General features: G+C 46.2%; 56 protein-coding genes, 1 tRNA gene and 1 pseudogene (1 of these 58 running past the window's edge). 28 read left to right on the top strand and 30 right to left on the bottom strand.

Translation table 11 applies throughout. The annotated features are described in order from the left end of the window. A protein-coding gene (locus QUA42_RS02855) for a prephenate/arogenate dehydrogenase (protein WP_333134947.1) crosses the window boundary here: on the bottom strand, positions 1 to 680 show its 5' portion. It extends 160 nt beyond the left edge of the window; only the first 680 of its 840 coding nucleotides appear in the window; it begins with the start codon at positions 678 to 680; its stop codon lies beyond the left edge, outside the window. Between the two features lie 38 nt (positions 681 to 718). Between QUA42_RS02855 and QUA42_RS02850 the strand changes: the two genes are divergently transcribed. The 6 genes from QUA42_RS02850 (at position 719) to QUA42_RS02825 (ending at position 7556) form a co-directional block, all read left to right on the top strand. Next, positions 719 to 2281: a pentapeptide repeat-containing protein gene (locus QUA42_RS02850; RefSeq protein WP_333038609.1), complete on the top strand. Its 1563-nt coding sequence runs from the start codon at positions 719 to 721 to the stop codon at positions 2279 to 2281. A 96-nt stretch (positions 2282 to 2377) separates the two neighbouring features. After that, positions 2378 to 3940, top strand: a complete 1563-nt coding sequence (locus QUA42_RS02845; RefSeq protein WP_333134945.1) for a pentapeptide repeat-containing protein — start codon at positions 2378 to 2380, stop codon at positions 3938 to 3940. 80 nt (positions 3941 to 4020) lie between these two features. Further along, a complete protein-coding gene (locus tag QUA42_RS02840; RefSeq protein ID WP_333134943.1) occupies positions 4021 to 5550 on the top strand; it encodes a pentapeptide repeat-containing protein in 1530 nt (509 codons plus the stop codon). A gap of 22 nt (positions 5551 to 5572) precedes the next feature. After that, positions 5573 to 7081 carry a helicase C-terminal domain-containing protein gene (locus tag QUA42_RS02835; protein WP_333134941.1) on the top strand — a complete coding sequence of 503 codons (1509 nt, stop codon included), beginning with the start codon at positions 5573 to 5575 and terminating at the stop codon, positions 7079 to 7081. 65 nt (positions 7082 to 7146) lie between these two features. Beyond that, positions 7147 to 7359, top strand: a complete 213-nt coding sequence (locus QUA42_RS02830; RefSeq protein ID WP_333134939.1) for a DUF2839 domain-containing protein — start codon at positions 7147 to 7149, stop codon at positions 7357 to 7359. A gap of 125 nt (positions 7360 to 7484) precedes the next feature. Then, positions 7485 to 7556: transfer RNA gene (locus QUA42_RS02825), tRNA-Val, on the top strand. A gap of 98 nt (positions 7557 to 7654) precedes the next feature. Here the strand turns inward: QUA42_RS02825 and QUA42_RS02820 are convergent. The 4 genes from QUA42_RS02820 to QUA42_RS02805 are packed head-to-tail and all read right to left on the bottom strand — an operon-like array spanning position 7655 to position 14934. Further along, positions 7655 to 9073, bottom strand: a complete 1419-nt coding sequence (locus QUA42_RS02820; RefSeq protein WP_333134937.1) for a restriction endonuclease subunit S — start codon at positions 9071 to 9073, stop codon at positions 7655 to 7657. A 38-nt stretch (positions 9074 to 9111) separates the two neighbouring features. Then, positions 9112 to 10806: a class I SAM-dependent DNA methyltransferase gene (locus QUA42_RS02815; protein ID WP_333134935.1), complete on the bottom strand. Its 1695-nt coding sequence runs from the start codon at positions 10804 to 10806 to the stop codon at positions 9112 to 9114. A gap of 25 nt (positions 10807 to 10831) precedes the next feature. Then, positions 10832 to 12157, bottom strand: a complete 1326-nt coding sequence (locus tag QUA42_RS02810) for a phthiocerol/phthiodiolone dimycocerosyl transferase family protein (protein WP_333134933.1) — start codon at positions 12155 to 12157, stop codon at positions 10832 to 10834. A gap of 44 nt (positions 12158 to 12201) precedes the next feature. Beyond that, a complete protein-coding gene (locus tag QUA42_RS02805) occupies positions 12202 to 14934 on the bottom strand; it encodes a DEAD/DEAH box helicase family protein (protein ID WP_333134931.1) in 2733 nt (910 codons plus the stop codon). 289 nt (positions 14935 to 15223) lie between these two features. Here QUA42_RS02805 and QUA42_RS02800 point away from each other — a divergent pair, with 289 nt between their 5' ends. Together QUA42_RS02800 and QUA42_RS02795 are read left to right on the top strand one after the other, a co-directional pair. Beyond that, complete coding sequence (locus QUA42_RS02800; protein ID WP_333134929.1) at positions 15224 to 16174, top strand: DNA polymerase beta superfamily protein; 951 nt, start codon at positions 15224 to 15226, stop codon at positions 16172 to 16174. Positions 16175 to 16221: 47 nt separating this feature from the next. Further along, positions 16222 to 16983, top strand: coding sequence for a nucleotidyltransferase domain-containing protein (locus QUA42_RS02795; RefSeq protein WP_333134927.1), 762 nt, complete (start codon positions 16222 to 16224; stop codon positions 16981 to 16983). Positions 16984 to 17166: 183 nt separating this feature from the next. Here QUA42_RS02795 and QUA42_RS02790 read toward each other — a convergent pair whose 3' ends face one another. Together QUA42_RS02790 and cobJ are read right to left on the bottom strand one after the other, a co-directional pair. Continuing rightward, positions 17167 to 17856 (bottom strand): hypothetical protein, encoded by a 690-nt coding sequence (locus QUA42_RS02790; RefSeq protein WP_333134925.1) that lies wholly within the window; start codon positions 17854 to 17856, stop codon positions 17167 to 17169. A gap of 624 nt (positions 17857 to 18480) precedes the next feature. After that, entirely contained in the window at positions 18481 to 20235 is a 1755-nt protein-coding gene (cobJ, locus tag QUA42_RS02785; protein WP_333134923.1) for a precorrin-3B C(17)-methyltransferase, read from the bottom strand. Positions 20236 to 20448: 213 nt separating this feature from the next. Between cobJ and QUA42_RS02780 the strand changes: the two genes are divergently transcribed. Next, positions 20449 to 24399, top strand: coding sequence for a cobaltochelatase subunit CobN (locus QUA42_RS02780; protein ID WP_333134921.1), 3951 nt, complete (start codon positions 20449 to 20451; stop codon positions 24397 to 24399). Between the two features lie 89 nt (positions 24400 to 24488). Here the strand turns inward: QUA42_RS02780 and QUA42_RS02775 are convergent, their stop codons facing one another. Then, positions 24489 to 25145: a COP23 domain-containing protein gene (locus QUA42_RS02775; protein WP_333134918.1), complete on the bottom strand. Its 657-nt coding sequence runs from the start codon at positions 25143 to 25145 to the stop codon at positions 24489 to 24491. Between the two features lie 320 nt (positions 25146 to 25465). On the opposite strand from QUA42_RS02775, the gene QUA42_RS02770 reads away from it, so the two are divergent. The 3 genes from QUA42_RS02770 (at position 25466) to QUA42_RS02760 (ending at position 29591) form a co-directional block, all read left to right on the top strand. Continuing rightward, the gene (locus tag QUA42_RS02770; RefSeq protein WP_333134916.1) at positions 25466 to 27151 is read left to right on the top strand and encodes an NAD-binding protein; all 1686 of its coding nucleotides are present in this window, start codon (positions 25466 to 25468) and stop codon (positions 27149 to 27151) included. A gap of 169 nt (positions 27152 to 27320) precedes the next feature. After that, positions 27321 to 29114, top strand: a complete 1794-nt coding sequence (locus tag QUA42_RS02765; protein ID WP_333134913.1) for an N-acetylmuramoyl-L-alanine amidase — start codon at positions 27321 to 27323, stop codon at positions 29112 to 29114. Between the two features lie 81 nt (positions 29115 to 29195). Beyond that, entirely contained in the window at positions 29196 to 29591 is a 396-nt protein-coding gene (locus tag QUA42_RS02760; RefSeq protein WP_333134911.1) for an SH3 domain-containing protein, read from the top strand. Positions 29592 to 29707: 116 nt separating this feature from the next. Here QUA42_RS02760 and QUA42_RS02755 read toward each other — a convergent pair. Both QUA42_RS02755 and QUA42_RS02750 read right to left on the bottom strand, forming a co-directional pair. Further along, positions 29708 to 30268: pseudogene (locus tag QUA42_RS02755) on the bottom strand (Uma2 family endonuclease). Positions 30269 to 30344: 76 nt separating this feature from the next. After that, positions 30345 to 31322 (bottom strand): hypothetical protein, encoded by a 978-nt coding sequence (locus QUA42_RS02750; RefSeq protein ID WP_333134909.1) that lies wholly within the window; start codon positions 31320 to 31322, stop codon positions 30345 to 30347. A 63-nt stretch (positions 31323 to 31385) separates the two neighbouring features. On the opposite strand from QUA42_RS02750, the gene QUA42_RS02745 reads away from it, so the two are divergent. Beyond that, positions 31386 to 32582 carry a CapA family protein gene (locus QUA42_RS02745; RefSeq protein WP_333134907.1) on the top strand — a complete coding sequence of 399 codons (1197 nt, stop codon included), beginning with the start codon at positions 31386 to 31388 and terminating at the stop codon, positions 32580 to 32582. A gap of 433 nt (positions 32583 to 33015) precedes the next feature. Here QUA42_RS02745 and QUA42_RS02740 read toward each other — a convergent pair whose 3' ends face one another. Next, on the bottom strand, positions 33016 to 34551 hold the full coding sequence (locus QUA42_RS02740; protein ID WP_333134905.1) for an NAD(P)/FAD-dependent oxidoreductase: 1536 nt from the start codon (positions 34549 to 34551) through the stop codon (positions 33016 to 33018). Between the two features lie 272 nt (positions 34552 to 34823). After that, positions 34824 to 35141: a precorrin-6A/cobalt-precorrin-6A reductase gene (locus tag QUA42_RS02735; protein ID WP_333134904.1), complete on the bottom strand. Its 318-nt coding sequence runs from the start codon at positions 35139 to 35141 to the stop codon at positions 34824 to 34826. Positions 35142 to 35555: 414 nt separating this feature from the next. Here QUA42_RS02735 and QUA42_RS02730 point away from each other — a divergent pair, with 414 nt between their 5' ends. From QUA42_RS02730 to QUA42_RS02720, 3 genes are all read left to right on the top strand, one after another. After that, positions 35556 to 35753: a hypothetical protein gene (locus tag QUA42_RS02730; RefSeq protein ID WP_333134901.1), complete on the top strand. Its 198-nt coding sequence runs from the start codon at positions 35556 to 35558 to the stop codon at positions 35751 to 35753. 53 nt (positions 35754 to 35806) lie between these two features. Continuing rightward, positions 35807 to 36295: a transposase gene (locus tag QUA42_RS02725; RefSeq protein ID WP_333134900.1), complete on the top strand. Its 489-nt coding sequence runs from the start codon at positions 35807 to 35809 to the stop codon at positions 36293 to 36295. Positions 36296 to 36869: 574 nt separating this feature from the next. Continuing rightward, positions 36870 to 37139 carry a prepilin-type N-terminal cleavage/methylation domain-containing protein gene (locus QUA42_RS02720; protein WP_333134898.1) on the top strand — a complete coding sequence of 90 codons (270 nt, stop codon included), beginning with the start codon at positions 36870 to 36872 and terminating at the stop codon, positions 37137 to 37139. 359 nt (positions 37140 to 37498) lie between these two features. Here QUA42_RS02720 and QUA42_RS02715 read toward each other — a convergent pair whose 3' ends face one another. The 10 genes from QUA42_RS02715 to QUA42_RS02670 all read right to left on the bottom strand — a co-directional run bounded on the left by QUA42_RS02715 (position 37499) and on the right by QUA42_RS02670 (position 45040). Next, the gene (locus QUA42_RS02715; RefSeq protein WP_333134896.1) at positions 37499 to 37933 is read right to left on the bottom strand and encodes a hypothetical protein; all 435 of its coding nucleotides are present in this window, start codon (positions 37931 to 37933) and stop codon (positions 37499 to 37501) included. Beyond that, complete coding sequence (locus tag QUA42_RS02710; protein WP_333134894.1) at positions 37921 to 38133, bottom strand: hypothetical protein; 213 nt, start codon at positions 38131 to 38133, stop codon at positions 37921 to 37923. Before QUA42_RS02710 ends, QUA42_RS02715 begins: the two co-directional genes overlap by 13 nt. 181 nt (positions 38134 to 38314) lie before the next feature. Continuing rightward, a complete protein-coding gene (locus QUA42_RS02705) occupies positions 38315 to 38596 on the bottom strand; it encodes a hypothetical protein (RefSeq protein ID WP_333134892.1) in 282 nt (93 codons plus the stop codon). 16 nt (positions 38597 to 38612) lie between these two features. Next, the gene (locus QUA42_RS02700; RefSeq protein ID WP_333134890.1) at positions 38613 to 38969 is read right to left on the bottom strand and encodes a hypothetical protein; all 357 of its coding nucleotides are present in this window, start codon (positions 38967 to 38969) and stop codon (positions 38613 to 38615) included. Between the two features lie 85 nt (positions 38970 to 39054). Next, positions 39055 to 39651 (bottom strand): hypothetical protein, encoded by a 597-nt coding sequence (locus QUA42_RS02695; protein WP_333134888.1) that lies wholly within the window; start codon positions 39649 to 39651, stop codon positions 39055 to 39057. Positions 39652 to 39679: 28 nt separating this feature from the next. Further along, positions 39680 to 39994 carry a hypothetical protein gene (locus tag QUA42_RS02690; protein WP_333134886.1) on the bottom strand — a complete coding sequence of 105 codons (315 nt, stop codon included), beginning with the start codon at positions 39992 to 39994 and terminating at the stop codon, positions 39680 to 39682. Between the two features lie 199 nt (positions 39995 to 40193). Beyond that, on the bottom strand, positions 40194 to 41723 hold the full coding sequence (locus QUA42_RS02685) for a hypothetical protein (RefSeq protein WP_333134885.1): 1530 nt from the start codon (positions 41721 to 41723) through the stop codon (positions 40194 to 40196). After that, entirely contained in the window at positions 41723 to 43675 is a 1953-nt protein-coding gene (locus QUA42_RS02680; protein WP_333134883.1) for a hypothetical protein, read from the bottom strand. Before QUA42_RS02680 ends, QUA42_RS02685 begins: the two co-directional genes overlap by 1 nt. After that, the gene (locus tag QUA42_RS02675; RefSeq protein WP_333134881.1) at positions 43668 to 44495 is read right to left on the bottom strand and encodes a hypothetical protein; all 828 of its coding nucleotides are present in this window, start codon (positions 44493 to 44495) and stop codon (positions 43668 to 43670) included. Before QUA42_RS02675 ends, QUA42_RS02680 begins: the two co-directional genes overlap by 8 nt. After that, positions 44492 to 45040, bottom strand: coding sequence for a hypothetical protein (locus QUA42_RS02670; protein WP_333134878.1), 549 nt, complete (start codon positions 45038 to 45040; stop codon positions 44492 to 44494). The genes QUA42_RS02675 and QUA42_RS02670 overlap by 4 nt, the downstream gene beginning before the upstream one ends. Positions 45041 to 45253: 213 nt before the next feature. Between QUA42_RS02670 and QUA42_RS02665 the strand changes: the two genes are divergently transcribed. Genes QUA42_RS02665 through QUA42_RS02655 form a run of 3 tightly spaced genes read left to right on the top strand, consistent with a single transcriptional unit; the run spans position 45254 to position 46746 of the window. Beyond that, positions 45254 to 45826: a tyrosine-type recombinase/integrase gene (locus tag QUA42_RS02665; protein ID WP_333134876.1), complete on the top strand. Its 573-nt coding sequence runs from the start codon at positions 45254 to 45256 to the stop codon at positions 45824 to 45826. A 15-nt stretch (positions 45827 to 45841) separates the two neighbouring features. Continuing rightward, positions 45842 to 46183 carry a hypothetical protein gene (locus QUA42_RS02660; RefSeq protein ID WP_333134875.1) on the top strand — a complete coding sequence of 114 codons (342 nt, stop codon included), beginning with the start codon at positions 45842 to 45844 and terminating at the stop codon, positions 46181 to 46183. After that, a complete protein-coding gene (locus QUA42_RS02655; protein ID WP_333134873.1) occupies positions 46183 to 46746 on the top strand; it encodes a hypothetical protein in 564 nt (187 codons plus the stop codon). The genes QUA42_RS02660 and QUA42_RS02655 overlap by 1 nt, the downstream gene beginning before the upstream one ends. Positions 46747 to 46784: 38 nt before the next feature. On the opposite strand, the gene QUA42_RS02650 is transcribed toward QUA42_RS02655, so the two are convergent. The 8 genes from QUA42_RS02650 to QUA42_RS02615 all read right to left on the bottom strand — a co-directional run bounded on the left by QUA42_RS02650 (position 46785) and on the right by QUA42_RS02615 (position 50735). Continuing rightward, a complete protein-coding gene (locus tag QUA42_RS02650; protein ID WP_333134870.1) occupies positions 46785 to 47381 on the bottom strand; it encodes a hypothetical protein in 597 nt (198 codons plus the stop codon). 5 nt (positions 47382 to 47386) lie between these two features. Continuing rightward, positions 47387 to 47620: a hypothetical protein gene (locus tag QUA42_RS02645; RefSeq protein WP_333134868.1), complete on the bottom strand. Its 234-nt coding sequence runs from the start codon at positions 47618 to 47620 to the stop codon at positions 47387 to 47389. A gap of 4 nt (positions 47621 to 47624) precedes the next feature. Continuing rightward, positions 47625 to 47966, bottom strand: a complete 342-nt coding sequence (locus QUA42_RS02640) for a hypothetical protein (RefSeq protein WP_333134866.1) — start codon at positions 47964 to 47966, stop codon at positions 47625 to 47627. 87 nt (positions 47967 to 48053) lie between these two features. Continuing rightward, positions 48054 to 48380, bottom strand: coding sequence for a hypothetical protein (locus tag QUA42_RS02635; protein WP_333134864.1), 327 nt, complete (start codon positions 48378 to 48380; stop codon positions 48054 to 48056). An 81-nt stretch (positions 48381 to 48461) separates the two neighbouring features. Next, positions 48462 to 48740 (bottom strand): HU family DNA-binding protein, encoded by a 279-nt coding sequence (locus tag QUA42_RS02630; protein WP_333134862.1) that lies wholly within the window; start codon positions 48738 to 48740, stop codon positions 48462 to 48464. Positions 48741 to 48794: 54 nt separating this feature from the next. Continuing rightward, complete coding sequence (locus QUA42_RS02625; protein WP_333134860.1) at positions 48795 to 49274, bottom strand: hypothetical protein; 480 nt, start codon at positions 49272 to 49274, stop codon at positions 48795 to 48797. Position 49275: 1 nt separating this feature from the next. Next, positions 49276 to 50085, bottom strand: coding sequence for a hypothetical protein (locus QUA42_RS02620; RefSeq protein WP_333134858.1), 810 nt, complete (start codon positions 50083 to 50085; stop codon positions 49276 to 49278). A gap of 203 nt (positions 50086 to 50288) precedes the next feature. After that, entirely contained in the window at positions 50289 to 50735 is a 447-nt protein-coding gene (locus tag QUA42_RS02615; protein ID WP_333134856.1) for a hypothetical protein, read from the bottom strand. Between the two features lie 125 nt (positions 50736 to 50860). Between QUA42_RS02615 and QUA42_RS02610 the strand changes: the two genes are divergently transcribed. From QUA42_RS02610 to QUA42_RS27640, 9 genes are all read left to right on the top strand, one after another. Beyond that, entirely contained in the window at positions 50861 to 52603 is a 1743-nt protein-coding gene (locus QUA42_RS02610; RefSeq protein ID WP_333134854.1) for a hypothetical protein, read from the top strand. Positions 52604 to 52654: 51 nt separating this feature from the next. After that, on the top strand, positions 52655 to 52915 hold the full coding sequence (locus QUA42_RS02605) for a hypothetical protein (RefSeq protein ID WP_333134852.1): 261 nt from the start codon (positions 52655 to 52657) through the stop codon (positions 52913 to 52915). 18 nt (positions 52916 to 52933) lie between these two features. Then, positions 52934 to 53314 carry a hypothetical protein gene (locus QUA42_RS02600; RefSeq protein WP_333134850.1) on the top strand — a complete coding sequence of 127 codons (381 nt, stop codon included), beginning with the start codon at positions 52934 to 52936 and terminating at the stop codon, positions 53312 to 53314. Between the two features lie 259 nt (positions 53315 to 53573). Further along, complete coding sequence (locus QUA42_RS02595) at positions 53574 to 54401, top strand: hypothetical protein (RefSeq protein ID WP_333134848.1); 828 nt, start codon at positions 53574 to 53576, stop codon at positions 54399 to 54401. Between the two features lie 16 nt (positions 54402 to 54417). Then, a complete protein-coding gene (locus QUA42_RS02590) occupies positions 54418 to 54927 on the top strand; it encodes a hypothetical protein (RefSeq protein WP_333134846.1) in 510 nt (169 codons plus the stop codon). A gap of 81 nt (positions 54928 to 55008) precedes the next feature. After that, positions 55009 to 55308 carry a hypothetical protein gene (locus tag QUA42_RS02585; protein ID WP_333134844.1) on the top strand — a complete coding sequence of 100 codons (300 nt, stop codon included), beginning with the start codon at positions 55009 to 55011 and terminating at the stop codon, positions 55306 to 55308. A gap of 285 nt (positions 55309 to 55593) precedes the next feature. After that, positions 55594 to 56805, top strand: a complete 1212-nt coding sequence (locus QUA42_RS02580) for an IS110 family transposase (RefSeq protein WP_333134842.1) — start codon at positions 55594 to 55596, stop codon at positions 56803 to 56805. Further along, complete coding sequence (locus QUA42_RS02575) at positions 56802 to 57170, top strand: hypothetical protein (protein ID WP_333134840.1); 369 nt, start codon at positions 56802 to 56804, stop codon at positions 57168 to 57170. Before QUA42_RS02580 ends, QUA42_RS02575 begins: the two co-directional genes overlap by 4 nt. Before the next feature lie 131 nt (positions 57171 to 57301). After that, positions 57302 to 57671 (top strand): IS1 family transposase (locus tag QUA42_RS27640; RefSeq protein ID WP_445301282.1); only part of this gene is annotated, 370 nt, incomplete at its 3' end.

Below are 57671 nucleotides of genomic sequence, written 5' to 3'. Positions count from 1 at the left end.
ACTCCCAGCTCGGGATTGCCGCCGCCAACGCGGCTCGTATCCCGAAAACCCGAACTCGCCAAATGTTGGGCTAAATTAACAATATCCCGATCGCCCTCTCGATCGCAGGCAGCAACCAGCGTCGCGCTCGCCATGAGCGGCAAATGAGAAATCCAAGCCACAGCTCGATCGTGTTCTTCCGGCTCACATCGGTAAACTTTAGCACCCAGCAACCGCGCAATTTCCTCAACCTTATCCACCGCAAGCGCCGGCGTCTGGGGAGTCGGGGTCACCACGTAAGGCCGCCCGACAAACAAATCCGGCACCGCAGCCTCGATTCCGCTTTCAGCAGTCCCCGCCATTGGGTGTCCCCCGACAAAGTTCGGCCACAGAGAAGACACAGCCTGCACTATGGGTGTTTTTACGGAACCGACATCCGTTACAATAGTATCCCGGGAAAGATAGGGCACCAACTCTCGGACGATCGGCTCGATCGACCCCAGCGGCGTGCAAATAAAAACTACATCGGCTGCTGCCATTAGAGACAGGTGTATGCTGGCTTCATTGACAACACCGCGAGCTTGCGCCCGAGAGCAAGTCTGCTGCCGGCTCGAAACCCCAAAAACATCAAACCCGCGCGATCGCAAATCCAGCCCGATCGAGCCGCCAATTAAACCCAGTCCTACAATACCGATATTCATAGCAATAAAATGGGGATATTTGATACGGTGCCGCCCCCATGACAGTCGAGGAACTCCTGAAAAAATATGCCGCCGGAGAAAGAAACTTTGCCGGAATCAACCTGACTGAGGCCAACCTCAGCGGCGTCAACTTGAGCGGAGCCAACCTCAAGGGTGCGAATCTGAGTGTAGCAAACCTGAGCGGAGCCAACCTCAGCAAAACCAACCTCATCGGTGCCAAACTCAACATTGCCAGACTCAGTGGCGCCCATCTAGGCGGCGCCGACCTCACCGACGCCGACCTCAACGTCGCTTACCTAGTGCGAGTTGACCTCAAAAAAGCCATACTCATAGGAGCGAAACTGATCAGAGCCGAGCTGATTCGAGCCGAACTCAGCGGCGCAAACCTCAGCGGCGCAAACCTCAGCGGCGCCACCCTCACCGAAGCCACCCTTCGAGGAGCCAACCTCGCTCAAGCCAACCTTCGAGGCGCTCACCTCAGCGGCGCGTGCTTGACAGAAGCCAACCTCGAACAAGCCAACCTGCAAGGAGCCGACCTCAGCCGAGCCGACCTCAGCGGCGCCGACTTGCGAGGCACAGAACTAAGACAAGCCAACCTTACTCAAGCCGTACTCAGCGGCGCCGACCTCAGCGGCGTCAATTTGCGTTGGGCTATTCTCAGCGGCTGCAATCTCCGCTGGGCCGACCTGAGCGAAGCCAAATTGAGCGGTGCCGACCTCAGCCGAGCCGACCTCTGCCACGCCAACTTGCTGAATGCCAGCTTAGTTCACGCCGACCTGACAAATGCCTACCTGATCCGCGCCGACTGGATTGGAGCCGACTTAACCGGAGCCACCTTAACCGGAGCCAAACTTCACGCAGTTTCGCGACTCGGCATCAAAACCGAAGGCATGACCTGTAAGTGGGTTGATCTCAGCCCCAACGGCGACCACAGCCAAATTTACTGGTTGAACTCGGGAGGAACCCACGAATTTTTTCACGAAACCTTGCCCACAGTTCGGATCGTGATTGACTCGCCCTTAGACCAAGGCGCTCATTTTGCGCTAGCTGCAACTTATTACCAAATTGCCCAACAATACCCGAGTTTAAGTCAGCCTCCCACGATCGAAGTCAGCTCCAGGCGCACCGTACTCGCATTTAAAATGGACAGCGACGATAAATTATTTGCCACCGCTTACGTTGCCATCATTCCTTTTAACGACGCTGCCACAACTCAAAAAAACCTAATAGCTTTGATGAAAATGATTCAATCCCACGATGCAGGCAAACTAAACGTCAAAGAATCTAAACACGTCCAGTTATGCAGCAAAGCTCTCAACCAAGCTATCAGCAAAGTAGACCAAATCAAAATTTCCAGTTCTTTTCCCAAAATCGGCGAAAGCATCAATTTCTTTCAAATTCCCACACAGATGATTTTAATTAATTCCCGCGATCAAAGACTCAGCGTATATCACCACCCCGCCTTCGGCAAGCGTTTGATTAAAAAATACGAGCCAAGTAACTCAACATCGGGTAAGTTAGCCGAAAGCACAAAATTGGCTCAAGCTAATATCACTAGCATTTTGGATTTTATAAAAGGCTTCCACAATATAGATGTCTAAGCATATTGCATCAAGTTACAAAAAATGCTTATTCTAGTTTAAAGGTTGGCACAACAAAGCTTTGTTCTAGCTAACACATCAGGGAAATTGAAAAGCATGGATGCCGAAGAACTTATCACCAAATATGCAGCAGGAGAAAGAGACTTTACTGCCATCCTCCTTTGCGAGGCAAATCTCAGCAGGATCGATCTCAGTGGGGCTAATTTCAGTGAGGCAATATTGAGCCTCACCAACATGAGCGGCACCAATCTCTCAAACGCCAACATGAGAAAAGCCAAACTCAATGTTGCCAGACTCAGCGGTGCCAATCTCAACAAAGCCAACCTCAGCGGCGCTATCCTCAACGTGGCTAACTTGATTCGAGCCGACCTCCGCGAAGCCCAACTCGTCGAAGCTACAATGATCAGATCCGAACTGATCCGAGCCGACCTCAGCAATGCAAACTTGAGCGGTGCAAACCTCAGCGAAGCAGATTTGAGAGAAGCAACCCTCAGAGAAGCAAATCTAGAGCAAGCCGACCTCAGCGGGGCTCACCTGAGAGGCGCTTTTCTAACCGCGGCAAACTTGGAACGGGCTAACTTGCACAGAGCCGACCTCAGCAGGGCAGACTTGCGAGGAGTCAACCTCTGCAATGCCGAACTCAGACAAGCTAATCTATCTCAGGCAAACCTCAGTGGCGCTGACTTGCGAGGCGCTAATCTGCGGTGGGCTGACCTCAGCGGGGCGAACCTGACGGGCGCTGACCTTGATGAAGCGAGATTGAGCGGGGCCAACTTGTACGGGGCAAATTTGAGCAATGTCAACCTGTTGAACGCTACTCTGGTACACGCGGATTTGACCCAAGCGAATTTGATTCACGCTGATTGGGTGGGCGCCGATTTGACGGGGGCGGCCCTGACTGGGGCAAAAATTTACGCGGTTTCTAGGTTTGATGTGAAAGCAGATGACATTACCTGCGATTGGGTTGACCTCAGTCCTAACGGCGATCGCAGCCACATTCAGCGCTTTACCCCAGAAGAATCTCAAAGGTTTTTCAATGCTACACCGCCGACAGTTCAAATTATTGTCGATCGACCCCTCGACCCCGATGCTAACTTTGTCCTTGCAGCTACCTACCGCCAAATTGCCCGTCAATACCCTGCTTTAAGCCATCCTCCCAGTATCGAAGTTAATTCCAGACGCACAATCATATCATTTAAAATAGAGCAGGACGAGCAACTATTTCCCACAGCTTTCGTTGCGATTATTCCCTTTAGTGATGCAGCATTTACTCAGAAAAATTTGATTACTCTGATCAAGATGATTCAACCCCAAAGTGGTAATAACCTGGGCGTCAGAGTCTCAAATCTGGTAGTGCAATTAAACGTCGCCCTGACCAAAACAATGAGAAAAATAGGGGAAATGAAAATTCAGCCGATTCGCCTCGATCGCGAACCGATGTCAAGTTTTTTCCAATCGCCTACCCAAACTGTACTCGCTAACTCCAGCGCCGAAAGTTTGATGATTCACTATCACCCAGATTTTGGCAGAAACTTGACCAATTTGCCGGGAGTCAACAAAACGTCTATCAGTCCTGCAATTAAAGCCCAAAGATTTACCACTCCGCCGCTAAATACGGTCATTGAGTTTGTCAAAAGCTTTTATCAGCTCGGTGAGTAAATACTATAAATTAATTTGATATCATTTCTATTCATGCCATATAAAAGTTAGCCAATTGCCATTTCATTCAAGTAAAAAAAATGGAAGCTGAAGAACTGCTCAAACGATTTGCCCTCGTCAAGAGATACACAGAAGGCGACAGAGATTTCACAGGAATCAACCTGAATGAAGCTAATCTCAGCCGCATCAACCTCAGCCAATCAAATTTAAGGGGGGCTAGCTTATTTGTCACCAACATGAGCGGCGCTAACTTGAGCGAAGCTAACTTGAGCGAAGCTAACTTGAATGTGGCTAGACTCAGCAGTACCAACCTGTCGCGGGCAATCTTAAACGGGGCGACTCTCAACGTAGCAAACTTAGTGAGAGCCGATTTAAGTGCAGCTCAATTAATCCGAGCATCCCTGATTAGAAGCGAATTAGTCCGCTGCGAACTCAGCAAAGCTAACTTCAGCGGTGCAAACCTGACTGAAGCAGATTTAAGAGAGGTAAAACTGACGGAAGCTAACCTGTGCGGTGCTAATCTTTCCGGTGCAAATCTCAGAGGTGCTTCGGCTTCTTCAGCTAACTTTCAAGAAGCTAACTTGCATGGCGCGGATTTGACGAAAGCAGAACTTAGCGGCGTCAATTTGAGCAATGCCGATATGAGACAAGCTTCTTTGCAACAGGTGAATCTCAGCAGTGCCAATTTGAGCGGAGCTAACCTAAAATGGGCTGATTTGACGGGGGCTAACCTCAACGGCGCTGATCTGAGCAGTGCTAAATTGAGCGGAGCTAACCTTAACGGAGCCGATTTAAGAAATACTAATTTAGGAAGTGCTAGTTTCGTTCACGCTGATTTGACCGAAACAAATTTGATTAATGCAGATTGGGTGGGCGCTGATTTGAGGGGAGCAACTTTAACAGGAGCAAAACTGTATTTGGTTCCTCGATGTGGCATCATCGCAGATGATATTACTTGCCAGTGGGTTGACCTCAGCCCTGCCGGCGATCGCACTCAGATTCAACAATTTAATTCGCCGTCAGAATCTATAAAATTTTTAAATCACACGCCTGGGTTAGTGCAAATTGTGGTTGACGCACTTTTAGACTACCCAGCAAACAGCACTTTAGCAACAGTTTACAGCGAAATAGCTCGGCATTACCGGGGAATGAATTTTCCTCCTAATATTGAAGTCGGCTACCGCCGCACAACTCTAACTTTTAGATTTGAGAGCGATGAGCATTTATTCCCAGCCGCTTTTTTAGCGATTCTTCCTTTTAAGGATGCTGTACCAACTCAGAGAAATATTATGGTTATCGGCAAAAATATCGAAACTCAAAATTTGGAAGAGAAACGAATAGTGCAGTTACGTAAAGGATTGAGTACAGCTACAAATAAATTAAATGAGTTGATAAATTTGGTTTCTAATATATCACGGGTTAGTCAGCCAACAAAGTTTTTTGAGTCACCTACCCAAACTATTTTAATTAGTTCGGGACAGGAGAGTTTGATGGTGAATTCTCATGGGAATTTTGGGAAGGGAGGTGCAACTCATCAGGACAGTAAATTCAGTTTGCCTCTCGGTCAAAAAGTAGTTGATTTTCTGGCCAGTTTTGATTATGTTGAGTGAGAAATGTCAATTTTAAAACCGATTGATTGAGGTAGAAGTCCACAACTCATTGCTCCGCTTCCTGCGATCGCACTCCGAGCCGCACTGGCCCCACCATTTAACGATGGCGCGGCTCGTGGCGCGGGCTTTGCGCTTGGGCCGCAGCGCTCTGATCCAAACAGGGCTTCCCGCTGGAGCTTACCGACAGCGTTATCGAGTCAGCTATTTGATGCCGATTTTAATGTGGGCGGAGCCTGTGATTTTAGTGGCGCCGATACCGCTGCTGGAACATTTGCAGGCGGTGGAAATTCCACGTTTGCAAGAGTGGCTGCAAACTGATAAGCCGATCGAGACTTATTCCGATAATCCCACTGGACGAGGATTGATGCTAGCAGATCCCGAGTCTTGGCTGGCGGCTCGCTTGGCAGCGAATTCGGAACTGCACAGGAATATTCCCACAATTATCGACGGTGTGGATGACTTGGAAGCTTGGACGCGCCAGCAATTGACGGCGTGTTTGCAACCTGCTGATTGGAATGATTTAATGCAATCTCAGCCTTTGGAAGCCGATGCAATCCTCCAAGGGCGGGTAATGCTAACGCGGGCTTTCTTTCGGCATCCGGCGAAACCAGAGGAGTGCTATTTGCTGGAAACGGCAGAGCAAAATATTTTGAAAGGGCTGTTTGAAACCATCGAGCCGAATTCGCTGATTCCGGCTGCTTGGAGCAATTTTTGGCAGCGGTGGGAAACAAACGGAAAACTGCGGTGGGCGCAAATCCATCGGGAGGCTGGGTCATTTTCTCTGTACTGCGCGCCGGTGCAAGTGGCTGAGGTTTTGAGCAAAATTTGGGACTATCAGCCGGTGGTGTTGATTGGCGGGGCGGTGGATGTGGAACCGAAGGCTCCGATTTTCCGGGAAATGCTGGGACTGCCAGAATTGACGAGCGTTAAGTTTTCGCCCGATCGACAAAGCGAATTAATTCAACTGTACATTCCCAACTGGCTGCCGCTGCCAAATACGCCGGAATTTCAGGGTGTTTTAATTGAAGAAATTCGGACTTTGCTGTTGATGAGCGCGTCGGTGGCGGGTTTAACGGTGCTGATTGTTGGTGATGTACCGCTGAAGGCAAGGCTGGCGGCGATTTTGGCTTCTGAGTTCGGTTCTCGGGTGCAGGTAGAAAAGACTGATGTGGGCGAGAATGCGATTTTGGTGACGGGGTGGGAGTTTTGGCGGGAACATCAGGGGGAATTGAGGGCGCCTCACTTGCTGGCGATCGCAACTTTGCCGCTACCTTCTTTGGAAAATCCTTTGGTGACGGCGCGTGTGGCTTATTATAAGGAACGGCGCAAGGATTGGTTTCGGTTGTATTTGCTGCCTGCAGCGCTGAATGAGTTGCAGCGGGCGATCGCGCCTGTGCGAGAACGTCAAGGGGTGGTGGCGATTTTCGACAGCAGGGTGATTCACCGCAGTTACGGACAGCAGGTTTTAGCAGCTTTGAGTCCTTTTGCAAGGATTGATTATTTGGATACGACTTGGCTGACGCAGGCTTGAGATGACCTGTTGACTTATAATTTGGTTAGGTATCCAGTTGAAATCTAATTTAGTAGACAAAGATTATGGGTGAAGCTAAGCGTCGCAAAGAGTCGATCGGCGACGAATACGGTAAAGAAGAACGCATCGTTCCCTGGCTGCCAATCACGAAAACCCAAAGCGAAGATTTTGTGAAGTGGACAAGTCGCGGAAGCTGGATCGGGATTAGCGTTTTGGTGGCTTGGTGGATTGTAGTGCGATTTGTCGGCCCGTCGGCGGGTTGGTGGCAGGTTAACTGATGCCAGACTCGACAAATGCCTGTATTCTTGGCATTGTGTCGAGTTTCACTCGGAAACAAGCGGCTGAATTTTTAGGAAAATTTTAGTTGCGAATTTTGACTTGGTATGGTATGGTAATTATCTGCGGGCAATTAGCACAGTGGTAGCGCACTTCCTTCACACGGAAGGGGTCACAGGTTCAAATCCTGTATTGCCCATATAAATTATTTTCTGATTCGTCTTATTTCTTAGTCCCCCTCTGCTGGGACGAAATTTTGTGTAGCTGCGGTTTCAACCGCCGTTTATTCTGCCGAAGCTATTCAAATCCTGGGAATTTTAGCTGGATTGGTTCTATGTCTTGCTGTTTGGCTTTTGTGCCAAGATAATCAGCAGCGTTACCCATCGCCTGAGTAGCAGTTTTGGCTTTGGCTTCGGCTTTGGCTTGTTGTGCGCGAATCTCTTCTAATAAGACAGATTCAGGCTCACCATCAGTGTTTTGAGAAGTTAGTTCACCCCGAAATGCACGATGCAACAGGGTTTGAAATAAATGCTCTGCTTGGCGATCGGCTTCCCGTTGTTGGGTGCGGAGGCGTTCAAATTTCTGGACGATTTGGGCAAATTTTTCTTGAAGAGCGAACGGTGGAATTAGAATCGGTAGGGTAGCAGCTTGCTCTTTTGAAATATTTTTCATTGAGCCGCTAGTCCCAGATGCCATATCAGCAATAATTTTTCTTAATTTTGGCTGACGTAGGGCGTATAAAACATAGTTAGGTTCTAACTTAGAGTGCTTCGAGAATTTAACTCTCCACAGCTTATCTGGAAGTAAAACTTTAGGAGGCTGTTCTCGTACCATACATATAGCACCTACAAGCTCTCTTGTGTTAGCACGACTCATTAGCAAATCCCCTTTCTTAACTACAAGGGTGTCATTGAAAGTTACATCTGGCTTGATTGGTTTACTTTCGTATGGTTCAAATACTCCAGATGTGACGGCGCTAACCTTAAGAACTCTCCACTGAGAAGCTGGCTCTCTTTCGGAAACCGGATTAAAGTTTACTCCACTCTCAAACTTCTCTAATGAGTCTCCTAAAGGCTCAGTAGGGAAGTTATTTGGATTAGTTCTAGCATCACCGAACATCTCCAAAAAGACCGATCGCAAGTAGGTGTCGCTGAGTTGTAGGGCGTAGCGTCGGGTGCGTCGGAGTCGATCGGCTTTTTGTGCGATCGTGGCAATCCGCTTTTGTTCCGAAATAGGGAGAACTGGAACTATTAGCTCCCTTTGTCTTGTAATTGGAACTTGGTTTCGAGTTGTTTGTTTCATGAGCTGCTCTAGTTGACTCTGAAATTCTTGCGAATTCAAAATCAGAGCAAAAAAATCTGAGTTAAACCATTTAGGATTTAGGCGATAATAAGTTAATGAAGTTCCGATGACAGCTTTACCATCAAACTGAGGAACAACACCAACACGCCCCACAGTTGCATTGTGAGATAGCAAAACATCGTTAGGCTGAATCCATCCAATCCGTAGCTTTTTAGCCTTATCAGGGCTAATGCGTGGAGCAAGATTTAAAAATACCTGATTATCAAATACATGAGTTGCTGTTAAAAAGGGAATGCCCTTATCTACAAAATCAGATTGACTTGGATGCTGTTCTCCATGATTGCCATCCTGCATCTCTAGTATGGCTTTTTTTTGTAAAAGCTCCTCAATGGTAAAGTATTCTAAAGTTGCCACAGCTTACCCTTTGATAATTTTCCAAGCATTAGAGTGCATTAATCTGAATGTAAGGCTTGCATCAATTCCTGTACTTCTATTCCCATCATATGCTCTAACTTCAACAATCGCTCCATCGTCACCTGTGGCGACTCATAAAAAGGCTCATCCTGCTCAATCTGACGGTAACGACTCGCTGAAAGGTCGTATTTATTCGCCTTCACCTGTGCCTTAGTCACCCAAAACTGGCGATTTAATTGATTGATTTCCGCTTGCAGGGGTGCCATTTGCTCGTGAAGTTGTGCCAATCGTTGTTTATCTGTTTCCAAAGCGAGGCGCGTTAGCTCATCATCGGCGGGTGCAACAGCATTCTCAAACGTCAGGCGATTAATTTCCTTGTGCATGATCAACCGTTCAGCCTTCAAGGGTGCAATCTGCAATTTTAACACACTCAGGCGTTCTGCTTTTTGCATCGTGAAATCAGCATCAAACCGATTATTCCAACAGGTGAGAATATCCGGGATATCATTCTCCGCAACAGGTTGCCGCTTATCATCCAGCGAAAACCCATCATGATCCATATCGTAAAACCAAATTTTGTCCGTCGTACCGCCGCGAGTAAATAGCAGTACCGCCGTCGAAACACCCGCATAGGGTTTAAACACGCCAGAAGGCATCGACACCACCCCATCGAGTCGATTAGATTCAATCAGCTTTTTCCGAATCTCCTGATGTTGGTTACTCGAACCAAACAGTACGCCATCCGGCACAATTACCGCACAGCGTCCTCCCATATCCAACACCCGCAGAATCAGATGCAAAAATAGCAATTCTGTCTTCTTGCACTTCGTTGGCAGCGTGGGGTTAATATCCGACTCATCCATCTTCCCCTTAAACGGGGGATTCATCAGCACCACATCTAAGCTTTTCTGATCCTCAAAGGATTTAGAAAGCGTATCCATGTAAAAAAAGCGGGGATGCTTAATCCCGTGCAGCATCAGGTTCATCGACCCAATCCGCAACATCGTCATGCCAGAATCATTATCGTATGCAGTAATAGCTTCTGTTTGCAGAAACTCCCGTTCTTCGTCGCTGAGTAAATCTCCGATTAACTGCGGTTTTCCTTTCTCATCCGGTTCGCTGTGCTGTTCTAAAATGTACTCGTAGGCATTCACCAAAAACCCACAAGTTCCCGCCGCCAAATCCCCGATTCGTTCCTTCGGTTTCGGGTCAACCATCTGCACCATCATGCGGATAATATGGCGAGGCGTGCGAAACTGTCCGTTACGTCCCGCACTATTTAGTTTACTCAGCAGATATTCGTACAAATCGCCCTGAACATCCTGATTTTGTTCCGAGATTTTCATCTCATCAATCAAGTTGCAGACTTCTATCAGCGTCGCAGGTTTGCTGATTTTAAACTCAGCATTCTGCATATATCGCTCAAAAGAACTCCCCTCAGTCCCCGCCGTCCGCAACCAGGTAAAAACCCGATCGCGAAAATGCTGGAGGATCTGATCCGCCTTAAAGTTAATGCAGTACGACCACCGCAATTCTGGGTCTATTTGCGGTTCAAAAGGTTTATTGCGGCGTTTTGCCTGTTTCTCCCGCTGGTTCTCGGCGTCGTCGAGGCGTTTGAGGAATAGCAGATAGGAGAATTGTTCGATCGAATCCATCGGGTTGGAGAGTCCCGACGACCACAATCTATCCCAAATTGTATCAACTTTCGATCGCAGTTCGGGATCGGTTAGCATAAGTAAATTCTTTCCTCTTTTGCCATTATTTGACAGCCATTATAACCTTTTCTTGGCACACCTCAGTCAGACAATTGATGACACCTGTAGCAAGCATCTCTATCGTCTCTTGACTAAGTGAAGGCTTAGATGCTAGGAAATTAAGAAGCATTTTTTCTTGAAAAGTAGCAGTTGCCAGTGTAAAAACTTTGCCAATAATAGCATTAGACGCAATAAAACTGATTTCTTCTATTTCCAAATCCCCATAAACTTCCGAAATATTAACTCTGCCAATATTAGTCACCGAAATTGTTAGGGGAGATTCATCAGGATTGTCAATATAATATTCAATGATTTTTCTAAATATCTTTAAAGGCTTAAAAAAATCTTTTCTTTTTAAACCTAATTCAATATTTTTAGTAACCTCCCTTGATAAATCCCAAAACGACATCTGAGGTTTAATCTTATGTAAGGAAGTTAAAAATGAAGCTAGACAACCCATGTTTTTATGTGTAATAGGAGGTTCTAGACGCCTACGCAGATCCACATAAGAACGGCATGAAACCTTAATATTTCTTGGCTTTTTACTGGTAATTTTATTAGCTACTGTAAGTAGCATGGCTGCACATAATGCCCCCTGCACTGTTGTCTTTTCTTGCCGACAAAGTTCAATTAATTTTTGGGTTAAGTCTTTTTGTAAGAATCTATGAGTCATGCCACAACTACGAGACTCAATGGGAACCGTCTCTTCAGACTCTAATTGTTCTGGTTTATGTAAAAGCATTTGTAATTTGGTTTTCAGCAAGAACCATTTGCCCTTGTCGATTCCGTTCTTGCCTTTCATCCATTTAGGTAGTAATTCCTCTAAGGGTGGAATAGCAGACTCGCCATCTATATCAAGGGAATCTCCAGAGGCAATAATTTGGTAACATTTCAAGATTTCTGATTGTAAGCTGATACAAGATAATCCGTCTGATATGCCATGATGTACAGTTGTGATTAAATAGCTGGTGTTGATTTCGGATTGTTTGTAAATAAGAACGCATCTTAGCAGAACCTGACTGCTATCAATAGTCTTGTTCAATTCTCCTCTCACAACATCTTCCCAGTTGTCATTTATGCCCTGTGAAACAACACGTAAAGGAACTTCTTCTGTTCCGTGGTTTGTAAATTCTAGATGCTCTAGCGTTCCAATAATCCGAGAGTTTAGTAGAGGATGAATGCTTTGAACTGCATCTAACGCCTGCCTCAATATCTCTTCCTTAATGTCACCTTTAATGCGGCTGATTGTTACTATATTAAATGAGCCATGTTGGCGGTTCAATAGCTCCATCGCTTGTTCTGTGACCGAAAGCGCTCTGTTGTTATTCATAAATTTAATAGCTCTTTTATTGCTCTGAACTAAATGATTAACTCTTAAGCTGCCAACTGCTCAGTAAACTCAATCAACTCATCCACCTGTTCCTGAGTAAACCAGCGCTCAACAGCATCCTCCCCAAACCGATCCAACGGTTCCTCATACAAATCTGCCACCTCTAACCGTCGCTTCTTCAAAAACACATTCTGCACCGCCCGTAAAAACCGAATTTGATTCGCATTAAACTGACGCTGGACAATAAACTCCTCAAAATTCCGCCTCACCACCTCCTGATAATCCGGCAAGGCCTCAATCTCCATCAACTCCCGCAGAAACGATAATAAACTATTTACCTTCAGATTAAACGCCTTGCGAATATTCGACTCCGACAACTGCAGGTTTCCCCCACCTAATTCTTGCCGCATTGTACGTTCTAACGCCACCAGTTGCAAATCTGTCACCGCTTCCCCATTCCGAATTGCCGCAATCGTCGGGTGAGTCTCGACAATCTCCAGCGCCTTCCCCTCAACCCGCTGGCGATATTCGTCCACATAAACCTGCTCTCCCCCCTCACCCAAGGTAATATAACCACTAACAGCAATAGAATCTGCCAGATCAATATAAACAAAAGAGCGTTCTTTGCGGCGATTCTTCATTACTTCCGCCAAATCAGTAATGATTTGATTTAACTCTTCTGGTGTTGCACTTCGCAAGCGATGGGATAAACAAAACTGTGCTGATTTTCCACGCTTGGCATCTTTAAATATGTCTTCTGGTAAATAACTCACATCCTCCGCGATCGATTCCAACGTTCCCGGTTTTGCCCCCTCGGTGAGAATCTCCAGCTTCAACCGTTCCACCTTATTCGTAAACGTCGCCGCCGCCACATCCACCCCCGCTACAAACCGCAGCAACGGCGCAACCTGAGTGCGGAGAAAATCAATCCTACTCTTAGTCAGATACCGCCAAAACCCATCCGTCCAAGCCTGCTCAACCTGAGAATAAACCTGCTGAACGCTAAACGCATCGCGAGGAATTTGCCCAATCTGCTGCCGTAAATCGGCAATCACCTGCTGGCAATCAGCAGATTGCTGGTCATTCAGATAATGCTCCAGCAGCTTCAACCGCGTGTTAAAAATCTTCACCGTAACCGGCAGATTTTGAGTCACCGTCTCCTCACTGGGGTCTTTATCAAAATTATTCTCCCAGAAGTCGATAATCAGAAACTCATCCTTGCGCCCATTGGGAAGCCGATGAAAATAGCGGCAAGCTTCATGGCTGCGCGTCCCCCGTCCAATCATCTGCTGCATTTTGATGAGAGAGTGGACAGGCTTCATAAACACCAAATTGACCACCTCCGGCACATCTATCCCGGTATCCAGCAAATCGACAGAAATAGCAATGCGCGGCATCTCTTCCTTTTTGAATCGATCGATCAAATCATCCGTGCGTTCCATCTTGGAGGTAATCACCTGCACCATATCGGGATACTGGGGATACATCTCCTCAAACGCGCTTGCCAACCGCAGGGCGTGGTCTTGAGTTACCGCAAATACAATCGTCTTGCCGGGATACTGCCCCGATTCATCCTTGTGGCATCGATCGATAATCTCTGCCCACTGTCTCCGCAGCGTATCCCGATTACTGACAGTGCCTTCTAATTCCGTCCCCTCATAATCAATCTCATCCGGGTCTAACCCTTGCTCAATCAAGGTATTGCGGTCTTCTTCAGAAAGGTTTGCCCCGCGTATTCCCTCCCGTTGAAAGCGAGTCTGTGCTTGATAAAGGCTGTAATCCACTAAATACCCTTCCTCAACTGCTTGGCGGTAAGGATAAACAAACGTAGGAACGCCATCAAAGCAGCGAAAAATCTGAAACGTGTTGCGCTCAATAAAATCGGCAGGGGTTGCTGTCAGTCCAATAATCCGCGCATCAAAATATTCCACCACCTCGCGAAACTGGTTGTAAATCGATCGATGACTTTCATCAAAAATCACTACGTCAAAGAAGCCAGGAGTAAACTTTTTGTGGCACTTAACCAGCGTTTGCAGCGTTCCCACATACAAGCGCTTACTGTAATCAATGTTGTAGGTACGGATGCGATCGCGCGGCTCATTGGGCAAATAAACCTTAAAATTTTCATCTAGCGCCTGCTTCACCAAAGCATCCCGATCCGCCACAAACAGCACCGTCCGCGCTTGATTTGCGCTCAGCAACAACTCAATCAGCGCCATAATCGTGCGAGTTTTCCCCGTTCCCGTCGCCATCACCACCAGCGCCCGCCGATGCCCCTCATCAAACCGTTCGCTAACCCGTTGAATCGCCTCCTGTTGATAGGTTCGGTTGGCGATGGCAAGATTCACGCTCAACTGTTTCAGGGGGATTTTGTTCTGACGGATGTAGAGCAAATTTTGTAAGTCTCTGGGCGAGAAGAAACCCGCCACTTGTCGCTTATGTTCGTTCCCCACCTCCCAGAAAAATGTCTTATCCCCATTACTCATAAAAGCAAAGGGGCGAAAACTCTGGTGCTTCTCAATCTCTGTAACGTAATGCCTCACCTGCTGTTCTGCTACCCTCGGATCGCGGCTTTGTCGCTTCGCCTCCACAACAGCAATTACTTCGCCGTTTTCCTGATACAGACAATAATCGGTAACTCCGTTCCAGGGTTGAGCATCGTACCCATCCACCGGAATCTCTATCCCCACCTGGTTTGGATCTTCGAGGTTCCATCCCGCTGTCTGTAGGGCTTTATCTATTAATTCTTTTCGGGTGTTCGCTTCGTTACGAGACATTACGATATCGTTTACCAACCCCTTTTCTAGAGCGTGAGATCGCTCCACTCCTATATTTTTCCCTATAACAGATTATAAATCTCATCCAGCCCTACCTTCCATTAAAAGCCAGCGCATCGTATCTGACGAGGGATATTCTTTAATTATTGCTATTTTTATTTTTTGCAGAATCGATCGTGAATTAGGCTATGTTCAACAAGGCCAAATGCGCGATCGCCCAAAACTACTTTTTATACTACATTTATGCTACACTAACATTGTAGCTCGTGCCCCCGCAGGAGGTTTCCTCATGGCAAATGCCAATCTTCCTCAAAATTTCAACTTAATCATCCCCGCAGGAACCCAAATTGTCACCAAAATCGAGGTCAAAAACCCCGCCAGCGACCAATCTTGGAAACCGGGATTAGTAGGCGTCATCGTTCAATCGCCTACCGACAATTCCCACGCATATTTAGTCAAACTCCCAGACGGAACAGAAGTTAGTCTGCGGCGGCACGAACTCAGCATCCGCAAGCAGTTTCAGAGCGAAGGATTGCAGTCAGGAGGAGATTTTCTTGCAGAATACAACCTCTATGATTCTGTAATTTACCGCTGCATTGTTGGTTCGAGAGCTTATGGTCTTGATAACGAGCAATCCGATACAGACAGACGCGGGATTTACCTACCGCCGGCAATACTTCATTGGTCGCTTTACGGCATTCCAGAACAATTGGAAAACAAGGAAAATCAGGAATGCTATTGGGAACTGCAAAAGTTTTTAATCTTGGCACTAAAAGCTAATCCAAATGTGCTAGAATGTTTGTACACGCCTTTAGTAGAAACTGTTTCTCCTGTAGCACAAGAATTGCTCGAAATTCGGGAAATCTTTCTTTCTCAATTGGTTTATCAAACTTACAATAGCTACGTTTTGTCTCAATTTAAAAAGATGGAGCAAGACCTCCGCAATACCGGGGAAATTCGTTGGAAGCACGCGATGCACTTAATTCGCTTGTTGCTGTCAGGAATTACTGTCCTCAAGGAGGGGTTTGTGCCTGTTCGCGTACAGGATTATCGATCGCAACTTTTATCTATCCGCAACCAAGAAGTATCCTGGGATGAGGTGAATCGCTGGCGGTTGAGTTTGCACGGTGAGTTCGATCGCGCTTTTGCTGCAACTAAGTTGCCAGAACGTCCTAATTACGAGAAAGCGAACCTGTTTTTGATTAAATCTCGTAGAGGTGCGATCGAAATGGGATCTTGAAATCGCTTCTTGTGAAACAAAGCTGCAGCAGAGGGGGACTGAAATAAATGACAGAATACATTTCCGATTTAGCCCAAATTATCTCCGTTCAACCTTATCCGCTGCTGTTTGCGACTGTCAGCGGTTCGCACTTATACGGCTTTCCTTCCGCCGATTCTGACTTCGACTTGCGGGGAGTACACATTTTACCGCTACCGAAAGTAATTGGACTGATTTCTGCCGAAGAAACAATCGAAGTTTCGGAAGTTCGGGATGGAATGCAACTCGATTTAGTAACTCACGATATCAAGAAATTTTTTGAGATGCTGTTGAAGCGCAACGGCTACGTCTTGGAACAACTGTATTCGCCGCTGATAGTTTACAGTACAAAGGAACACGAGGAATTAAAGGATATCGCCTCGAACTGCATTACCAAGCACCACAGCCACCACTATCTCGGTTTTGCTAAAACTCAATGGAAATTATTTGAGAAAGAACGCCCGCGTCGGGTTAAGCCGCTGCTGTACGTTTACCGGGTGTTGCTGGCTGGGATTCACTTGATGCAAACGGGGGAAGTCGAGGCGAATTTGGTGAAACTTAACGACAACTTCCAGTTGTCGTATATTCCTGATTTGATTGAGCGCAAGCTGGCTGGGGAGGAAAAATCAGTGCTGGAAGATACAGATATTGAATTTTATCAGCAAGAGCGCGATCGGCTAATCAATATATTAGAAGATGCAAGTTTTAGAAGTCATTTGCCCTCAAATCCTAATGCAAAGGTTGCTCTTAGCGATTTTCTGGTAAAGGTAAGGATGTCATCTGTGAACTAAGCTGTTCCACATCGAATTAGTCTTTTGGTTCAGCAAGCAGCCTATATATTAGTCGTTTTTTGCGCCGAAGATCACAGAACATCCAGCCAAGGACGCATCAGTAAAAAAGAAACCGGGTTTTTTCTCGTAATCAAAGCCCATAATGCAGTATTTGCGTCGTCCATAAACCCGGTTTTAAGTGATTCACTGTAATATATTTGTGTTGGCTGGTTCGGGAAGAGCAGGTAGGTCGATATTTTGATCCTCGGTAACTTGTGGGTTTTTTCCGGGTATGTAAATATTCCAACTTACCCCGCCTACATATGTCTTGATATATGAAGTCAATGCGTGGATAAACACAACGATGCCCAGCATTTCTAAAAACTCTTCAAGGGTTGTTACTATCACGTAAGCTACATTCTCCTGACCCATTGTAGAAGCTATGTATCCCCCTGGCATTTCCATCCCCATTGCTCCTCCAATATAAAGAGCGCAGGCTGCAACAAATAATTTTTTTGTGGGAACAGGAAGGTGGAACACAAACTTACTGTAGGATAAGAGAAATATCGCTACTAGAACAGCAAACGGCACAATCCAAGTAAAGTAAAGAAACCCTGTTGCATTTAGCACGCCTCGTAGGCCAATCAAATGTTCGTGCAATTGACCCAGTTCGTCTAAAGATAGACCTAAAAATATAAATGATAATATTTTCCAGTGATTCTTGTAGCGATCGCTATCCAAATTTTTCACATGGGCGATCGCACCCAGCAACAAAGAACTAAACAGCAATGCCACAGATGAGTATATAGCTGGAACGTTCACCTCGCCATCAAGGTTGAATGCCATTGCCAAGAAGTCTCTAGACGGGTAATCCGGCAAGAAGTACAGACTCATCCGAGTGAAGAAAGATAGTAGAACGAGACAGCCCACCACTCGAAGCAAAAATTGGGTTACAGCCCCAGGAGCTAGAGGAATTTGGAATTTCATGTTTTTTTAACCGCTTCCTTAACCTTTTGTTAAAGCTATTTTATCATAAAGCATCTTAATTCTGTATGTGTACAGACCTAAAAGACTCATTTTCGTGAAGCCCATTTTTTTTTACCGATAAGATTATCGTAAAATTAAATAATGTAGCAGACCTCGATCGCCCTTAATTTTATTCTGCTATATAAAAATTTTTTATTTCCTGATATGTAAATTAGATCTCTCCAAAAATCAAGCTGAAACCCTTACTAGGGTTGAGTCGAGTTCTAAATTCGCTCAATGTCTGCGAGAAAAACTCGGCTTCCTGAAGCCGAGATCCCTCATTACCGAGGATTTCTGTAATCAAAGGTGATCGCATCTCAATCGAGTGTGAAAACCATGAGATGAAATAACAGGTGGATCGCGATCGAGTGATGGCACACAATTTGTTAACCTAGATTCCCCTATTCCCCCTAGCGAGATCAAAATATCTCCTTGTCAAAGTCAATTAGCTTTCAGTCAATTGCTTATTTCCGAAGTTTTTTCCTGCTTTACTTATTTTTCGTACCTGCGCGGCGTGTAAACCCAAACATCTCCATATTTGCGGGGAATAATCCGAGTCTGACTCGAACCGACAATCACTAAAGTTCTCATGTCGGCATCTTCCGGCTGGAATTCGCCGAGGGTGCAAACCCGCACAGATTGACCGGGCCGGCCGAGGTTTCGCCCCAATATGACGGGGGTATTAGCATCACGACTTTGCAACAAAATCTCGATCGCCCTTGCGAGTTGCCAAATCCGCTGTTTCGAGATGGGATTGTAAAATGCCATAACTAAATCGGCAGCAGCAGCCGCGGCAATCCGCTGTTCTATGACTTCCCAAGGCTTGAGAATATCGGAAAGCGAAATCACGCAAAAATCGTGTCCGAGGGGTGCTCCGATCGCAGCAGCGGCCGCCTGCATGGCTGAAATGCCCGGTGCCACCCGAATATCAATGCCCTGCCATTCGGGTTTGGCATCAAAGTCGATCGCCTCAAACACCGCTGCCGCCATCGCAAAAATACCCGGATCTCCCGACGAAACGACGGCGACAGATTTTCCTGATGCTGCTAAATCTAGGGCAAAACGGGCGCGATCGATCTCTTCGCGGTTGTCGGAATCGTGCCGCTTTTGCCCTTCCCGCAGGGTTCCGGCTAAGTCGAGATAAAATTTGTAACCCACCCAATCCGTGGCTTCGCGCAAAATTTCCTTAACCTCCGGGGACATCCAGGGCGCGCCTCCGGGGCCGGTACCGACGATCGCCAGTTTGCCGCGGCTAATTCCGATCGCCCTAGCATCAAAGGGTTCGGCGGCTAGGGCGATCGCGCAATTCAGTGCGTTTGGGCGATCGGACTCGATTAAGTGACTGTTTGCACCGGCTGCTGTCAGGGCAATTTGTGCGACCTTATTTTCGATGAATTCAATTGAGTCTAATTCGACAAGTTCGGAGAGATTCAAAAAGCGGACGGGGACTTTAAAATATTGTGAAACTGCTTCAAGTGCCGGATTTCCCATCTCATCCTTTAATGCAAAAAATCCAGCAACAGAAGCTGCTGCTAAACCTGCATTTTCTAACACTTGCTGCACTAATGAAACCGCTATTTCCGGCTCAATATTCGATAGCTTTGTCAGTGCAACTACCACAATTTGCGGATGGTAAACTAAACAATCTGGCGTTGGCACCATTGCTTTTTCGGTGACGCGGATCGTCAATTTTGCGTCTGAGGCGATCGGCAAATTGCTCTCGGAAATCCAGCTTGGAACCCCTTCTAGGCGTACTTTTGCCCCGGCGAGCAAATTTGAAATAAAAGTCTTCGCGTCCTCTGGATTCGCTAAATAATAGCCTTGGGGAGGACTCAGCAGCGCGGTGCGAAACCGGATATCTCCGGTTGTGGTAATTGCAGGTTGTACGCCGAGGGCTGCTGCAATCTCTCTGGCCAAATCATTAACGCCGTGCAAACCGCCCAGCAGCGGTACTACGGCGCTTCCGTCTTCTGCGACGGCTAAAACTGGCGGTTCGGCGCGTTTGTCTGACAGCAGCGGGGCGAGGGTGCGGATGATAATTCCGGCGGCGCAGATGCCGATGATTGGGGTTTCTGTTGCAAATAATTCCCGCAATGTTTCGCCGAAGTTGCTAAAGTTGATGTCTGTGTTGGAAGTGCGATCGATTAAACCGTAAATCTGGGAACCGGGGAAATGTGCGGAGATTTTTTTGGCGATCGACAGGCTGTTTTGACCTAATATAACTATTGCGGGAGGAATTCGATTCACGGTTTTAATTATGTGTGTTTTTGGAGTGGTTTAATTATTTTAATTTTTTGTTACTTTCCGAATAAATATTTGACGACGAATCGCGACGGCGCGAAGGAAAAGTAAGAAGTGAAGCAAGTAGTTTTTCTTTTTTATTAGTGGCACAGGCATCTTGCCTGTGATTTTCTGCAATTAGTCTATCATTAAAAGAAGCAAATATTTCGAGGTAGGGCTGTGAAACGCATTGTCTTAATTGCAGGGTTTGAATCTTTTAATGCTGATTTGTACCGGAAAGCGGCTGAGTTGGCTGTTGGCGGCTGTCAGGGATTGGAAGTGCGGGTTTTTAGCGATCGCGCCCTCGCAGACGAACCTGACGCTGTGGCAGCCGCCCTCTCGAATGCTGATGTGTTTTTCGGGAGTTTGCTGTTTGATTACGATGCGGTAATGTGGCTGCGGGAAAGGGTGCAGAATATTCCGATTCGCCTGGTTTTTGAGTCTGCTTTGGAATTGATGAGTCTTACTCAAATCGGCGCTTTTAAAATTGGCGACAAGCCGAAGGGAATGCCGAAACCGGTTAAGTTTATTCTGGATAAGTTCAGCAATGGGCGAGAAGAAGATAAGCTGGCTGGTTACATCAGTTTTTTGAAGGTTGGGCCGAAATTATTAAAATATGTGCCGGTGCAAAAAGTGCAAGATTTGCGTAACTGGCTGATTATTTATGGTTACTGGAATGCGGGCGGGGCAGATAATGTTGTCTCGATGTTTTGGATTATTGCCGAAAAGTATTTGGGGCTGAAGGTTGCAGAAATTCCGCCGCCTGTGGAAACTCCAAATATGGGTTTGCTGCATCCAGATTATAATGGTTATTTTGAATCGCCTCGGCAATATTTGGATTGGTATCTCGGTAATCAAAGTGCTAGGGGCGGGCAAGATGCCGGTTTCACAAAAGAGGCCAGACATCTTGATAGAAAGGGTTATAACGGGCAAGATGCCCGTTTCACAAAATTTGAGACGAATTGGTCTGAAAATTCAGACCGGGTTTCTAACGGGCAAGATGCCCGTTCCACAAAATTTGGAAGCAATTGGTTGGCAAATTCAGATCGAGTAAAATCTCCGGTTGTGGGCATCTTACTTTACCGCAAGCACGTTATCACCAAGCAGCCTTATATTCCTCAATTAATTCGCTATTTTGAAGATGCGGGAATTGTGCCTTTGCCGATTTTTATCAATGGCGTTGAAGGCCATGTGGCGGTGCGGGATTGGATGACGACTGCTGATGAAACTGCGCGGCAAAAACAAGGCAATATTGAAACTCTTTCGCTTTCTAAAGATGCTGTGGAAGTTGATGCGATTGTTTCTACTATTGGCTTTCCTTTGGTTGGCGGGCCTGCTGGTTCGATGGAGGGTGGAAGGCAGGTGGAAGTTGCTAAGCGGATTTTAACTGCTAAAAATGTACCTTATTTTGTGTCCGCACCTCTGCTGATTCAGGATATCCATTCTTGGACTCGTCAGGGGATTGGGGGTTTGCAAAGTGTGGTATTGTATGCTTTGCCTGAGTTGGATGGCGCGATCGATCCTGTTCCCCTGGGCGGTTTGGTGGGTGAGGATATTTATCTGGTTCCCGATCGCGCGAAACGCCTGACAAGTAGAATTAACAATTGGGTGAAACTACGTCGAACTCCGCCATCTGAAAGGAAAATTGCGATTATTCTGTACGGGTTTCCTCCCGGTTACGGGGCGGCGGGTACGGCTGCTTTATTAAATGTACCGAAATCGCTGCTAAATTTCCTGCACAAACTTCAAGCAGCAGGTTATACAGTTGGAGAAATTCCGGCTGACGGGGAGGAGTTAATTCGCAGGGTGAAAGAGGCGGATGAGGCTGCAACCGCAGATGGGGGCGGATTAACGGGGATGAACGCAGATGGGAGGGGAGGGTTGGGCAATACTGTTAATGTCAAAAAGCTGGAGAAGTGGCTGGGGTATTTGTCAACAAGTCGTATCGAAAAACAGTGGAAATCTTTAACTGGTACGGGCATTAAGACAGAGGGCGATGAGTTCCAAATCGGTGGCATTCAACTGGGGAATGTTTGGATAGGTTTGCAGCCGCCGCTGGGAATTTCGGGTGATCCGATGCGCTTAATGTTCGATCGCGATTTGACGCCTCACCCTCAATACGCTGCTTTTTACAAGTGGCTGCAAAATGATTTTCAAGCTGATGCTGTGGTTCACTTCGGAATGCACGGCACTGTTGAATGGTTGCCGGGATCTCCTCTGGGAAATACTGGCTATTCTTGGTCGGATATTTTGTTGGGAAGTTTGCCGAATCTTTATATCTATGCTGCCAATAATCCCTCGGAATCGATGTTGGCCAAACGGCGCGGTTACGGTGTTTTGATTTCTCACAACGTGCCGCCCTACGGTCGCGCTGGCTTGTACAAGGAATTGATGGCTTTGCGGGATTTGATTGCGGAATATCGGGAAGATACGGCAAAGAATTATGTGCTGAAAGAGGCTATTTGCAAGAAAGTTTTAGATAGCGGTTTGGAGGCTGATTGTCCGTTTGATGAGGCTCGCAAGTTGGGGATTGCTTTTACTTTTGAAACTGTGGGAATGTTCAGTGCTGATGCTTTTAACCGCTATCTGGTGAAGCTTTACGAGTATTTGCAGGTGGTGGAATGTCGCTTGTTTTCTTCGGGTTTGCACGTTCTCGGGGAACCGCCTAGTTCTGAGGAAATGACCTCTTATCTTGAGGCTTATTTTGGGGAGAGGTTATCACAGGAACAGGTGCAAAAACTGGTTTTTGAAGAAAACAAACCGCAGAGGCCCAGAGGGCGCAGAGAGGAAGAGCAAGAGGGGTTTGGTGGGGCTTTTGAGGAGGGGTTATTGGTGCGGGATTTGTTGTGCCAAACGACGGATGAGTTAACTAATCTTTTGCGGGGTTTGAATGGGGAATATATTCTGCCTGCACCGGGTGGGGATTTGCTGCGGGATGGGGCTGGGGTGTTGCCAACTGGCAGGAATATTCACGCTTTAGACCCTTATCGGATGCCTTCTCCCGCTGCTTATGAAAGGGGGCGCGAAATTGCTCGGAAAATTATTGAGAAGCACGTTGAGGAACATGGGAATTATCCTGAGACTGTGGCGGTGATGTTGTGGGGTTTGGATGCGATTAAAACGCGGGGCGAATCTATTGGAATTCTGCTGGAATTGGTGGGGGCTGAACCTCTGAAGGAGGGAACTGGCCGCATTGTTCGCTATGAATTAAAACCGTTAGCTGATGTCGGTCATCCCCGGATTGATGTGTTGGGAAATCTTTCGGGTATTTTCCGAGATAGCTTTGTGAATATTATTGAGTTGTTGGATGATTTGTTCGTGCGGGCTGCGGATGCTGATGAACCGGAGTCGGAGAATTTTATTCGCAAACACGCTTTAATTTTGCAGGCAAAAGGTGTGCATAATTATTCGGCAAGGTTGTTTTCTAATCCGGCTGGGGATTTTGGTTCTTTGGTTAACGATAGGGTTGTTGATGGTAGTTGGGAATCGGGGGATGAGTTGGGGAAAACTTGGGAAAGCCGCAATGTTTTTAGTTACGGGAGGAAGGATAAGGGGGAAGCGAGGCCGGAGGTTTTGACTCAGTTGTTGCAAGGGTGCGATCGCATAATTCAAGAAATTGATTCTGTTGAATACGGTTTGACTGATATTCAAGAGTATTATGCGAATACTGGCGGTTTGAAGAAAGCCGCAGAAAAGCAGCGCGGCAAAAAGGTTAACACGAGTTTTGTAGAAAGTTTTTCTCAGGATACCACTCCGCGCAATTTAGAAGATTTGCTGCGCTTAGAATATCGAACTAAGTTGCTAAATCCTAAGTGGGCTAACGCGATGGTCAATCAAGGTTCTGGCGGCGCTTATGAAATTTCGCAGCGGATGACGGCATTAATTGGTTGGGGCGGAACGGCTGATTTTACTGATAGTTGGGTTTACGATCAGGCCGCTGATACTTATGCTTTGGATGAGGAGATGGCGCGGAAGTTGCGCGAGGCAAATCCTGAAGCTTTTCGCAATATTGTCGGCAGAATGTTGGAGGCTAACGGGCGGGGTTTTTGGCTGCCGGATGCGGATAAATTGCAGCAGTTGCGCGAGTTGTACGAATTGACTGATGAGAAAATTGAAGGGGTGACAGTATAGTTTTTTTAGTCTAAATATTTAGGGGCGGGCTAGAAGCCCACCCCACAATAGTTTCCAATTTTTTCAGGTGCAAGTTAGAGGCGCGGCTATTAAATACCCCGATCGCCCTCCGGTTTTGTTACAGGAACTGACGGTTTATTGTTTGGAGAATTAAAAGCCCGATCGACCATATCTCCAAAGGGAACAAACTGCGGTGCCGACGATTGAGTTCCGGTTCTGAACGTTGTAACTGGCCCGCTGCCGTCTTGGGCAAAATTAATCAATCTCGTTAAAGCTTGACCGGGATTTTTAGCATTTCGCTTGTCTAGGGTGAACAGCAGATTTTGAGAGTTGCAGCGCCCCTGTCCGTTCACGTAACAAACTACGGGCAAGTTATTAACAATTCCTGTTGTTAACTGCAAGTTGCTCAATCTTCCGCCATTCTGGGCAACAGCTTTGGTCAATCTATTGGAAACAATTTGGCACCGCTGCCAAGGTGTATATTCGCGGCCGAACTCGGTAGATTTCCAAAGAATCATTGGATCTGTCGTGACATTTCCCCGCCGTGCAATTGTGACAAAATTTCGACCGGAAGTAACGCACTGAAATGTTGTTCTAGTGGTATTCCCAGAGTTGCTGGTAGCTGCTTGCACTTGGCTTGCAAAGGCGACAGTACCGGCGAACACTAAAGCGGATGCTAATAAGGGTGCAGTCAATTTCATAATAACTCCTGCCGCTAAGGCAGCTAAATTTATGTAGGAAGTCATAGTTGTAGGGACAGGGCTGTGTCCCTACCTATTCAATTTCTGCTGGTGGGCTATCGCACCCGGATATTTTTCAAATATTAAATTACGTTATTGCACCTCATATCTTTAGGTACAGGCCACTGCGGTGTCATTGTTTTAAAACTTGGGAACGCGGCTGTAGAGACACGGCTCTGCGGTGTTCTTGTTTCAATACTTCGATAGCGCTGCGGCACAAACATCCTAGATAGTCTTTTTAGCTACATTCTGCAAAGCCACGAGAGTCAACAATAGTAAGTAAAACTACAAGGACAGCTCCGAAATTGGCTGGCAAATAAATTTTTATGAAACCTCGAATCATTGTTTGCGGATTGGGCCACACGGGACACAAGATTTTTTGTTTGTTGAGACAGCAAGGAGCGATCGCGATCGGTATTAGCGATCGCCCAATTCGCGGCGAAACTTCTGATGTGGTTGTCGGCAATTTGCAAGCAGCTTCTACCTTGTTGGCGGCTGGCATTCAAAAAGCCCACACTTTAGTAATTGCAGCAGACGATGATGCTGTGAATTTGGCAATTTTGATGCAAGCGAGGATTCTCAATCCTCAGATTCGCATCATCAACAGATTGTTCAATACTAGCTTGGGCGACAGGATTGACCACACTTTGCCCGATCACACTTCCATGAGCGTTTCATCGTTGGCGGCTCCGGTTTTTGCGTTTGCAGCTCTCGGAAGTCAGGCGATCGGACAGTTGCGTTTGTTCGATCGCACTTGGCCGATTCACGAAGAATATATCGATGAAACACATCCTTGGAAAAATCGCAAACTGAGCGATTTGTGGGACGATCGATCGCGAATGTTGATTTATTATCTGCCCGCTGCTAACAAAACTGATTTAGTATCGGCGGTGCTTGCCGATCGGCAGTGTCAGCAGGGCGATCGACTAATTGTTGCCACTCAGCCGACTATCCACAGCCCCCAAAAAACTTTAACTCAAAAACTGGTAAAAACATTAACTAGGCTGCACAGATTTCAGCAGCACAGCCAAGCAGCAGTAATTGTTGTATTGACCCTGCTGTCAATGATTGCCGTTGCTACTGCTACCTATATTTGTGTTGATGATAATATCTCACTTGTCGATTCTCTCTATTTTTCAGTAGGGATGATTACGGGAGCCGGAGGCCATGAAAAAGTAGCCGAACAAGCTCCCGAAAGCATTAAATTATTTACAGTTGTCATGATGTTAGTTGGAGCCGGCATCATAGGCATCTGCTACGCACTGCTCAACGATTATGTATTGGGAACTCGCTTTACCGAATATTGGGATGTGGCGCGAGTTCCGCAGCGCCATCATTACATTATTTGCGGGCTCGGAGGAATTGGCATCCAAATTGCCAAAGAACTGCAAACTAACGGTTATGATATTGTGGCGATCGAGCAAGATCCGAACAGCCGATTTCTGAGCACGGCTCGCTCAATGAAAATTCCGGTCATTCAGGGAAGTGCCAGTTTGCCCGCAACTCTGGAAGCTGCTAATGTTAAGCAAGCGGCAGCACTTTTGGCGGTAACTAGCAGCGATATGTCTAATGTCGAAATTGCCTTGAGCGCTAAAGGATTGGCACCAAAACTATCGGTTATTGTCCGCAATCAAGACCCACATTTTGCTTTGATGGTGCAGCAAGTTTTTGAGTTTGAAGGAGTTTTGAACCCGACGGAATTGGCGGCTCCTGCTTTCGCGGCGGCGGCGATTGGAGGCAGAATTTTGGGTAACGGAATGACTGCTGATAGTCTCTGGGTTTGCTTGGCCACATTGATTACGCCAAACCATCCTTTCTGCGGCCAGCGCATTCAAGATGCTGCTAAGTCTGCTGATTTTGTGCCTCTTTATGTGGAAACTAAGTGTCAAACTCTCCACGGCTGGGATTTACTCAATTGTTGTTTGAGTACGGGGGATGTTTTGTATTTGACGATGCCGGCGAATCGGTTGGATCAACTGTGGAGAACGACCTCGGAATTAATTAAAACTTAATGGTTTGATGCGGTAATTTATTTTGCCGATCGCTCAATTGCAACTACAAACCTGATAAAATGGGCCCTGTATAGTAAATAGGACTTACGGCTAATCCTCTGAAATCCGGTTTCTTAGGCCAAGTTCTAGTATAAATAACCAACAGAGTCTCAATTAGTTGCGGTTTAGAATGAGAAAATTTTTAGCATTATGTGTGTTTGGGGTGATAATGGCGATCGCCTCTGTAGCTGTGGCGGCTCAACCTTTGTTCGTCTCTTATCCTCCAGCCAACCACAAAACTACAGCCGATCGCATCTTTTTAATCGGCACAGCGCCCGCACCGGGACAAGTGTTAGTAAATGGCAACCAAATTTCGCGCACCGCATCCGGGCATTTCGCACCGACTTTTCCGCTGCAACTTGGCGAAAATCTCTTTACCTTGCGTTACGAAAATCAGGAAGTCAAAATTAAGGTGACACGCGAGTCGAATCAGCCGGAATCCCCTGTAGGATTGGCTTTTGCTAAAGATTCCCTGACGCCGAAAGTCGATGTCGCGAGTCTGCCGGGAGAATATATTTGCTTTGGGGCGATCGCACCTGCGAATGCTCAAGTTTCGGTAAAATTGGCTGGCGTTACTATTCCTTTAAAAGCGCGATCGCAAGTCGAACTACCCGACAACAAATCTGTACTGTTAGGTGAAAACTCCCCGATCAAAAAAGGCGGCAGCCAACAGTATCAAGGCTGCGGTAAAACCCCTGATAACGCCCTCTCATCTAAGGGAGAAACAGTTGATTTAGGCGTGCCATCGTTTGAACTAACAATGAACGATCAAACTATCAGCCAACAAGGTACTGGCAAAATTTCTATTCTCTCTCCGGCGGATTTAGAAGTAGCAGAAGTAACGGCAGAACCGGGAGTTGCCCGAACTGGGGCGAGTACAGATTATTCTCGGATGACACCGCTGCCGAAGGGAACGCGAGCAACAGTTATCGGGCGCGAGGGAGAATGGCTCAGACTCGATTACGGTGCTTGGATTAAAGCATCAGAAGTGCGAATTGTCAAGGATTCAGTGCCTCCGCGATCGATTATTCGCAGCGCCAGTTCGCGTCAAGTTTCCGGCTGGACAGAGGTCTTATTTCCCTTAGAAACACCAGTCCCAGTCACTGTGCAAGAAGGAGAACGCACTTTCACTTTAACTCTGTACAATACTACCGCTCAAACTGACATTATTCGCATCCAGGATGACCCCGTAATTTCGCGTTTGGAATGGCAACAAATATCGCCGCTGCAAGTACAATACACTTTTAATCTCAAATCCGCCCAACAGTGGGGCTATAAGTTGAGATACGACGGCACAACTTTAGTGTTGTCTTTAAAACACCCGCCGGCCAATACAAGCGCGGTGCCAAATTCGCAAGCAAAGCCGCTGTCGGGAATTAAGATTCTCATCGATCCGGGACACGGCGGGCCGGAGGATGGAGGTGCTGTGAGTCCAGTGGGGATTAGAGAAAAAACAGTAGCTTTAACGGTGTCGAAATTGGTGCGCGAAGAATTGGTAAATCGGGGTGCGAATGTGCTAATGACGCGGGTAGAAGATGTCGATTTGGATTTGCCACCAAGGGTGGAAATGATTCAAAAAGAAGAACCTGCGATCGCAATTTCAATTCACTACAATGCTTTGCCGGATAACGGCGACGCCATTAAGACTAAAGGTGTCGGCGCTTTCTGGTTTCACCCGCAAGCGCACAGTTTGGCAATGTTTTTGCACAATTATTTAGTTGCCAAGTTGAACCGTCCGAGCTATGGTGTATTCTGGAACAACTTAGCCATGACTCGTCCTGCCGTTGCTCCATCTCTTTTAATGGAATTGGGATTTATGATCAATCCCGAAGAGTTTGAATGGATTGTGAATCCGACAGAACAGAAGAAGTTAGCCGAGGCCATCGCTCAAGGTGTTACCGAATGGTTTGCCTCTGTCAAATAATAGTTAGTAGTAACGACTGAAGTTTTTTTCTAAAAAATCATAGTCAGGACTTCAGTTCGGCCAATCCAAGGAAATGAAATAATGCTAATTTTTACTCAATCAAAAGCCTTTTTTATTGCAGCCGTCGTTGCAAGTTTTAGCTTCTCACTTTACAGCTTTCCTGTTTTCGGCAAGCAGCAAAGTCTTTCTCCCGCAAAAGCCGAAGCTTTAAAAAAGCAAACTCAATGCTCGTTTATTACAGGTGAAGGTGGCGCTATTAACATTCGCAAAGGCCCAGGCAATAAGTACGCGGTTGTAGCTAAATTGAAAAGGGGAGACGGAGTTAGGGCTGTCAGCAGACAAGGTAATTGGGTGAAAATTGCGGCCAGATTTTCGGGAAATCCTCCTAATGAAACTTTGACAATCCTTGACGGTTGGGTGAACAATCAATTTATTAATGGCTGTTCCGAAGACCAATTTGACAGGTGGCGACAATAGGGAATTTGGTTTTTAGTAAGGACTTCAGTCCTTAGTTGAGATGAAAACTAAAGTCCTCACTAGCAACCAAACCAGGAAATTTTTAAAAGTAGTACAAAAAAGACGATCGCCCTGATTCATTGTTGCATTCTCAACCAGCTAAACACCTGTTCGGCGGTGATACTCAGAGGAATCATTTCGGGCACAGGAAGGACATGGCTACCTTCGCAGAATTGCGGCTGTTGGTTGGGCAAAAATGCTAAAATCGATCGTTCGTCTGGATCGATTAGCCACCCCAACTGACAATTATGTTGCAGACAGTGAATGATTTTTTGAGTTACGCGATTTGAGCTTTGTTGGGGCGAGAGAATTTCGATCGCCCAATACGGTGCAATTAGCACATCATCCAACGGTTCACAACTCTCATCAAATTCAATTCGTTCTCACAATAGTACCGCAATATCTGGAACAATCGAGCGACCGCCAAAGGTGCACCGCAACTCTGGAAAAGCATAAGCTATCTTGGGAGTTTCCGTCACCTGATTAATTTCGTTGCAGGTTCTTAATTGCAATCGGCTGTGCTTTATTGTGGGTAGCGGTTTTTGGATAATTTCCCCCTCAATGTATTCGCTAGCAAGTTTAGTTTCTGGCAGTTTAAGAAATTCTTCCAGGGTGAGGCGCTCAGTTGCGATTGTCATAAATAAATTCCTCGATTATACTATCTCCCGTGTAATAAAAAAATATTTATCTTGCATGAAAAGGGTGCTATCTCACCTAATTTTCCGGAACAATCTGCTGTTTAAACTCAAACAAATTAGGATTTTCTGGGTCATAAAAAGCCCGCAACCAATGCACGTTTGGAGAACCAAAAGTTTCAACTCTAGTAAAATTTTTCATTCTCGGTAATTGAGTCTCATCGGTAAAATGGGGTAAAGGTTTATCGATGCGGAAATAGTGAGTATCGCCGTGGACGAATACAACCTGCCCTGGGAAATTGCCTGTTTCTATTTCCAGAGTTGCGATAAAATCGTTGTAGCCACTTCTTTTTTTGTCCGTCGGATCGAATTCAAATCCCGGATTTGCCTGTGCAACTAACACAATTCCTTTGCTGTTGCTGCGTTTGGCTAAAGCAAAACATTCTTTGATCCACGCTAAGTTAGCCCAATTGCGATCGGCATATTCTCGATCAGCTTCGGGAGTGCGACCAAAATTGTTGTTGCTTCCCGGCATATTAATCGCGAAAAACACAACGCCATGATAAATCCAGCGAACATTTTCGCGGAATTTAGCAAACTGCGCGTTTTCGCTTTGACGGGTGAGAGTTAAGGTGCGCTTTCCCAAACTTTGATTACCTTGGTTGAAGATTTCCCGCAGTTTAGCGAGTCTTTCTACTGGATCGTAACTGCCGTTATTTGAACGGTGGCAATCCGTCCATTCATTGTCACCATAGGCAAGAATAAACGGCATCTCAAAATTGTCAAATAACTGTTTGCGGCTGACAAAAGTTGCATCATCGCAGACACTAGAACCGTTTTTAATGTCGCCGTCGTGGACGACAAACGCTGCGGGCGATCGATTGATATCTGCAATCAAACTCGGAAATTTTGCTTCCTGTTCCGCACTGTAGGGCAAATCGCCAATCAAGGCAAATTCAAAAGGTCGATCGCCCGAAGTTTGAGCGTAAGTTAAAACCCCAAAACCCGTAATTGCTACAAAAACAATCAAGGCAAGAATTAGATAGTTTTTTTTCATATATTTAGCCGTAACTAAATTAGTTATGATACCATATAAGCCGACAAATCACTCTCAAAAATCATGAATTTTCGTCGGTTGCTCTCGGTAATTGCCATGCTTTCGATCGCAGGCTGCAATATCCAAACGCCACAAACCAACACAGAGTCTACAGAAAGTCGATCGCCAATTGCAGCCCCTGTTCCTCCCAAACCAAAGTCTGAGATCGAAGAAGCAACACTAATTGCTGTCGGCGACATCATGATGCACAGTACCCAAACGCGATCGGGCTACGACGCAAAAAAGAAAACATACAATTTTGACACTTTCTTCGCACCAGTTAAAAGTATCCTGTCAACAGGCGATTGGGTGATCGGAAATCTCGAAACACCTTTAGCGGGTGAAGATGCGGGCGGATATACGGGATATCCGCTATTTAACGCACCGGCTCAATTAGCGGATGCTGCTAAAAAAGCCGGATTTAATATATTGACAACCGCGAACAATCATGCTTTAGACCGTGGAGAAAAAGGAGTAATTAGGACGATCGCCAATCTGAGCGATCGCAAAATTGCCTCAACAGGAACAGCCACATCAGCCACCGAAGCTTCACGCACTTTAATCAGCACCAAAAACAACATTTCATTAGCCCTGCTAGCCTACACCTACGGAACAAACGGCATTCCCATACCCAAAGGCAAAGATTACTTAGTTTCCCTAATTGACGAAAAAAAGATAGTCAAAGACATTGCTAAAGCCCGAAAACAAGGAGCAGATATTATCGCAATTTCCCTCCATTTTGGCAATGAATATGAGCGACAACCAAACAGCAAACAAAAACAATTAGTGGAAAACCTATTAAAAGCCGGTGCAGACATCATTCTCGGCAGCCATCCCCACGTCGTCCAACCTTACAAAATTTTTAAATTTTCAGGGGAAAATGGTAAAACCCGCAAAGCTGTAGCAATTTATTCAATGGGAAACTTTGTTTCCGGTCAAAATAAAAAATATACAGACTTAGGCGTAATTTTGCAAGTAAATATTCGCAAAACATTTCCCGAAAAAACCACAGAAATTACCAGCATCAAAACCATTCCGACTTGGGTACACCGCTATACTCAGAACAATAAAACGAACTATCGCGTTTTGCCGTTAGAAACAACTGTCAGTCACAAAAAAGATGCACTGCTAGCAACTTCACAGTATCCTGTATTATCAAAATATTTGCAGGATATGAACAATCATCTTAACTCTTTGAATAGTCCGAAAAAATCCAAATAATTTGGCATTGAGAATTGGGAATTGGGCATTGGTGATGGGAATTGGAAGCCTAGCCGACCGATTTGTATCCCCAGGCAGTGCCCATTGGTAACGTAACAACTTAAGCTAGGGAAGCATTTGTCAATCAGCAATTATGCTAAGAATCTCCTCAAATTTTGGGTAGAAAACTTAGATTTGGGCGATCGAACAATGCCGAATCTTCAGCAAATAAATTTACCTAAGCTTGGATATCCTTTCCAATCAGTACGAAATGGGCAGCAGAATAGCGCGTCCTATCAACTCCGCTAGCATCGTCGGGCGTAAAATCTCATCAACAGTCAATACTCAACTCTCATTCAGTTTTTCGACCCGCCCGTTAACAGTCAACAGTCAACAATAATTCCGGTGCAACCGGAATTGATATCAATTGACCCCTGGTAAGCTTTGGAAGCAATTAAGTATCCAACGGAAGAGGGTGTAGTGGAGTAGAGCGACTTTTCTTTTTGTGATTGTATTCTTCCGATACGCCAAGATAATCTGATGGTTGATATCTGCCAAATATCTCAGCGAAAATGTTAGGCAATTTTCGATAAGGAGAAACACCCATATCTTTAAGCATGATGTCAATATATTGTTGGAAGCGAGTGTTGATCGCACAGGAGCGCGAAGGTTCAAATTGAATATTTGCGCGTTTCCACTCGCGGATATATTCAATACTTTTTTCCATATTTTCGCTGGAAGGCAACTCAAGTTCACCGCCCAAGTAAGCACACAGCCATTGTGTGGCGATCTCGACTGCTGGCACGTGCATATATCCATGATTGAACCCGGCAAAGGCAATGCCAGGAATGCGAGGATGAAGCAAGTGGCGATATAACTGCACGCCATCGGGTTCGGTTTCTAACATTTTTCGATATTTATCAGGCAAAAATGGAAAAATCGGCGTTTGCGAACCCAAAGATAGAACGACTAAATCGCATGGAATCTCGCAACCATTTTTCAACTTTACTGATTCTCGCGAAAAACCAGATAATTCTGCACGGTGGGGCGAGATTTTTCCTTCTGCAATAAACGGATAGTAATTTTCAGGCGCAACCGCTGTGGCTGAACGTAAATCAGGCAATAGTTTGTGGTCTGGTTGTACAGCTTTGATTCGACCCTGGGCATCTTGACCTTTTCCAGAAACATTTCGTTGAACTTGAAAGCGGAAGATGGATGCAATCAAATCCCAAAAAGCTGAAACAATGAAGCCAAGGCGATTGTGCAGGAAACGTTCAATGGCGGTTGGATGTGCCCAACTTGTCATCATCACTGTCCCAAAGCGGCTGAATAATGCGTAGGTAAAATGTACGCCCAAAATCCATTCGGGGATAAGCCAGCGCGGTGTACGAAATACATGATTTACTTGCGCGCCTTGTTTTGCTGCGAAAGTCGCCATGTCTAAGGCGCTCTTTCCGAAGCCAACGATTACAACTCGTTGATTATCAAATATATCAAGCGTGTGGACATCCCGTTCAGTGATGATTTTCCCGCCGAAATCTTCGATACCTGGAAATTCAGGTTGATACTTTCCTTCTGTATATTGCCCAACTGAGATAACGACGTATCCAAATAATTCTTCGTGAACGCCATCCTGGTTTTTATATCTTAATAGCCACCCATCTTCTGTTTCTTTTAGTTCGATAACTTGGTGATTTAACCGCACATCCAGCTTTAGATGGTTGACCGCTTGCTCCAAATAATTCAGGATTTGTTCTCCGGTGGGATGTAAATCAGGGGTGAATGGCCAGGGAAAATCAGATAAATGATACTGTTCCCTGATATTTTGCAGGTGTACGTTTGGGTATGCAAGTGCCCATACTCCGCCAATCTTTTCGGATTTCTCGAAAACAACTGCTTGGAAACCATTTTTCTTGAGAATATTGGCTGTCGTAAGGCCTGATATTCCCGCGCCAATAATGGCAATTGGCATACCGTTTTTGTATTGCATATATTTGAGTCTCCTGATTGGGTAGGGTTATTAGAGTAGTTCTCCTGACGGAGTGACAAAAAACCGGAAAGCCTTGCAATGAGAAGGGTTTAAATTGAGCGCTCTCAAAAAGACAGAGGCGTTGTCACCCCGTCATATCCGCGACCTTAACCCCAACTGCTGATAGTAGCTTAGTTGGTTATAGACGCTTGGGGGAGAGGAATCCTTGCAGTCTGGCTGCTACAACCTCAGTTGAGGCGAGCTGGCACATTCAGATAGCCCTAAAAATGTAACTAAAAACTAATAACTAATAACTGCTTAATTAACCAAGCGATCGCCCCTTCAACATCAGCAGCCTGCTCAACATGGGGAATCTGCGGCCGCTGCACCATCACCACCGGAATTTTCAGTTGCCTAGTCGCAGCAATTTTAGCATAAGTAGAACCGCCGCCGCTGTTTTTGCTAACAATTGTATCAATTTGATATTCTAATAGTAATTGCCGCTCATCTTCCAATGAAAAAGATCCTCTTGCTAATAACAATTTACCGTTAGGTACAGGAGTATTTAGTACAGGATGATCGATCGCCGGCATCAAAAACCAAATAGTCACTGATGTATGGTGCGTCAGGGAAAACGATATTACCCGAAATCAGGGCACGGCACTGGCGTTTCCCTACAAATCCGGCGATCGTTACATCCGATCCGCTTGATTTTACCCTTTACCCGAAATTAGGAAACCGCAGTGCCGTTTCCCTAAAATTAACCGGGCAATCGTTACAGCACTTTCCGATGTTATGAGGTACAATTGATAATTGGAATATCTGACAGCCAAAGCTAATGAAATCCTATTCCCTCGACCTGCGCTCAAAAATAGTGACAGCGCACTTAGTAGAAAAAATGTCAAGCGAGAAAAGTAGCCAGTCGGTTTGGTGTTACTAAAAGTTGGGTTCAAAAACTGGTCAAGCAACAGCAAACTGAGGGAAACTTACTTCCAAAAAAGAGGGGAAAACCCCGATTCAGCCATTTGGCTAATGCAGAAGCAGAAGTCAGAGCATTAGTAGCCGAGTATCCCGATGCTACTTTGGTTGAATTATTGTTACAGCGAACGGGAAATTGGGTGAGTCGGACGGCACTGTGTCGGTATTTACAAAAATTAGGACTCCATCGTAAAAAAAAACATGGTACAGTAGCGAAGCTGGAACAGAAAGAGTGCAAAAGTTAAGAGTTGAGTATTAGGAAAAAATCCAAAAAATTGAGGTCGAGAACCTAGTATTCTTGGATGGAACTGGTATTATGCTGGGTTGGGCTAGGACTCATGCTCGTTCACAGGTAGGGACAAGAGTAGCCGCAATCAAGCCATTTTATAGAGGGTCTAAAGTCACAGTTATTGGCGCAATTAGTCTGAAGAAAGTTCTGGCAGTAATGACAATAAATGATTCAATGGATGGTTCAGCATTTGCCGTATTTATTGAGAAGTTTTTATGCCCTCAATTATGGCCAGGAGCGGTAGTAGTGATGGATAACTTACCAGCTCATAAAATCACCTCAATTGTACCAATGAGTGAAAGCGTAGGTGCAAGTGTTATTTGTTTATCCCCCTACTCTCCCGATTTTAATCCTATTGAAATGTGGTGGTCACATCTTAAATCGTTTTTGCTAAGGTTTGCTCCCAAGACCTCAGCAATGATTGATAGGATAATAGCAGTTGCCCTCAATTTGATGAATCCTAACCATTTAAGAAATTGGTTCACTGATTGTTGTTAGTGTACCTCATAACAGCGGAAAAGGCTGTATATCCGATCGCGCGAGCGCCCTGAAATCCGCAAGATTCTGATGGAGTTCTTCTCTATAATTCTCACAGTGAGGACAAACTATTCTTGACTCTACAACACGAGCGTCGAAAGTAAATTTGTCCTTCAAGTTGAGGACAAGTTTCCACCTTGACTCCAGGCAAGTCTCATCGAGAGTCTAAATGAAAATTCATCACTCTAACTGTATTGATTGCTAGATTTTATGCCATAAACTCAGGAGAGCCTTTCCTTCTGCCTCCTGCCTCCTGCCTCAAAACTCCAATTTCTAGCTTGGCTGCAAAAGTGAGATGCTCCCTACATACCTTCGCGCTCTGGTGTGATCGGGCGATCGACAAGATTGCTGTAAGGAAACCGCACTACCCTTTCCTGACTGCCGTTTCCTTACTCACAGTTTTTTTAAAGTCGCATAAATTTTCAGTAAATACCGATCTACACACTCGCCAAACCCAAAGTTAAAATATACCCAATAAAAAATAGCTCCTCCTAGCTGTTTTTTGGGCCAGCTAAATATCAGGGAGTGCATCTACGTGTCAAAAAATAAAACGCTAAAAGGCAGAGCCACTACACCTGCCGCAGGTTTTACAATGATAGAGCTATTGATAATTATTTTAATCATAGGAATATTTAGTGCGATCGTCGCCCCCTCTTGGCTAATGTTTATCAACAACCACCGTTTAAAGCTATCGCTTGATCGAGCTTATTGGGCAATGGAACTTGCCCACAGCAACGCCAAACGCGATAAAATTTCATGGCAAGCCAGCTTCAAAGAAGAAGTAGGAAAAAATCCCCAGAGATGAATGATATAATTCTAATGGCTGGCGACACAGGTACTGTACACCACTGGGCCAAGGCCGGCCACTCCCAGGACTAGACGCAAACGAACCTTGAAAACCTTATATATAAAGCATCTTAGAAGCCAGCAGTTGCAACGAACCTAAAGCCCTACCAGGGATTGAAACAGCAAGCTGCTTGAGATGTTCAATGCGGCGACGGTTGCAACGAACCTAAAGCCCTACCAGGGATTGAAACGAGCATGGCAGGTGCTACGAACTTGAGCACAAAATCTTGTTGCAACGCACCTAAAACCCTATCAGGGATTAACAACGCTATACGTAGTGTTAACGCAGCTTCGTAGCAACACTACATATAGCGCATTTCAATACTTCACAATTAGGGGCAGAGATTTTATGTCCAAATTTGCGATCGACGCGAGCCGATCGCACAAACGCCGCCATCCAAACTCAGTGGTCAAGCCAATGCAACCAGCAGTACCGGGTACATTGGCATCAAAGTGTACGCCGAGTTCCGCCCGCACCCCGTGAATTGAAATTACAGGATCAGGCGTTATGTGAAAAAAGAGGCCTTCAATGCCGCGAGTGTCGAGCCAATAAGGCTCTGTTGGAATTTCATATTGCCCGGCTGGAATGGGCCCTTTTCCCCTCACCCACTCGTCGCCCGGTCGCTGCCAATTCGCACAGCCAGAAGTTGCCGTATAGTCGATCGCTTTTCCATCGGGATAAATTAGCTGTAAATTCCCGTAAATTAGATTAAGGGATTCAGCTAAATCCATTGTGAAAATTAGTTTGTGCATTTTATTTTGTGCTTAATTTGCTCAATTAAATTTTGAATTTCTGCAAGCGATTTACGACCTGATACTAAGTCGCGCAAATTCCCGATAGTCATGCCCTGTATGTATCCATACTCTTTCGACAAATCCTCTAGACAATCCACCAAGTGAGATTTGTTAGGATTGTCAACTGCTAAAAGCTGTTTAGCCTTGTCTATAGTCATTTGATGGCGACTTTGGGGGCGAAACTAGCAAACCGCCCAACAGTGTTAGAATTGGCGCTAAAAAAGGAATAAGCGGTGTAGCATTTTCTTTTTGAAAAACTAACGTTGTACCCGCGCCAACCAATAAAATCACCGATATATTAAGTGAGGCAATCGTGAAGCGATACGAGTATTTATCCACTTAAAACCCTGTGTTTTCGTTGTTGTATTCATTCAATAGATCGTCTTGGATTTCGTGGATGCCGCCTCGCACATGATACCCGTGATGGACTTTAAGATAATTCTGGATGTCGCGAACTTCGGCTCTTTGGCTTATATACAAACTTCTGAGTACCGTAAGCTTGCGCTGAATATTTGCTAAAAGTGTAAGGATACCTCTAGTTACGTTCCACAGCACAATTAAGCTGATTAGGGATGTCAGCAGCGTCCCGATTAATGACACTACATCTGTTGCATTTTTCACAGTTTGAAACTTTAAGTTAGTCAATCCCAGTGTAAATTTCAATCACTAGCGCGATTTCTTTGTGCCAGCGCGCCGCTTCAAATTTGAGACGATATTGAGTGGTCAAAAGAGGAAGCTTTATCAATGTTTTTCGTTTGAGTGGAACCATCCACCGGGAAGCTTCAAAATCAGGTGAATTATTACTTCCTAATAATTGTGTTAAGTTCCCCGCAAGCCACCAACTAGCTTTAGCTGGTAAAGAGTTTGCATAAGCTCTAATTGTATGTTGAGTAAAAGTCCCTGGTATTAATATTGCGCCAATGGGGGTTGTATCAGATGTTGAGTGAAAATTATTGTAAATAGTTTGCCAGTTAGTTTCGTCATCCAGCGGCATTTATGTGGCTCAGTGAAAATCAACTTAACCAAATAGAAATTGAAAACGATTCAAATAAAGGTTAACAATTTCTATTTGCAAGTTATTAAGGAGTAGTAGTGGCCTTGCGTTTCTTACGACTTTTTGTAGTCGTAGTAATTGTTACTTGTTCAGCCTCAGTAATTGCTACAGCGGTCGCAATAGCAGCAACAGCAGCAGCTTTAGGCATAATGGGATATGTTCGACCACCTTCAATACTAAAAAAAGGCTCAATTTCGCCAACACCTACAGTACCAGTAGTAGCAATTTTTGTAGCAGGTATCAACTCGCCCAGAGCGTCAGCAATTTGTGCAACCGACAAAAACGATGGAAAAGTTATCGAAAGTTGTCTTTTAGTACCTTTTGTTGTTTTCAGTCCGGTAGTTAGAAAAACTTTCTTACTTCCAGCGCGACTATTGGCGAGGTAAACTCTTTTACCTTCTGCAACAGCAACATCGGCAAAAGTTCCATCAGGTTTTGGAACACTTCGACTATATGCGGCTCGGTCTACCAAATCGCCTTCGCTGGGGGTGTATACTAGACCTTTAATATCAAGAAAATTGGCAACTCTCTCAATGCAACTACAGCTAGTACGATAAGGATCTGTTCCTGTTCCTGTCTGTCCAACTGCCGTATATTTAACGAGAAAAGCGAATCGACCCATAGGATTTATCTCCTTTTATTTTTAGAAATTACCCTACAGTTGGAGTGGCCAAGTCAAGATTTACCACTACACGTGAAACAACTGTGCTCGTTCGGGGGAAAAAGAGTTGATTGGAGCCAGTACGAGCAATCGCACCGTTTGCTGCCGGCGGATAACCTAAAATTTTCTCGCCCGGTGATAGGGATTCGTTTTTTTGTGCTGCCGCAATCGAAGCAGCCTCTAGAGTTTTGACAAGAAATTCGTTAAGAGTGAAGTCAACGGGCATATCTAACTTTTCCCACCAGGCGCGCAGCGCTTCGTCTTCAGTAGCTTGAGCCAATTCTTGTAAAGTAATGTCGTTCATTTGTGTAAATGGTATTGATGGGTAAAATCTTGCGGACTTATTCGATAACTTCACCTTAATTTTTTCGCATTGACCTGTCAACAGCTAAAACCTTTACCCCGTGGAGGTTTCACCTCTAAAGTTTTTTGTAGAACCCTAGGGTTCCGCAAAAAACTTTAGAGGTGAATCTTGCAAGATGTTAATTTTTGTTAAGTCTGAATTAACCTAACGGTTTTAGGTTTGATGGCTCTCTCTCTGGCCACAAATCAATCTCTATGCGCTGTTCTTCCCAGATATTCCCTGCGATATCTTCTCGCCCTTCTAAGTCACTAGCTCGCTTTTTCCAAGTCAGCACGGCTTTACAAGGATAAACCAAGTAAGGGAGCGCACGCCGACGAGGTGTTGGGTCAGTGTAGCCCGAATCGCGAACTCCATTGGGTAATATTTCAGCAGTCGAAAGTTTTAGCAATTCTTTTATTTTTTGAAGGCCTTCATTTTCGGTGCTGGCATTGCACTGCATTTGATGGCCACTATTGAGTCGCGCTGTAACCAACCGCTGACCGCTGGTGTACTGCTTAGCAGCAAATTTTATTTCTTCCCACGTCAAACCGCGTTTTACGTCAAATACAGTGATTTCTCGGCAACGGGCCCTTTTACCTGATGGCATTTTCCACGGCGGCGCTGGTTTTTCTCGAAATTCAATCAGCAAGCGCCGCTCTTGAACGCCGGGGGTGATGTAATTATCTGTCGGCATACCATTTATCAAAATTCCGACATCGCGATTACCGAGCATCTGGTGTGTCGCTAAAACGCTAACAATTGTCGGCCTCAGCACAGCTTCTGAACCGCTAAGAACAATTCGCTCGTCAGGTGCACTGCGGTCGGGGGTAATTTCGACAGTGCGATCGGCTCCAAGTACCGAATTATTTTGCATCGCTTGCTGAGCAAGAAAAGCATCAATGCCGCCGGCAACGGCAAAACCCGCTTCGATACAAGCTTCTGAACCTTCTTCGATCATTTCTTCGGTAAAATTCCGCCAGAAAACGTCGGGAATTTTTTCCACGGTTTCTTCGACTGCTTTGGCGATTGTCCAACTTTCCCCGGTTCCCCAGTTGTCTACTGTTTTGGAACCCAACACCGCCCGCAGCCCTTGCCCGAATATACTGTTTGGGTCTTTGAGCGCGCGTCGCACATCTTTGTAGAGCCAAAGGAAAGTTGCCTGAGTTCCCATACGGAATCCTGCGTTGATAACTTCGCTAGCGGCGTCTAACATTTCGTCTAGCGCTTGCTCGCCGACTTCTTTCAATAAGTGCGTACCCAGCGACTGGTTGAAACTAAAAACCGCAGCGGCTGGCACTACACCGCAGCCGAGCCAGCCGATCGCTCTTCCGGCAGCACCCCCCAAAATTCCTCCAAAGGAAGTCCACAAACCTTGTATTTGCTTATCAATTGCAGTATCTGAGATGTTCCAGTTGAAATTGTAAATAAACTGAACGCCAGATACTATCCAGCTCCACAACTTAGTAAAACTAAAAGATATTGCGCTTGTGATTGCTGAAATTAAAAAATTCCCAAATCTAACAGCGCCATTGATAACAGTCTCTAAAAAACCCCCATTATTTTGAGTTGTGATTGCACTTGCAGACCACGTTCGGATTAAATTACCGCCTGTTGAACTTGACCGAATTTTTCGCGATGCCAAATCTTTAAGAATCATCCCTATTTTGGGAATTGCTTGTGCAGTTGCCATTAATTGTCACCCCCAGCCTGTGAAATGTTGTCGCCGATTTGTCTAATCCTCGGCCGGCGGTCTGGAGTCTTTCCGTAGGGGTTTTGTATGTCACTAATCCCCGTTATATTTGTAAAACCACTTTCTGCACTGTCGAGAAAATCTTCAAAGTTTTGAGATGGATTTTGTTTTTGCTCGCCGTCTGTGGGCTTGGTTGGATTTTTAATAGAATTTGCGAGGTCGAGACTTCCTTTTAAAATCCCTAAAAGTTGAGATTTAGTGTCTTTCTTGGTATCAATTCTTTGCCAGTGTACCGCACGAATTACCGCAGCAGCTTGCAGCAAATCTAAGAAGATATCGCGCAAAGTTTCTTTTTCTGTGTAATCCATTCCTTTTAAATGGATTTCTGATTCCGCAATCAATTCGTGTATTGTTTCAGCGCCAGGGGTAAAACAAGAAGGCACAGTAACGTCAATTTCTGTGCTTTTAAATGCCATATACTTAATGATTGATTTTGACGCCAAATAACCTTTAATGGCTTCTTGTCGAGCTAATCCTGATTCAACTAAATTCTTTGTTGTGATAGCTACTAAAGCATCAACATTTGTAGTAAGCGAGAGTATTTGCCCCTCAATTTCGGCAATAGATTCTGCTAAATTGGGAAATTTAACTTGTTTGCCCTGGTCGCCTTCTTGCGTAACATCAGCATCTTTAACATCGATTTGTATTACCCACTGACCCCAACGTTCGTCATCGCGCCTAAATTGCCAGTCAAGCAGGCTTACTAAGTCTACAATTGGCACCTGCTGCGGTTCTGCGGGTTCTTCTCCTTCGTTCGGGATTTCTTGGATGATAGTTTCAGGCAATGTTCCCGGAAACCTAGCAAGCCCCAATTTTGTATAAATTGCTCTTAAAAATTTGAGATTTTCTTGGCAGCAAGTATCCATAATTTTTCGGGGTGGTGGGTTTGGAAAAGGAGCAAAAACAGGAGTCTCGGGAACTGGTGGCACATCTCTGGGCATTGGTTGACCGTTACAAGTTATAGGCATTGCAACAATACTGATAGCTTTTTCTGGCCATTGCCGTAAATAAAAGTTTTTCATGTAATAATCGAATTCTGCCGGAGTACAAATATTTCCCCGTGTTTCCAGTGATTCTTCCCTTTGGTATTGCGGTCGGTTAAGCCAATACCAATATTGGGACGATATCCTATCAGGAGGGGGATTGGCGTTGATAGTAATTGAATAAGATTTAGTTACTGGATTGTAAGGATTAATTTTTTCGATATAGGTGCTACCTTCCCCAAAAACTAAGGTTACCTCTCTCCATCTTCCTTCTAGTAGCCAGTTGGGATCTAGCAAATCGTAAAATTCTTTTTTATAACCCTTTAGCAAAAGCATGAAGTGGTAAACGCAATTCGGATTTAAAGTTAATTTCAAATCCGAATAACTAAAGCCAATCCCTTTGTTAACAGTAGGCACACTCGGCTTTTGGTCTTTTTTCGTTTCGGGGAATCGCAATCCTAAACTTAATTCAATTGGGGTAAACGGAATCTGAAGCGTGAATTCTACTCCGATATTCCCTTCGTCGGAGGAAAGATTTATTCCTAATCCTCCAATTTCGCCGCCAATAGATCCGCCAATAATTTCTCCGGTATTTGTATCGATTTTTACGCCACCGCTCAATCCTAAAAGTCCTCCAGGAAGTTCGGCGCTGCCGGCAATTCCAACAGTTCCTTTTGAAGGATCTCCGCTGATATCAATGCCAAGCGGACTCACTTCAACAGCAGCGCCCAGCTCAATCCCAATACCACCAATGCTTCCTACTTCTTGAGTGACTCCGATGCCGCCGCTGCTAATGCTCGGCTGAGATTTTCGGCCCATGTCTACGCCGCTATCTTTGCCCAGATCGATCGCACTTGACCCCCTTGTTGCCGATGGCGAGAGTCCAGATGTGCGACTTACTCTAGACATAACTTGCTTCTATTCCTGAAAGCCGAGAGGGGCCGCCGTCGGCGATCGCCCAGAGTTCTCCGGTCAGAGTTTGCTCGGTCAGGTTGCCCCCACCGTTCCGGGCTAAGAAAATTCCGCTGCCGACAGCAACGCTGGAATTTCCCGCAATCCAGATATCTGTATTCCCTGTATTCGTTGCATACAAAATTGCTCGATTTTGGTTCGCCGTGCGGAAGCGAGTTGGCGCTCCAGATGGAATATCGATTCCATAAGGTACAGCACTGCCAGTCGTCCGAATTTGCGGTTTGGCAATTAAGTCTAAGCTGAATTTAAAATCGCCTTCAAGATTTATATAGTCGCCTAATCCGAGCACACCGTGTCCGTAATTAATAATAGAAATGCCAAGGCTGTCATCGGGGCTTAGTAACTTTAATTGATTAATTGTCAAATAGGGAATAACAAAAGGAATTGTGGTTTCCCGTCCCTTATTTTGCAACCTTGCAGTTGCAAGAGTTGACCACGCGCCGCTCCCTTTTCTGGCGTGAAACCTCAGCCCAACAAACGGGTAATCCTTTTCTATGGCCAGCATTGCAGCAATTTTTTCTGCTGCGTTCATTTCTGGGTAGATATCAGGGTAGGGAGCTTCTTGATATGAAGGCAAATATATAGCGCCGCTCAAAGCCTCAAGGTAAAAGCTTTTTCCTAAATAATAGGAAACTGCCAAAGGATCGTATTCGGCAAAAGCAGTGCCGCAGTTGAGAATTTCGATAATTCCTGTACCATCTGCGCTAGTAATGCTGCGCCTAAACGTTCTGGTATTCTCTAGCTGATTTTCACTCAATTTAAAAATACCTTTCCTTCGAGAATAGAACCGCCACCGGGTAAGGTGATAACTTCGATCGGGAATTCCAGCAGCGCGCTAAATGTGGCATTACTTCCACCGCTGGAAGCCATTGTGTGAGTGCAGCGCGTAATTACTGTTTTTTCGGGATTAAGCTTCCGTGCGGGGTCGAGCTCTAGGAGTTTGAGGGCAATCACGCCCTCCATAGCCGCTTGAGCTAAATTGGCGGCGGTACTATCGCCACCTGTTCCGCTGGTGAATAGGCTGCCAGTAAGGTAGTGCGCTGCGGTGTAATTCGTACTCCCTCCGACTGCGTTGGTTCCCCCGACATTTAGTAGCAAGTCGATAGCAGCCGTTTTTGTGGATAAGTTTGCTGTAATCGTTATGCGATCGGTTCTTTCGGCAATTCTTACTAAATTATTCTCTTCTTGTTCCAGCAAACCCAAAATGCCGTATACATAGCGCTCTTTAGCTGCTGCCCCATCAGGATTAGCATAAGATTTTCCAGATATAGAAGCTCCCGCCCCCGCAGTATGATCCGCCATAATAATTTTAATAAGTTGCTAATTATATCTAGTGTAAATATCAAGTTGGGGGGCTTCGTCTACTTCCTGAAAGCTTAAGAAGTTGCGGAAATAGACAAAACAGCAACTCCTTTAAAAATTCAAACAACCGGGCAATCATAGTTTCGGCTGCTACACTGAGGGAAGCAGCTAAACGGTTGCTAATTGGTCGGTATTCGTATACAAACAGCAACTATGAAAATTTTAAGGCTAGGACAAGCAACACCATTATGTCCGCTCACCTACCAACAAATCAGCAACCAATTTACAACAGAACTTTACAAATTATTTTTAGGGTTTGCTTGGTACACTGGAGAGAGGCCAGAAGCTATTCTACAAATCGACGTTAACCACGTTTACGCAAATATTGGGAGGCGGCAACCCCGCGATAAAATGCTGTATCCAGCGGCTAACCGTAAGGATAGAAAATCGCGACAGGTAGATATACACAGGGTCTTGAAACTGATGTTAGCTGCGTACCAGCCGCCAGAATCGGGGTTTTTATTCCCTTCTCTATATCGCGCCGACAGGCATTTAAGCCGACAAGCTGTAGACAAGGCTTTTAGACGCGCTGTAAAAAAAGCCGGATTGGAGAAACAAGGGTATAGCTTGTATTCACCGCGCCGAGGATTTATCACACACTTGAGCAGGCAAGGGTATGACATAAAAATCATTCAAAAATTGACAGGACACGCCAGCCTAAGTTCTCTCATTCGATATATTGATGTGTCGGACGAACAGTTAAAAAGTGCTATTGAAAACTTTTGACTAAAATATTAATCTATGACTTTATTTAATCCAAGCCAACAGCAACAGCAGCAGCAACAAACCCAATATTCTAATGCAGGGACTTTAACAGAATTTGCATTAACAACTGCAACCACAACTATCGTACCCGATCGCACTGCGGCTAAAAATAGAAAAAGTTTTACTATTTTTAATGACGGGACAGCTAATGCGCTTTTTGCTTACGGTACAACTATTTCGGCAACTGCTTTTACTGCTGAAATTTTGCCCGGCGGCTATTTTGAGGATTCTTCTGTCGCGCCTTGGCAAGGTGCCGCAGTGATGAGAAGTACAGCCAGCCCGACAAATGTAAACGTTACGGAGCTCGTAATTATCTAGTGCCTCTTCACAATCCGATCACTGAGCCGCAAGTACCCCAAGCGATCGCGCGGGATACCGAAGCCACAGCGGCAGCAGCAGCGGCAACCGCAGCCCACGAAGCTGCCACAGATCCACATCCGCAATATCTTACCCAAACGGAAGGAGACGCACGGTATCAATTAGCCCTTCCTGTGACAGTTGTACAGCAATCTGTCGCCGCGCCCGCGCAAATCAGTATCTTGGCAAACACCTGGTTCGATGTCGGCACTTTTAATAATGTCAATTCGGGCTCATCTGACTCTCTGTTTGCGATGTCGCTTTACGTCCAATACACATCTGGAGGCACGACCCAAGATTACTGGCAATATGCCGGGGCTGCTGTGATTTCGCCGGTTTGGTGGAAAGCAGGCGGCGCGGAATTGGTGAAATACATCGACATGGAAGGTCACAATTCTGTTGATTTCGCTTTAAGTTTTCGGCTGGGCATCGACGGGCAAGGAGGTAGAATGGTGCAATTATATTTTCCTCTTAATCTAATCGCTCGCCTCGTTCGCGCATCTTTTGTCCGATTGCGCTACTGAGCGCAAGAGTTATTCCCAGATTGCCGAGGCTTCCGGAGTCAGTCGCACGAAGGTAGCGAGTTTGTGCAAGGCCGCCGCAGCATAGCGGCAATTTCGGCGGGGGGGATTCCGGCCGCTAAGAGCGATCGCACTTCCGCCACTTTTGCCTGAGCAATGGGTGAATCGGTGTTACCGCCGCGGACGTGGACGTGTCTTACCCGGCCGCCGTCTTTGTAAGACAATCGATAATATTTGCGACAAGTCTCTGGGGCTGTGCCGCGCGGTTGGTATATCGATATTGGATCTAGCGGCGAATCATCAACAGGCGGGGCTGTTAATTCTGTAACCATTGTGGAGTCGGTTACAGAATTAACAGCGTGCCGCGCTTCCATCATGATTGCTCCTTGGAAAATGCAGTGAAGTTTCTCATTCATATACTGGATTTGATGCTCTTTGATTTTGAGAGGTTCTTCGCTGCTGTGCGCGCTGATTTGAGTGAAATCGCGACCTTGAGCCAAGTTCTCGCGACACACTTTGATAAACTCATTGAGTAAGCCGGTAAACTCTATAAATGTGTGGCAGTTGGTGCGAACTGCATCGTTATAAAAGCGGTCAGAGGCCGCTTGCATTTTTTCTAAGCTTTCTTCGGGTGTCATATTGTCTAGTAATTGTCTAGTACGGATGGGTATTGATATGGAATATTTGTGTTGTCGGTGCGGTGGGAGAGGAATTCCACCTCTTCCACGTATATGAGGGCAAAGCCGATCGCCTTCATCGCTTCAAACAGAGCGGCGCGGCTTTGCTCGTCATCTGTGTCGCGTATTTTTGCCATCAGCCATTGTCTTACATCGGAGAGTTTGGCGTGTTGCTGGAGAAGTGTTTCTTTAGATGCCATGACCTTACTTTGTAATAAATTCTTCATGGATTAGAGCTAGACTCCACGGCTCGCGCACCTCTTCTCCCCAATTGCCAATCCGGTCTGCAAGTGCGGGATTTATCCACACAACTTTTGATGCAATTCTTACGAATCGCCGCAACATTAAAAATAATTCTGCAAGCACGATCGCCCTTATCAGTCGGTAGGTACAGAGGACGGCTGCGGCGATGTTTTCCCAAGTGTTGAAAATTTCGTCGGTATCTTCCCACCACATTCTCTCTAATTCTTCAGAATCAGAATTTTGCTGGTGCTGTATTCGTTTGTCGGTAGTATTCCAATCAAATAGATAGAGCTCTTGCAGCATGGTTAATCTGTCCTTGTGGTGTGTCCGGTCTTTGTGGAACTAGCCGATCGCCCTTCACGACCGATCGGCAATTTGTCTAGTGTTTGTCTAGTTAGTGATTTCTTGCTGTAATCTTTGGCCGTAATTGGTTGTTACCTTAATATGGCTATCTTGGGAAAGGTCAATCTTAAAAAGATTTACCAGCAAATTGTGGACGCGGGCAAAAACTTCAACTCCTAGAGTTGTCGCTGTCAGCACCAGAGTTTCGCCAGAAGTGTAAAGCAGTAAACGATCTTCTACTTGTAACGTCGCTTTCTCAATAGGGTTATTCAGACTCGGATATTGATATTCGCGACAACAATCTTTGACGAGAACCCATCCGATCACTTGCTCCGTATCAATGCCTAAATCTTCACCACAACGAATTTTTACCATTTGTCCCCTCTTACTAAGAGTTAGAAAACTTGCTAGCAGCCGATCGCCCTTCACGACCGATCGGCAATTTGTCTTACTGTCTTACCGGCCGCCGACAGCATCCTTGAACTGCTTGCCTGCCGAAAATGCCGGCACAGTTGTTGCGGGAATGTCCATTTTGTCGCCGGTTTTGGGGTTGCGACCCTCTCGCTCCTTTCGCTCCCGCGACTCAAACGAGCCAAAGCCTACCAGCGTTACTTTGTCCCCACCGGAGACAGCTTCCATGATTGCTTCGAGGCCGGCAGTGAACACGGCATCTGCCTGCTTTTTGGTGACGCTGGCCTTTTCTGCAATTGCATCAATCAGTTCGCCTTTGTTCATAAGTGCGATCGTCCTTTGGTTATCAGTTATTGGTTATTAGTCATTAGTAGCGCATCAAGGATGCCAGTAGGGTTCCGGCTCGTAGGTAGCTCTTTCTTCTTCCGGGTCTACAAATCGGTCTAACGGCTCTTCCCCGATGTAATCCTCAAAGCTTTCGGGGCGATCTTCAAAAAGTTCGGCATCTGGAAAATATTGAATCTGGTCGAGGTTTACATATCCGTCGCCGTCTGTCGCCTGTTCAAGCCATTCTGGCGGTAAGTCTTCCTCTGATTTCCAACCAAGTTCCAGCACTTTAGCGGTGGTAGATTCGGGGTTGAATAATTCTTGCAGTTGCCGCGCTGCGCCGATCGCAATTGATGTAAGTCCTTCTCTGCCGGCGAGCGACGGGTGACGGGTCGCTAGCTGAATGTGGGAGATGATGGCGATCGCTGCCAGCGGATGAATTTCGATCGGAGCCGGTGCCTTGTCTTCGAGTGAGGCTAGCTCTGCCGCATACTTTTCAAGGTCGGGATAGTTGGGGTCTGTGTGGTTCATGTTAGTTGATTAGATATGCGTACTTTCCCTTGACTGTCAGTCCCAGCAGTTTTGCAAGCTTCTCCGATTCAAAATGTATCAATTCACCTCTCAAGGCAATGGGAATTTTTTTTAATTCTGCCTTGGCTTTTTTGTAGTCAGATAAGGGGATTCTCACGTTTTCGGGGGACGGGTAATGACTCCAGCAGCCGCTTGAATGTTTGACAGCTATCATTAATTCTCCCCTGCCTTGCGTAGAGTTATCCTCGTCGTTGCCTTTGTAAATCATCAAAGATTTTCCAGCATAGATGATGTTGCTATGCCCGTAAGCTAATCCTATTTCGAGCGTTGTTTCGCCCAGGGATAAAGTAGAGCGCCGCGCTTCGAGAACTGATAGGAAACCCATTACAGCAGACTCGCTGAGAGATTTTGCCAATTTTCCCAACGCAAGCATGGTTATACCTTTTAGCCGGCGAAACCACACCCTTAGTTCAGGGGCCGCAAGGTCTACTTGCCCTAAAATAGGAATTGCTTTTTCCCAATGCTCTGTCCACTCAGTTATTGCTTCTAGTTTTGTGAGAGTGCGGCTTTCCGCTTCATCTGCCAATCGGCCCATGTTCAGCCAGAGTAAAAGCAATCCTTGAGATTTGGCGATAGTTTCGTAAAATTTCTCGTTGTACAGTTGTATCCCAGATTGACGGCATATCTCAAAAACTTCGTCAGGAGACTTGCCGTGATTTTCTATTAATGAATTTGCGAGTTTGACTGACTCGTCACTGAGGAAATCCAGAGTGAAATCTTCTGACTCACCGATTGAAATGGTAGGCCACACACCAACGCTCTGTGTTCCTCGGGGGATTACCCCAAAAGTTGCGTCACACTGTCTTCTGCGCTTTGCTTCTCCCATAAGTCTTTCGTGATGAATATTTCTTGCTACACATAAATGCTCTTTCATAGAAGCCGATTTATGTGTAGTTATAGTTTAGGACTAACGCAAAACCAGCACCTGACATAGGCGCTGGTTCTGACTGCTTACTATTCTGCGAGCGTCCCGTTGCTTGGGGGATTCTCCTCGCTGCGATTGTTGGATGCTTCTAGTTGCTGTTGCCGCTGCGCTTCTTGCTGACGCAGCATCTCTTGGTATTGCTGTTCTTGCAGCTCTTTTAGTTTGATTAAGTTGTCCAGCTTTTGCTGGTACTCTTTGACCTCCTCTCTGTACCAGACGATGCACTCCTGACTCTTGACCAACTGCTTTTTAGCATCGTCTATTAGCTGGTCAATAACTCCCCCAAAGGGGTTGAAATCTCCAATTCCCTCCTTGCTAGCTTCTCGATCAAGTCTGAGCCACTGACCCCCAAACCCTGAGCTAGCTCCCGAAAAAGTCTCGCTCCTGTCGGTGTGAGGGTAAACGTCCTGTTTGTCCTCAGTTCCCCGTACTCCAACTGTTTTGCCTTCTTGACTTTGACCATGCTCTTGATTCATAACGTCTTCCTTAAAAGATTAGCAAAGATACACTTGTGACCTTGACAAACTTACAAGTGTGACTTTATGATAGACCAAAGTCACACTTGTGACAAGATTGCAGAGCATACCTTCAGTATTCGCGGGTGAGTCTCACTCACCCTTTCCCCCCTATGTTCGACCTCAAACTTCTCCAACAGAAGAGTCTCAAGGATCTCAAGGAAATCGGCGAGCGGCTCAACTGCCTCCCCGACGGCGACAGACGGCTCAGACGCAACTGGATTGCAGCACTGGCAAGCTTTCCATTCCCCGAAACTTCCCCCGGTGTCGAACCGATCGAACAAGCGGCCAGCATCGATGCTGAACCGACCCCGGAGCCGATCAAAGTTCAAGCCCAGGAGCCTAAATTCCAGATAGGCTGCAAAGTTCGATCGCTCTCTCAGCGTTGGGGAATCGAAAAAGAGTCATTGACCGGAACCATTGTTGCTGTACAGCATTCTGGCGGTGTGCGCGTTGATTTTGGGGCGGGGGGATGCTTTGATTTTTCCCGCTCACGCCTCGGAGACTTGATCGAAGTTCAAGCCCAGGAGCCGCCGCTAGAATCCAAGTTTGGCAGCATCGTTTATCCCAGACCCGCCGCCAAAAGTGAGGCAAAAGTGAGTCAAAGTGCGATCGCGCCTGTGCTCGACGTTGAGGAATTCCGGCGGACTCACGTCGCTGAGATTGACAGTTATTTCGAGAGTGTCTCCAAGAATCCCCCCGGTTCCGATCTGAATCCGATCTTGACAACCGCCGACGCTTGGAACAATGCAGAATTTGGCGAAGTGCTCCACGCAGCAGAACCCAGCGGTCAGCTCAACTTGCTGGAGTGGGAGGATACCAACGAGCCGCCAGAACCCGACGACTACCCCTCAATAGCAGACTTTGATGCTGCATACGATCGCTGGCTGTTGAATCAGGTGCTAATTGCCGAACTCGAAACCAAAACCCAAAATGCAACTACTAAACCCGACATCGCCAGAAATGAAGGTGCTGATATACGTTACGGGCGCTCTCATCCCGCCGAATTGGATGGAGATATCAGCAGCGCTGCAACTGAAGGACTGGGAAACCAAGAAGGCGATCGAGTATTGGCAGTGGCAGGGAATCATCAAGCAGTTCGAGGGCGAGATTTACCCGATCAGCCAACTCAACTAGCTCCGATCATTACGCCACAAGCTCCGATCATTGCGCCACAAGCTCAGTCACATGACAGTCAGATAAAAAAATCCTTTGACGAACAGCAACCGCCCGGTCGGGGCGACGGTCGGGGATGTTATGCCGAATTGGCTATCGGAATGTTAGTCGGCCGCCGGAGCGATCGGCAGCACATCGGCAAGATTCTCGACATCTACAAATCCCGCCGGGGAATCTGGCGGGCAAAAATCCAACCGCTCAATAAACCCAATTTCGTTTATTTCGATTGCGCTGCGCTGATCGAACAGCGCTTGCTTTATGACTACGAGATGAAGCCGGGAAGATTCCTCCTCAGCGGCGAAACCTTCGACAAGTCCAGGGGCGAGAAATTTGAGGTTTATTCGCACAAAGTGCGATCGGCAAAACCGACAAATTGGACGGCAGACGAACTGAACTCGCTCTCGACATTCAAGCTCAAACAGATCGCCCGCGAGATGGAAATACCAGCAATCCCAGGCAGTGCAGGCAAACGCAGCCTAATCCGCGCCATCCTCGCAGAACAGGCAATCTCGCAGGAGAAAGCAGCAGCGCAGCGCGAGCGAGAAACTACCCCGCCGACCGCTCGGAAGCAAAAATCTGCGCCTGCCAGCAAGAAGAAGGGAGCGGCCGTCCCGCTGGGGAATCAACTGTCGTTATTCGACGTGGCGGTGTAGCGATGTTCCCATTCTTTATTCCCACTTTTGACTGTTGGTGCGATCGGACAGATGACACCGACGAACCGCCTGACACAGCTATCGGCGCACGATTACCGGGCCCTAAGCCTCCCAAATTTCCGCCTAAGTCAGCCGCAAGTCAGCCGCAAGTCAGCCCAAGTCAGCCTAGGTCAGCTCAAACTCAACCTAAACTCAACCCAAACGCATCCTAAACGCATACCGAAACTATCCCGAAACTATCCCGAAACTATCCCGAAAGCATTTTTGGGGCCGATCGGGCGATCGCCCCCGGGAGGTGATGCCTTTATGTAGCACCCGGCTGATATCACCTTGCGTTTATCTCCTGAATCTGATGTTGTTTTGTGCGATCGTCTTTTTTGCTTTGGGCGATCGCTCCCTCCCACCTCTATGAAAAAAGCCACTTGGTATCGACATTTATTTAACGGCTATGAACCCGATAACGCCATCAAATTAACAGGGGAATTGGTGGATGACCGCTACGTAGTTTATGAGGTTTGGGGGTCGCTCACCTTTAACGACGGGCACTTATTTGTATCGATTCATCAAAACGAAAAAGGCGAGTTTGTTTGGCGCTCGGACGATAAAACGGGCATCGAAACTGAGTTTATGGATGCTTGGAAAAAGTTACCTGTCTTTGTCACCGACCCCGACCATTACATAGAATCAGCCATGAATTACCACGACGACTAACTATGCAAGTGACTCAGAAACACATTGATTTTTTAAGAGAGCCGAAAGAGTGCTTGTTCGGCTACCACTATTTGAATCAATGCCCGGGGTGGGTTATTGGCGAAATACGCCTTCCTCTAGTTCGTCATTCCAACCTCTTTTTGTTAATACAAACTTTTGACGGCGAACTGTGTTGGATGCCTTCGCATAAAGTTGATTTCCATTCACCTTGGAATTCTGTAATTCGCAAAAATGCACCTCTACCGCCAAAAATGGACAAATGGATCTCACATTAAATTCACAATTTCTAGACAATTGGATAGAGCCACTAGAGGGCGAATATCAACCGCTTCTAGACTTTGAAGAAGCCATCCAGAATCAATCCCCATTCCACAATTTAGACTCGCTCACGAGCGAAATTAAAAGGGGATTTCTCGACTACGTGCGGCAGGGAATCATGCTGCACACAATCCGCCGATACCGCTTGTACAAGGACAAATTCAAGGACTTTAAATCCTACTGCGAGCAAGGATTGGGCCGCCAGCACTTCTACTGCAAGCAAATCATCAAAGCTGCGAGCGTCTGCCTGCGGTTAATTAAATCTGGCTTCAAAATCTTGCCCAACTGCGTAGCTCAGGCGCTCCCCTTGGTAAAGTTCGCCACAGTCGATCAGTACGGCGAGAGTCCCTTAGAGTCCAAGTGGCGAGAGGTTGTAGAAGTCGTTCCCCAGGAAAAAATTTCAGCAGTAACCATCGCCGAAATTATCGACGAAAACCCCGAGCCGCGACTCCAGCAAGTCCGCATCAAAAAAGATACCTACGCCATCCTTGCCAAAAAAGCAGCGGCGGCCGGTCTGTCGTTTGTGGAATTCTTAGACCGCATTGCCGACGAGTACAATCCGCCAGAAGACGACGAACCGACAGAACACACGCCGGAGCAGCTAGAAATTTTGGATCAGCTTGATGCTGAGTTTGAAAAAGTGGCCGCAGGGGCGATCGGCAAAACTGACAAACCCGTAGCAAACATTGCCAGCGACAAGCTATCAACTTGCTATCAAAAAGCTATCAACTTGCCCGGTAGATCCGACGACGTGTCGGACTCATCCTAATTTTTAAAAAATTACCATGCACCATACTTTCACTTACAGGCATTCCGATTTGCCCCCAGTTCGACCTGAAATTCAAGCCCAAATTGTCGCCCTTGACGTTCAAGTCGCTGACTTAATTTTGAAGAGCCAGGGGAACTATAAAGAGCTTGAGCAGTTAGCGGAAATACTAGACAACTCTCTAGACAACTGCGAACTCAATTTGAATTCGATCCGCATTATTCCAGACGGTAGCGATAGTCAGCATCCCGACACCATCAGTATGAAAGATCTGCCAATTGAGCAAAAACAGCTTATTTACTCGTGTTCGCGAACCAACTCAATTTTGATGAATTTATTGAGCGAAATCACTGGACAACCGTGCGAACAACTGGCTCATAATATTGGATTACAGGCCGCCATTCATGCGAAACCTGTGGAGGATGAAGAGATAGAGCAATTTATCGAAAACGTAATGATGCCCTTAACGGAAAAAACTCAAGATAATCCACAGGCTAAAACTCATTACGTCTTTAAAGTGCTCAATTAATAAGCAAGAAAGCGGTCAACAGTGCGACTTGACCGCTTCAAGAAACGGTTTTGGCTAACTGTCCTCTACTTACAATCTACCATGCCAACCAAAAACAAGCACCACATCACCGAGTTAATCAAATCGGCAAAAGAGCGATTCGACACTTTTAGCGATGCCGAAACTCAAGAAGTTTTCATCACCATCAGGGAAGCAAAAGCGAGAGGACTGTTGCGAAAACAGCCACCCGACCGCTGCCTCAATAAATACGTCAACGCTGCGAACTCCCTACTGAATCTTTACGGCGCGGACGAATTCGCAACAGTTTTAATGGAAAACATCGACTACCTCTACGCCTACATTGCCCTGGTAGCGACAAACTCCATCACAACAACCGCCTGACGAGCGCCGCGCGTGGACTCTGCGGCCGAAACTCCCCTTAATAAGGGGAAGTCGCGGATCGAGTCCAAATCAATCCGCCGATTAAAAAAGACTGCGGTTTAGGGCTTTCAGGAAAAAACAAGCTGTTAGGGCTTTGGTACATTCACAAGCTCGATCGCAGCCTCATTAATTGCTTACATCTCGCGCACTTAGAAGCTTTAAGAGTGAAGTAGGCTCATATTGTGGCCTTTGGGTGATTCATAAGCTGTTGCTGCGAGATTTGGAAACCTCACCTACAAAAATTTAATGCAAATAATCGGGCTAGATATCAGTAAGGCCTCAGTTTCTTGCTGTCTAATATCTGAAAAAATCAACGAACCGCGCGAATTTTACTATCGCTACAATTTCCATAAATTCACCGCAACAGCACACGGAATTTCGGAATTGCTCGCACTAATCGGAGTCGAAAATCTAGCCAAAACCATCGCAATAATGGAACCCACGGGGGTTAATTATCAAGTTTTGTGGGGAACCCAACTCGCCCGCGCCGGGGTGGAAGTGCGGTTAGTCGGTCATAAGGAATTGAGGAGTTTTCGCGAGCATCACCTGGGCTTGCCCGATAAAGACGATGACGCGGATGCTTTGGCGCTTGCAATCTACGGCTGGGATTATCAAGATAGCCCGCGCCGATTTGTTCAAATGCGCGATCGCACAATCGTGGAAATTCGCCGCCTAGTCCTGCGGCTCGCTCATCTCAACCGCGTCCAAAGCCCCATCATAAATAGGGCGCGGCAAGATTTGGCTTGGCAGTTCCCGGAGGTGGCGCTCATTAAATCGCTGCGGTCTGGGGAAAAAGTCCCGCTGCTTTGGGGCTGGCTGTGCAGCGAGCGGCAGTCTGTAAAATACGATTTGCTCTACGAGCGGTCGATCGGATTGGGAATCACGGATGAACTCCGACGCCACGCCGCCCGCATTTGCGACATTCAGCGCGAGGAAATGGCGCTCGAATTTGAGCTGTCTAAATTAGTCGGCGAGCCGCAGTTTTTGCCGTACCGCCGAGTTTTTGCCCGATTTGGATTTGGCCGCCGAGTCGAGGCGCTGCTGCTTTCCCAAATCTTCCCGATCGAAAATTACCTCGCTGCCGACGGCAAGCCAGATGTCAAAATTCGCAAGGGGAGGCGATCGGGCAAGCCGACCAAACGGCATTTGTCGCTGCGCCGATTCTCTAAAGCCCTGGGCTACGCGCCAAGTCAAGAAAGCAGCGGCGATTTACAAAAGTCTAAGGTTGTTGGCGGCAGCGATTTGTGCCGAAAAGCTCTCTGGCAATGGGTTTTTACCCGGCTCGAAGTCAAGCGCTGCCGCATGGCTAACGACATTGGCGATCGGCTGGGGGAAATTATGGACGCTGAGAAAGCCAGCGGTCGGCCGGTGCGGCTGGTGCGATCGCGCGTGGCGGCTAAGGCCGTAAAAATGTTGTTTAAAGAGCTCGTCCGCGAGCTTGTTAATTCTCTAGAGTGAATGTACAAATAGCAGTTCACCCAGCCGACATTCCCCCAGCCCAAGTACCAGGCAGTCAATGGAAAGAATTAGAACCGCAAATTCAAATAGATCCAGATGAAACAACCGTGCTCCAAGTAAATGAAAGCAACGATCAAAAAACAAACGGCCCAATCCGGCGCGTCATGTTCAACCATCGAGGTTGTCCCGTATCTCGAAGCGACCACGACTGCACCCTAACGAGTATAAGAGCCAAAGGAACCCTAACGCTATATCATCCCAACTTAAGAAACAGCCAACGCTGCATCATCATCTCCACCCTCCTAGGACATAAACGCATCTCCCAAAGACAGCCCAAAGCTCAAGACAAAAGATATTGTTACTAATAGGGCGATAAATTATTTTGGAGTAGGGAAACGGCATTACCGCTGCCTCAATAGCCGTTTTGTCGATGCTTATATTCGGGCGTTGCACACTTGTGGTATGCTAAGCGCTAACAATCAACGAAAATTCAGCTATGATTTGTCCTGAATGTCAATCTAGTAATCTTAAGAAAAATGGCCATAAAAGAGGTAAGCAAAATTATCTTTGTAAAAACTGTTGCCGCCAGTTTATTGATAGCTACTCGCCCCTAGGCTATCCCGAGTCTGTCAAAAAATATTGCTTGCATCTTTACCTTGAAGGGAATGGTTTTCGTCGGATAGAAAGACTAACTGGTGTTAGTCATAACACTGTTATTAATTGGGTTAAATTGGCGGGGTTAAGTTTGCCCCAACAGCCAGATTATGACGAGATTCCCGAAGTGGCCCAAATAGATGAATTGCAAACATTTGTGGGCAATAAAAAAAACAAAATTTGGCTGTGGACAGCCGTGAATAAAGGGTCGG

The sequence above is a fragment of the Microcoleus sp. Pol11C2 genome, from assembly GCF_036701505.1.
Lineage (GTDB): Bacteria > Cyanobacteriota > Cyanobacteriia > Cyanobacteriales > Microcoleaceae > Microcoleus.
This window is presented reverse-complemented; position numbering and strand designations above follow the sequence as displayed.

What these genes read in the sequence shown, in the direction of transcription:
- QUA42_RS02715 (WP_333134896.1), bottom strand. Translation starts at nt 37,933, where the DNA reads ATGCACAAACTAATTTTCACAATGGATTTAGCTGAATCCCTTAATCTA.
- QUA42_RS02840 (WP_333134943.1), top strand. Translation starts at nt 4,021, where the DNA reads ATGGAAGCTGAAGAACTGCTCAAACGATTTGCCCTCGTCAAGAGATAC.
- QUA42_RS02640 (WP_333134866.1), bottom strand. Translation starts at nt 47,966, where the DNA reads ATGCTGCAAGAGCTCTATCTATTTGATTGGAATACTACCGACAAACGA.
- QUA42_RS02700 (WP_333134890.1), bottom strand. Translation starts at nt 38,969, where the DNA reads ATGCCGCTGGATGACGAAACTAACTGGCAAACTATTTACAATAATTTT.
- QUA42_RS02690 (WP_333134886.1), bottom strand. Translation starts at nt 39,994, where the DNA reads ATGAACGACATTACTTTACAAGAATTGGCTCAAGCTACTGAAGACGAA.
- QUA42_RS02810 (WP_333134933.1), bottom strand. Translation starts at nt 12,157, where the DNA reads ATGAATAACAACAGAGCGCTTTCGGTCACAGAACAAGCGATGGAGCTA.
- QUA42_RS02765 (WP_333134913.1), top strand. Translation starts at nt 27,321, where the DNA reads ATGAGAAAATTTTTAGCATTATGTGTGTTTGGGGTGATAATGGCGATC.
- QUA42_RS02845 (WP_333134945.1), top strand. Translation starts at nt 2,378, where the DNA reads ATGGATGCCGAAGAACTTATCACCAAATATGCAGCAGGAGAAAGAGAC.
- QUA42_RS02795 (WP_333134927.1), top strand. Translation starts at nt 16,222, where the DNA reads ATGACAGAATACATTTCCGATTTAGCCCAAATTATCTCCGTTCAACCT.
- QUA42_RS02685 (WP_333134885.1), bottom strand. Translation starts at nt 41,723, where the DNA reads ATGGCAACTGCACAAGCAATTCCCAAAATAGGGATGATTCTTAAAGAT.
- QUA42_RS02710 (WP_333134894.1), bottom strand. Translation starts at nt 38,133, where the DNA reads ATGACTATAGACAAGGCTAAACAGCTTTTAGCAGTTGACAATCCTAAC.
- QUA42_RS02635 (WP_333134864.1), bottom strand. Translation starts at nt 48,380, where the DNA reads ATGGTAAAAATTCGTTGTGGTGAAGATTTAGGCATTGATACGGAGCAA.
- QUA42_RS02605 (WP_333134852.1), top strand. Translation starts at nt 52,655, where the DNA reads ATGACACCGACGAACCGCCTGACACAGCTATCGGCGCACGATTACCGG.
- QUA42_RS02625 (WP_333134860.1), bottom strand. Translation starts at nt 49,274, where the DNA reads ATGAACCACACAGACCCCAACTATCCCGACCTTGAAAAGTATGCGGCA.
- QUA42_RS02670 (WP_333134878.1), bottom strand. Translation starts at nt 45,040, where the DNA reads ATGGCGGATCATACTGCGGGGGCGGGAGCTTCTATATCTGGAAAATCT.
- QUA42_RS02680 (WP_333134883.1), bottom strand. Translation starts at nt 43,675, where the DNA reads ATGTCTAGAGTAAGTCGCACATCTGGACTCTCGCCATCGGCAACAAGG.
- QUA42_RS02775 (WP_333134918.1), bottom strand. Translation starts at nt 25,145, where the DNA reads ATGACTTCCTACATAAATTTAGCTGCCTTAGCGGCAGGAGTTATTATG.
- QUA42_RS02615 (WP_333134856.1), bottom strand. Translation starts at nt 50,735, where the DNA reads ATGAATCAAGAGCATGGTCAAAGTCAAGAAGGCAAAACAGTTGGAGTA.
- QUA42_RS02580 (WP_333134842.1), top strand. Translation starts at nt 55,594, where the DNA reads ATGCAAATAATCGGGCTAGATATCAGTAAGGCCTCAGTTTCTTGCTGT.
- QUA42_RS02805 (WP_333134931.1), bottom strand. Translation starts at nt 14,934, where the DNA reads ATGTCTCGTAACGAAGCGAACACCCGAAAAGAATTAATAGATAAAGCC.
- QUA42_RS02590 (WP_333134846.1), top strand. Translation starts at nt 54,418, where the DNA reads ATGCACCATACTTTCACTTACAGGCATTCCGATTTGCCCCCAGTTCGA.
- QUA42_RS02770 (WP_333134916.1), top strand. Translation starts at nt 25,466, where the DNA reads ATGAAACCTCGAATCATTGTTTGCGGATTGGGCCACACGGGACACAAG.
- QUA42_RS02645 (WP_333134868.1), bottom strand. Translation starts at nt 47,620, where the DNA reads ATGGCATCTAAAGAAACACTTCTCCAGCAACACGCCAAACTCTCCGAT.
- QUA42_RS02585 (WP_333134844.1), top strand. Translation starts at nt 55,009, where the DNA reads ATGCCAACCAAAAACAAGCACCACATCACCGAGTTAATCAAATCGGCA.
- QUA42_RS02740 (WP_333134905.1), bottom strand. Translation starts at nt 34,551, where the DNA reads ATGCAATACAAAAACGGTATGCCAATTGCCATTATTGGCGCGGGAATA.
- QUA42_RS02695 (WP_333134888.1), bottom strand. Translation starts at nt 39,651, where the DNA reads ATGGGTCGATTCGCTTTTCTCGTTAAATATACGGCAGTTGGACAGACA.
- QUA42_RS02665 (WP_333134876.1), top strand. Translation starts at nt 45,254, where the DNA reads ATGAAAATTTTAAGGCTAGGACAAGCAACACCATTATGTCCGCTCACC.
- QUA42_RS02800 (WP_333134929.1), top strand. Translation starts at nt 15,224, where the DNA reads ATGGCAAATGCCAATCTTCCTCAAAATTTCAACTTAATCATCCCCGCA.
- QUA42_RS02750 (WP_333134909.1), bottom strand. Translation starts at nt 31,322, where the DNA reads ATGAAAAAAAACTATCTAATTCTTGCCTTGATTGTTTTTGTAGCAATT.
- QUA42_RS02595 (WP_333134848.1), top strand. Translation starts at nt 53,574, where the DNA reads ATGGATCTCACATTAAATTCACAATTTCTAGACAATTGGATAGAGCCA.
- QUA42_RS02745 (WP_333134907.1), top strand. Translation starts at nt 31,386, where the DNA reads ATGAATTTTCGTCGGTTGCTCTCGGTAATTGCCATGCTTTCGATCGCA.
- QUA42_RS02630 (WP_333134862.1), bottom strand. Translation starts at nt 48,740, where the DNA reads ATGAACAAAGGCGAACTGATTGATGCAATTGCAGAAAAGGCCAGCGTC.
- QUA42_RS02815 (WP_333134935.1), bottom strand. Translation starts at nt 10,806, where the DNA reads ATGCTAACCGATCCCGAACTGCGATCGAAAGTTGATACAATTTGGGAT.
- QUA42_RS02850 (WP_333038609.1), top strand. Translation starts at nt 719, where the DNA reads ATGACAGTCGAGGAACTCCTGAAAAAATATGCCGCCGGAGAAAGAAAC.
- QUA42_RS02830 (WP_333134939.1), top strand. Translation starts at nt 7,147, where the DNA reads ATGGGTGAAGCTAAGCGTCGCAAAGAGTCGATCGGCGACGAATACGGT.
- QUA42_RS02660 (WP_333134875.1), top strand. Translation starts at nt 45,842, where the DNA reads ATGACTTTATTTAATCCAAGCCAACAGCAACAGCAGCAGCAACAAACC.
- QUA42_RS02650 (WP_333134870.1), bottom strand. Translation starts at nt 47,381, where the DNA reads ATGACACCCGAAGAAAGCTTAGAAAAAATGCAAGCGGCCTCTGACCGC.
- QUA42_RS02790 (WP_333134925.1), bottom strand. Translation starts at nt 17,856, where the DNA reads ATGAGTCTGTACTTCTTGCCGGATTACCCGTCTAGAGACTTCTTGGCA.
- QUA42_RS02760 (WP_333134911.1), top strand. Translation starts at nt 29,196, where the DNA reads ATGCTAATTTTTACTCAATCAAAAGCCTTTTTTATTGCAGCCGTCGTT.